The organism is Hymenobacter daeguensis (genome assembly GCF_054780555.1).
Map to the genome: position 1 here is coordinate 1 of NZ_BAAGWC010000001.1, position 57,671 is coordinate 57,671.

Sequence of the window (57,671 nt, forward strand, 5' to 3'; positions counted from 1 at the left end):
GCTCAACGGCAGGGCGGCCAGCCGGGCCTTCACGCGGTGCAGGGCGGCAGCCGTGGCGGGCGTGGCGGTGGGCGTTTGGCTGGCCTGCCACACGGCTTTCAGCTGCTCAAACGTGCGTTCGTTTTCGGGCGACTGCGCGACCCAGGTAGCAAGCCGCTCGTTCTCGTCCGACGACGTTTGCCGGGCCAGGTAGCGGGTGATGAGCAGGTAGATTTCTTCTGATTCCACGGGGCAAAACGGGCCGGAGTAGCCGCGTATGCCTCAAAGACGCCGCCGCCCGCTCACCTCGTGACACCCAACGGCAGGCTTAATCGAAGGGTAACAACCGTAACCATTCGGTAATAACCGACGCGCTACTGCACGCCCGACGTGTGCAGCGCCTCCTTCAAAAAGCGCAGCCCCCGGAACATGTGCGTTTTCACCGAATTGACGGAAATGCCCAGCAGCGCCGCAATTTCCTCATACGTCAGGCCCCCGTCGCGGTGCAGCTGAAACACCTGGCGGGTGCGCCCGGGCAGCCGCTCGATGAGCTGGAGCAGGTGCTGGCTCAGCTCCTGAAACACCAGTAATTCATCGGGCTGCAGATGCAGGGCTTCGGGCTGAGCGTAGGACAATTCCTCCTCGGCTTCCACAATGGCGCGCCGCTGCTGCCGGAGCTTATCATAGCTGCGGTGCTTCACGGCGGCGTAGAGGTAGCCGGCCAGCGAGCCCTGCACGCTGAGCTGCGCCCGGCTGGTCCAGATGGTGCAGAACAGGTCGGCCACCACGTCCTCGGCGGCATCGGTGGGGTACGGCAACAGGCTTTGGGCGTAGCGCAGCAGCCCGGCGTAGTGGCGGGTAAACAGCGCATCGAAGGCAGCTTCATGGCCCAAGGCAAGGGCTTCGAGGTACTGCCGGTCAGAGGAAGTAGGCGCGAACATCATACCAGCAGACAAAGCTACCGGCGGCAAAAAACGTCCGTGTTAATGCCGTATTATGATATAATTACCCCACGAATAAACCAGCAATTTTATCAGTGCCACGTGCCGGGCCCGCCGCCGCCCGGCGGGCCCGGCACGTGGCGCCATCAACCACACTAGCCGGGCTGGTTGCCAGGGCGTTGCCCTAGTGCCGGGCCAGCATACCGGCCAGCTCCTCAATGCAGCCGGTGAGCTGCTCCCAGGCGGGCAGCACGAAGTACTGGTCCTGGTAGCGGGTGCCGGTCACGGGCGTGCGCAGCACGGTGGCCAGGTCGAAGGCCGGGCGCGGCGTGTGCTCGTTCACGCAGTGGTGGATTTCGCCGGCCGACGACAACAGGCCCGCCCCGTAGAGCAGCGGCCGGCCCTCGTGCTGCACCAGCCCGAACTCGGCGGTGAAGAAGTAGAGCGCCCACAGCTGCTCGCGGGCTTCGGAGCCCACCGGCTGGGCCCGGTAGGCCTGCCCCAGCTCGTGCAGGAAGTTGGCCAGTCCTTCATCGAGCAGCATGGGCACGTGCCCGAACAAGTCGTGAAACAGGTCCGGCTCGGGGCTGAAATCGAAGCTGTGCATGGGCCGGATGCGCGTCACAATCGGGAACCGGCGCTCGGCCAGCAGGTCGAAGAAAGCGGCCGGCTCAAACGGCCGCCCCACCGGGGCCAGCTGCCAGCCGGTTTCCTCGCGCACCACGGCGCTCAGCTCCACAATGTCGGGGAGGGCATCGCGCCGATACCCAAGCCGGGCCAGGCCCTGGTTGAACGCCGGGGCCGCCCGCCGGTGCAGCAAGGCCGTCTGGCGGTCGAACAGCATTTTCCAGATGAGTTGGTCCTGGTTGGCAGCGGAATTGGGTTTGGCAAACATAGCTTGGGACAAAAGGTAGGTGAAGGGAACGAGAAAGCGGATTGGGCGAAAAAAAAGCCCGATATCCTGGCGGATTCGGGCTTTTGAAGGTTTCTAGCAAAAGTCGGGGTTCATGCCTCGTCTTCCGGTAGCGCCAATCGCAGCCCGTGTCCGTCCTGTTTAGGGGCGGTCATCAGGTTTTTAATGCAATTGACGAATTGGTGGCGCATGATTGAGACGAATTTAGGCAGCGTTTTTCAAAATGCAAGCATTCGGCTTCATTAATTTTTCGCTACTCCAGCTCGCCGCGCAGGGCATACACGCGCCGCAGGTTGCGAATGAGCCGGGCCGATTCATCGAAATCCAGCGTCTGCGCGCCATCCGAAGCGGCCGTTTCCGGGGTTTCGTGGGTTTCGTACACAATGCCGTCGGCCCCGGCCAGCACGCCGGCCAGCGCCATCTGGGGCACAAACTCCCGGATGCCGATGCCGTGCGAGGGGTCGACGATGACCGGCAGGTGGCTTTTGGCTTTGAGAATCGGGACGGCGTTCAAGTCCAGGGTGTTGCGGCTGGCCGTCTCAAACGTGCGGATGCCGCGCTCGCAGAGAATGAGCTTCTCGTTGCCGCCCGAAAACACGTACTCGGCCGACGACAGCAGCTCCTCCACGGTGCCCGAGATGCCGCGCTTCAGCAGCACCGGCTTGTCGACGCCGCCCAGGGCATCGAGCAGGTTGAAGTTCTGGGTATTGCGCGCCCCCACCTGGAACACGTCCACGAAGTCGTGCATCTCCTCCACCTGCGATACCTGCATCACCTCGGTCACGATTTTGATGCCCCGCTCCCGCGCCATGCGGTGGAAGTCGCGCAGCCCGTCCATGCCCAGCCCCCGGAAGGCGTAGGGCGACGAGCGGGGCTTGAACACGCCGCCGCGCATGAGCCGCACGCCGTTTTCGACCAGGTGAGTCATGACTTTTTCCATCTGGGCTTCGCTCTCGATGCTGCACGGGCCGGCGCAAATGGCCAGCGAGCCCTCCCCTATCGTCACGCCATCGCCGAGGTCGAGCACGGTGGGCTTCACGCGCCACTTGCGGCTCACCAGCTTGTAGTCGTCGCTCACGCGGTGCACGTCGCGCACGCCCGGCAGCTGGCCAATGGTGCGGATGTCGAAGTCCTGCTTGCCAATGGCGACGAGGTAGTGCGCGTGCTGGGTGGTGACTTCGGTGGCCTTGTAGCCCTGCTGCCGGAGGTGCTCCGTAATGGTGGGCACGGAAGCCGTTTTTTCTAGCTGAATTATCACGGGTTTGCTTTTTTAAAATTGATTGTCTACCAGTTGCCAGGCTTAACTAGGCCTGCCTGATGCCGCGCACAAACCGGGCAGCGGCTTCCGGCGCATCGGCGGCATCTTCCAGGGCCCGGATGAGGGCCGAGCCAATGATGGCCCCTTCGGCATACCGGCAGGCGCGGTCGAAGCCGGTTTTATCGGCAATGCCGAAGCCGATGAGGCGGGGATTTTTCAGGTTAAGCGCCGCAATCCGGTGGAAGTACCCGGCCTGCGCGGCGGCATCGGGCGCGGTGGTGCCGCCGGTGGTGCCGGGGCCCGATACTAGGTAGAGAAACGCCTCGGACAGCGCATCGAGCCGGCGAATTCGGGCGTCGGAGGTTTGCGGCGTGATGAGGAACACGGCTTTCAGGCCGTACTGCTGAAACAGCGCGTGATACCGTTCCTCGTACTCATCGAGCGGCAAATCGGGCAGGATGAGGCCGTCGACGCCCACTGCGGCCGCGCGCTGCAGGAAGGCTTCCACGCCAAACTGCATGACGGGGTTGAGGTAGCCCATGAGCAGCACGGGCGTGTCGGGCACGGCTTTTCGCAGGTCTTTCAGCTGCTCAAACAGCACGGGCAGGGTCATGCCATTGGCCAGGGCGACGGTGCTGCTGTGCTGAATGACCGGGCCATCGGCCAGCGGGTCGGAGAAAGGCATGCCGATTTCGAGGATGTCGGCCCCGGCATTTACCAGGGCTTCGGCCAGCGGCAGGGTGTCGTGCAGGCTGGGGTAGCCGGCCGTGAAGTAGGTATTGAGCAGGTTGCGCTTGCCAGCAAAAGCTTCTTTTAGTCTGTCCATGAGGTATTTTTCCGCCGCGGGCCGCCGCGCGGGCGCTTTATATGAGCTTGTCCAGGTTGTTGAGGTAGGTTTCCAAATCCTTGTCGCCGCGGCCGGAGAGGTTGACCACCACCACATCGGCCGGGCCCGCGCCGAGCTGCCCGAGGGCGGCCAGCGCGTGAGCCGTTTCCAGCGCCGGAATGATGCCTTCCAGCCGGCTGAGCTCCGAAACGGCCGCCAGCGCCTCGTCGTCGGTGATGGCAATGAATTCGGCCCGGCCCACGGCGCCCAGGTGCGCGTGCAGCGGCCCGATGCCGGGATAGTCCAGCCCGGCGCTCAGCGAGTAGGGCTCCGTAATCTGGCCGTGCTCGTCCTGCATCAGCAGCGTTTTGCTGCCGTGAATGATGCCCGGCGTGCCCAGCACCGACGTGGCCGCCGAATGCCCCGAATGCACGCCGTGCCCGGCCGCCTCCACCGCCACGAGGCGCACGGCCGGCTCATCCAGAAAATGGTAGAAGGCCCCGGCCGCGTTGGAGCCGCCGCCCACGCAGGCCACCACCGCATCGGGCAGCTCGGAGCCGGTTTTTTCCAGCAGCTGGGCCCGCATTTCCTCGCTGATAATGGCCTGCAGCCGCGCCACCAAATCGGGGTACGGGTGCGGGCCCACCACCGAGCCGATGATGTAGTGCGTGTCGACGGGGTTGGCAATCCAGTCGCGGATGGCTTCGTTGGTGGCGTCTTTCAGGGTCTGGCTGCCGCTTTCGGCGCGGCGCACCTCGGCCCCGAGCAGGCGCATCCGGGCCACGTTGGGGGCCTGGCGCTCCATGTCGATGGCCCCCATGTACACCACGCATGGCAGGCCCATGAGGGCGCACACGGTGGCCGTGGCCACGCCGTGCTGCCCGGCCCCGGTTTCGGCAATGATGCGCTTCTTGCCCAGCCGCTGGGCCAGCAGAATCTGCCCCACGGTATTGTTTATCTTGTGCGCGCCGGTGTGGCACAGGTCTTCGCGCTTGAGGAAAATACGCGTGTTGTACCGGGCCGACAGGCGCCTGGCTTCAAACAGCGGCGTGGGCCGGCCCACGTAGTCGCGCAGCAGCTGCTTCAGCTCGGCCTGAAAGCCGGGGTCGGCCAGAATGGCGAGGTACTGCGTGCGCAGCTCCTCCACGTTGGGGTACAGCATTTCGGGCACGAAAGCGCCGCCGAACTCGCCGTAATAGCCCCGGGCTGTGGGTTGTTGATAGGATGCCGTCATGGTGCTTGATAATTCTGAATTGGTGGAGTGAGCACGCCGGGCTCAGCGTTTCAAGGCCGTGAGCATCTGCCCTACCCGGCCAGCGTCTTTCACGCCCGGCGCGGTTTCGAAGCCGCTGTTCAAATCGACCCCGGCCAGGCCGGGCAGGCGCAAGGCGGCCAACTCGGCGGCGTGGGCCAGGCCCAGGCCGCCGGCCAGCAGATACGGCACCGGCAGGTTGTATGGCCGAAGCAGATTCCAGTTGAAAACCGTGCCGTTGCCGCCGGGAGCCGCGCCTTTGGCATCAAAAAGGAAGAAGTCGCAGCAGGGCACGTAGGGCCGCAGCACGTCCAGGTCGAGGGCCTCTCCCACCGCAAATGCCTTCATCACCAGCAGGCCGGCCTCGCTCAGCGCCTCGCACTGCGCGGGCGTTTCCCGGCCGTGCAGCTGCACGGCCGACAGGCCGAAGCGCAGGGCCGTAGCGAGGATGGTTGCCGTGGATTCATTCACGAAAACCCCCACTTTCCAGATGGCCGGCGGCAGCGCCTGCAGCTGCGCCGGGGCCAGCGCCTCGCCCACGAAGCGCGGCGAGGCCGGCGCGAAAATGAAGCCCAGAAAATCCGGGGCCAGGGCGGCGACTTCGGCCAGCGCGGCGGCATCGCGCATGCCGCATACTTTCACCAGCAGGCGCGGCGGCGCGGCCGGGTCTGCCGGCACCGCGGCGCCGGGCACGCCGGCAGCCCGCGCAAGGGCCGCAAGGTTGGGACGGGGCGTTTTCATCGTTTGGGCAGGCAAAATGAACTCAGGCAACGGCGGCGGCTTCCGGCAGGGTGGCTATTTCCTGCACCAGCGCCGCGCAGGCCCGCTCGGGCCGGGCCTGGCCCATAAACGCTTCGCCCAGCAGAAAGCCCTGGTAGCCGGCGGCGCGCAGCCGGCCAATGGCCGGGGCCGTGGAGATGCCGCTTTCCGAAACCTTCACAAACTCGGCCGGAATCAGCTCTGCGAGGGCCAGCGAGGTATCCAGGCTCAGGCTGAAATCGTGCAGGTTGCGGTTGTTTACGCCGATGAGGCTCACCGCTGTCGGATTGGCCGAGCGCGCCAGCTCGTCGGCATTGTGCACTTCGAGCAGCACTTCCAGGCCCAGCGAGCGGGCCAGCCGGCCCAGCGCGTCGATTTCCTGGGGCGTGAGCACGGCCGCGATGAGCAGCACGGCATCGGCCCCGATGCTCTTGGCTTCGAGCACCTGGTACTCATCCACCACAAAATCCTTGCGCAGGATGGGGCAGAAATTGAAGCGCCGGGCAATGGTCAGGTCCTCGTTTTTACCGCCGAAAAATGTGGCATCGGTGAGCACGGAAAGGGCCGCCGCACCGGCCTGCATGTAGCCCAGCGTGGTGCGCTCCACGGGCGCGTACTGGTTAATCCAGCCTTTGGAGGGCGACTTGCGCTTGAACTCCGCGATGAGGCCGCTGCTGTGGGGCCGCGTCAGGTACTGGCGCAGCGACAGCGGCTGCGAGCTGAAGTACAGGCTGGTTTCGAGCAGCTTGACGGGCACGAGCTCGCGGCGGCGCACAACTTCTTGGCGCTTGTGCGCTACAATGGTATCGAGAATGGTGGACATTTTTTGAATGAAGAATGAGCAATGAAGAAGGAGGAATCAGTGGTTGATGAGCGAAAAGCCGAACGGTGCTAAGCACCCATTCCTCGTTCTTCATACTTAATGGATGGCAAGCATGGTTTGAAAGGCCTTTTTCGCCGCCCCCGAATCCAGCGATTCGCGGCTTTGGGCCAGTGCCTCGGCCCAGCCGAGGCCGGGGCGGGCGCACTGCAGGGCCAGCGCGGCATTGGCCGTCACCACGTTGCGCTGGGCCACGGTGCCGGCGCCCGACAATACGTCGAAGAACAGGGCAGCGGCGGCTTCCACGGTGCTGCCGCCCGCCAAATCGGCGGCCGAGCAGGTGGGCAGGCCCAGCGTTTCGGCCGTGAGCAGCCGCTCGCCCTCAAACGAGGAAACGACCCTGGCCGGACCGGTGAGGGCCAGCTCGTCGTAGCCGTCCAGGGCGTGCACCACGGCGTAGCGCGTGCCGGTGGGCTGCATGAGGTAGTGGTAGAGGCGCTGCAATTCCAGGCTGAACACGCCCAGCAGCTGGGCCGCCGGCCGGGCCGGGTTCACCAGCGGGCCGAGGATGTTGAAGAACGTGCGCAGCCCCAGCTCGCGGCGCACCGGCCCCGCATGGCGCATGGCCGGGTGGAAAGCCGGCGCGTGCAGAAAGCAGATGCCCGCCCGGTCGAGCTGCCGCCGCAGCTGGTCGGAGCCGGCCTCGAAGTCATACCCGAAATGCGCCAGCACGTTGGACGCGCCCGATACCGACGACACGCCGAAGTTGCCGTGCTTGGCCACCCGCTCCCCCGCCCCGGCCACCACAAAACAGGCCAGCGTGGAGATGTTGAGCGTGTTTTTGCCGTCGCCACCCGTGCCCACAATGTCCAGCACTTCGGTGGTGCCCAGCAGCGGGTCGCGGCTCAAATCGAGCAGGGCCTGCCGGAAGCCGGCCAGCTCGGCCACGGTGATGGGCCGCATCCGGTACACGGCCAGGAAGGCGGCCGTTTCGGCCGGGTTGGCCCCGCCTTCGCCCAGCTGGCGCATGGCGGCGTGGGCCTCGGCGTGGGTCAGGGGCTGGTGGTCGAAAAGCTTGGTGAGAATCTGTTTCAAAGCTTGCTGTTATTTCCTGAAGGTCATGCTGAGCGCAGCCGAAGCCCCTCGCCTGCAGCCGTAATTAAATCTTGGTGAACATCGTGAAGCCGTGGGGGCACGCGAGGTGCTTCGGCTGCGCTCGGCACGACGTTCGGGTTTGCTTAAGGCCCTACGCCAGCCAGTTCGCCAGCATCTGCGCGCCGTGTTCGGTCAGAATGCTTTCGGGGTGAAACTGCACGCCGCGCACGTCATGCTGCCGGTGGCGGAAGGCCAGCACCTCGCCATTGGCATCGCGGGCCGTCACCTCCAGCGCGGCGGGCACCGAGCCGGGCCGCACCGCCCAGGAGTGGTAGCGCCCCACCCGGAACCGGCCCGGCAGGCCCGCAAAAAGGCGCTCGTCGGCGGCGGTTACCTCGGCTTCGGTGGCCACGCCGTGCAGCACGGCCGGCAGGTTGTAGAGCTCGGCCCCAAAGCTTTCGGCCAGCCCCTGGTGGCCCAGGCACACGCCCAGCATCCGCTTGGTGGGCGCATATCGCTGAATGATGGCGGGCATCAGGCCCGCTTCGGCCGGAATGCCGGGGCCGGGCGATAGCAGGATGGCATCGTACGCATCCACGGCTTCCAGCGCCAGCTGGTCGTTGCGAATCACTGTCAGTTGCGGGCCGTGGCCCAGCTCCCGCAGCAGGTGCACCAGGTTGTAGGTGAAGGAATCGTAGTTATCGAGAACGAGAATGTTCATGGCAATGAGCTATTTAATGTCTTCGGCCGCCCGCAAAGCCGCCCGTAGGGCGCCCAGCTTGTGGTGCACTTCTTCCAGCTCCGACTGTACCTGTGAGGCCGCCACCACGCCCGCCCCGGCCTGGAAATACAGCTGGTTGCCGGTGCTCAGAAACGAGCGAATCATGATGGCGTGGTTGAAGCTGCCATCGAAGCCCAGGTGGCCCAGGCAGCCGCCGTAATAGCCCCGGGCGGTAGGCTCCAGCCCGTCAATCAGCTGCATGGCGCGGTGCTTGGGCGCGCCCGAGAGCGTGCCGGCCGGAAAGGTATCGGCCACCACCTGCAGGGTATCAGTGCCTTCGTCGAGCTCGGCCGTGACTTTGCTTACCAGGTGAATTACATGCGAGTAGAACTGAATCTCGCGCAGCGTGCGTACCTGCACCCTGGTGCCGTGGCGGGCCAGGTCGTTGCGGGCCAGGTCCACCAGCATCACGTGCTCGGCGTTTTCCTTGGGGTCGGCGGCCAGGCGCTGGGCGGCGGCGGCATCGGCGGCATCGTCGCCGGTGCGGCGGTAGGTGCCGGCTATCGGAAACAGGCTGGCCTCGCGGCCCTGCACCAGCACCTGCGCCTCGGGTGAGGAGCCGAAGATTTTATAGTCGCCGTAGTCGAAGTAAAACAGATAGGGCGACGGGTTGATGGAGCGCAGCGCCCGGTACACGTTAAACTCATCGCCCGAAAACGCCTGCTGGAAGCGCCGCGAAAGCACAATCTGGAACACGTCGCCGCGCCGGCAGTGCGCCTGTCCCTGCGCCAGGCGCGCCAGAAACTCGGCATCGGTCTGGTTGCTGAGCTCCTCGCCCACCGTGGCAAAGCCGAAGGTGGGCACGCTGGGGTTGCGCACCAGGTTTTCGAGGCGGGTCAGGCCGTCGGCGTCCTCCTTGGCCTGCCCGGCCACGCGGTGCTCGAAGAGGTGCAGCTCCTGCCGGAAGTGGTTGAAGGCGATGACGTAGCGGTACACGCCGTAGCGCATGAGCGGAATGTCGCCGGCCGGCACTTTGTCGGCGGCCAGCGCCACGTCCTCGAAGCTTTGCACCGCCTCGTAGCCCATGTAGCCAAAAAGGCCCGTGCTGATGAACGGCAGCTGGGCGGCCGTGGCATCGGGCACAAAAGCGGCGGCAAATTCGCGCAGCCGGCCCAGCGCCTGGCGCGGGCTGGCCAGCTGCTCGCGGGTTTCCGGAGCGCCGGGCAGCAGCTGGCGCAGCTCGCCGCCCCGGCGCAGCTCAAACGTGGCCAGCGGCTCGCACACCAGGTAGCTGAAGGCATTCTGCTGGCCGTGGTAGTCGGCGCTTTCCAGCAGCAGGCAGTTGGGGTACTGGTCGCGCAGGCGCAGGTACAGGCCTACCGGGGTCACGGTGTCGGCCAGCAGGCGGCGGGTGCGGGTGGTGAGTTGGGGCATAAGCTTCAGCTTGTGCAGGAGGTGAAGGGTGAAATGCAAAAAGCCCGGCGAAGGGCCGGGCTTTTTGTGGTTGCAGGCAAAATCAGGCGTGACTTTACCAGGCGCACAGGCAGGCCGGTCCGATGTTTCGGAGCTGCCACCACCAAGCCTGGGAAGTACGATGTAAAGTCATTTCAGGAGCACGCTTTTATCAGAAGCGCGATGCAAAGGTAGAGGGTTATTTTTAAAATCCCTTCAACTGCAGGGAAATTTTTATACGACTCTGGCAATTATTGGTTGGCATTTTCACTACAATGGCAACCACCCGTTTCGCAGAAGCCGCCCGGCTTCAACGCTTGCGCGTTGATGCTTTGGCTGTTGCCGCCGGTAGAAATAAAAACCGATAGGCCGCCGGAAACTCACGCCGCCAGAACCATTCGCGGTGCTCGCCATCGGCCGGCGCATGAAACGACACGTTGGCGGCCGGCACGCCTTCGCGGCGCAGCTCGTCGCGCCACTGCGCCATCAGCGGCAGCATGGTTTTCGATTCCTTCGGGCCGCACACGAAGTAGAACCGGGCCGTGGGCGCGGCCGGGTGCGTTTTGGCAAATGCCCGCAACGCGTCGTTGCACACCCAGAAGGCCGGCGAAAACACGCCAACCTGGCCAAACACCTTCGGATATTTCAGGGCCGCGTACACCGAAATCAGCCCGCCCAGGCTGGAGCCGGCCACGCCGGTGTGCGCCGCGTCGGGCCGGGTGCGGTAGTGGGCATCCACGTAGGGCTTCAGGGTGTTGGCCAGAAAGTCGACGTAGGCACCGCCCTGCCCGCCCCGGTGCGGCTGGTTTTTCAGGGAGTCGCTGGGCCAGGGAATGTATTCGTCGGAACGGAACTCGTTGCCGTTGTCGATGGCCACCACAATGCTGCCGGCAGCGTCCTGCCCGGTTTGGCGCAGCTTATCCAGCGTTTCGTCCACGCCCCACTCGCCGCTGAAGCTGGTGGCGGCATCGAAGACATTCTGGCCATCGTGCAGGTACAGCACGGAGTAGCGCCGGGCCGGCTGCTTCGCATAATCGGCAGGCAGATAAACCAATACCCGGCGCTGACGGCCCAGCTGCGGCATACTGAAAGCCGCCGCCAGCGTATGCACCTGCGGAGAAGCCGTGTGGCCGCGCGGCACGGCGGCACCGCTTTGGTCGTCCCAGGCCAGCACGCGGTGGTGCACGTCCCTCGTCGTCGATAAATCGGCTTTGCGGTTGGCTATTGCCTGGTTTTTGTCGTCGATTTCAACCGTCGGCCAGCTGCCGCGGGTAAACTTGTACTCAATTGCGCCCAGGCCCGCGGGCAGGGCCACCTGGTAGGTGCCATCCGGATTTTTGTGCAGCGCGTACCGCGTTGCGTGGGGGTTCCAGCCATTGAAGGAGCCCGCCACAAACAGCGTATCCGCCGGCGGGGTGGCCGGGGGCACCTGGTCGAGCGTCAGGATGCTTTGCCCGGCGGCTGGCAAGGCCATGATGGCCAGCAGCAGCTGGCCCAGGTAGTTTCGCCACTGCCCCATATTGCTCAGGGCTGCTTAGCGGATGGTTTCGCCGCTGCCGGCCCCGCGCTCCGAAGCATCGGTTTTGCGCAGCGTGTACACGGCCCGTACCGAATCAATGCCCGGCAGGCCATTGGACTGAAAGTCAAGCAGCGAGCCTTTTTTCTGCGGGCCTTTCACGAAGTGCCGGTATTCTTCTGCCGACTCGCGCACTACGTACAGAAAGCCCGACGACGGCACCTTGAGGCGGGAAAAGGTGCTGCGCCCGTCGCCGGCCGCGCGGCGGTTGTCCTCGGCTACGAGGCTGGTGCCCAGCAGCCGGAACTTGGCGGCATCGTTGCCCGGCAAAGCCAGATTCCCCAGCCCGTCCACGAATACTTCGCGGCGGCTCATCAGGTGCTCCAGGTCCAGCGTTTTGAGCAGGCCCAGGTTTTCCTCCGACATCACCAGCTGCTGCACCGTCTTGCCGGGGGCCGGCTCCTGGTAGTACACCAGCACGGGTTTCTTCAGCTTAATCTTGCTGACTACCAGGGGCGGCGGTGCGTCCTCCTCGTCGTTGGCGCGCTGCGTAACGATGGGCGTATACACCGGCGGCGGCTTGGGGGCATTTTTGGTGGCGGGCGTGGGCTTGCCCGCGGGCTTGGGCACCGGCTTGTGCACGCCCGGCCGGGACTGGGCCCAGGTGGTGCCGGACAGGGTAGTGCCCAGTAACAAGACGAGGAGCAGAAGACGCTTTTTCATTTTCTAAGGAAAAGCCAAAAGTAACGATGAGACAGTGGCCTTGCAAGGTCGTTATTGGCCCCTGCCAGCGGATGCAGTGCCATACAATCCGTCGGAGAGCCGGGTTTGGCGGGGCCAGGGCATACGCTGCACGCTTTTTGCGCCGCTCGGAGGGAGGAAGTGCTCCCTCACCAAAGCCGGTGACATCGGCACGCAACCCCGGCGGAGTCCAATTGCCAAGCACAAACGTTTGCCCAAAAATTCTGGCTAATCGGGCCGAATTTTTTTTTAGCCTTGCGCTAACGTTTGCAATTACAGCCCCGCTTGCCTGTTTCAAACGATTGGGAACTAAAAAAGTGCATTCACGCCTGCAGCTGCCCAATATTTAACCCATTGTCAGACAAAATATTAAGGCCGGCACAGCGACGTTTTATCGATAAAAAAATCTAAAAACAATATCCGGCAAACTTTATTTATGTAGTGAGTAAGTGCTAACCTGCTGAGTAGCAAAAACCGGCCTAAAATGGGCTCCGATGCTATTTTTCGGTAACTTTACAGCCCCAATCTTCAAAAATTTCCCACCACTAAATTTTCTCATTTCAATGAAACACCCCTATCTAGCGAAGCTCCTGTTTCTGCTATTGTTCGCGTGCTTCGGCTTTGTTCCGGGAGCGTATGCTCAGACGGGCTCGGTCAGCGGCAAAGTGACCGACAGCAAAAACGAAGGAATTCCCGGCGCAACGGTCCTCATCGAAGGCACCACTCTTGGCAGCTCGTCCAATGTAGACGGCACATACAGCATTCAGAACGTACCGGCCGGGCCCCACACCCTGGTGATGTCGTTCGTGGGCTACAACACGGTGCGTCGCCCGGTGACAGTAGTCGCTGGCCAGAACACGGAAGTAACCGCCGGCCTCACCGAAAACACCACGCAGCTGTCGGAAGCCGTGGTGGTGGGCTACGGCACCCAGCGTCGGCAGGACGTGACCGGGGCCGTGGCCACGGTTGACTCCAAGCAGTTTGTACAGGGCCAGGTAACCAACCCCGAGCAGCTCATTCAGGGCAAAGTAGCCGGCGTGAGCATCACCACGGCGGGCGGCGCCCCGGGCACGGGCACGACCATCCGCATTCGTGGCAACTCGTCGCTCAACGCCAACAGCGACCCGCTGTACGTGATTGATGGGGTGGCCGTAGATAAAGGCGGCATCAACGGTGCTTCGAACCCGCTGTCGCTGATTAACCCCAGCGACATCGAAACGTTCACGGTATTGAAAGACGCTTCGGCCACGGCCATCTATGGCAACCGTGCTTCGGGCGGCGTTATTCTGATTACGACCAAGAAAGGCCTGCAGGGCGAAAAGCTGCGCGTGGAGCTGAATTCGCAAACGGGTTTTGCTACCGTGGCCCGGCGCTACGAAGCGCTGTCGGCCGACGAGTTCCGCAGCCTGATTCGGGCCAATGGCTCGCCCTCGCAAATTGCGACCCTGGGCTCGGCCAACACAAACTGGCAGAACGAGATTTTCCGCACCGCAGGCACCTACGACAACACGGTGAGCCTGATTGGCAGCGTGGCCAAGAACATTCCCTTCCGTGTGTCCTATGGCAACCTCTACCAGGAGGGCATTGTCATCACCAACAAGCTGAAGCGTAATTCGGGCTCGGTGAGCATCAGCCCGACCGTTCTCGACAACCACCTGCGCATCGACATCAACGCCAAAGGCTCGATTGTGGACAACCGCTTCGTGGACTATGGCAACGTGGCCAATGCCGCACTGTATGACCCCACGCAGCCGGTAATGTCGACCGAATCGAAGTTCACGCGCTACGGCGGCTACTATCAGTTCACCAACTCGGATGGCCAGCCGCTCGGCAACGCTTCGGGCAACCCGGTGGCGGCCCTCAACAACACCAGCGACATCAGCACGGTGAAGCGCCTCATCGGCAACGTGCAGTTCGACTACAAGGTGCACGGCATCGAAGGCCTGCGGGCCAACCTTAACCTAGGCCTGGATGTGGCGCGCGGACGTGGCGACAAAACCATTGCGGCTACCGACTTCGGCACCTTCAACACGACTTCGGCCGACCCCGGCCGCAATGGCTCTTACTACCAGTACGCCCAGGACAAGAACATGAAGCTGCTGGAAGCTTACCTGGCTTACGGCAAGCAGGTGGGCGGCACCAAGCTCGACATTCAGCTGGGCCACGCTTACCAGTCGTTCGTGGACGAAGGCCCCAACTACCTGACGTACCGCCTGAACCGCGATACCCTGGTAAACCGCAAAGACCAGCTGACGGTAGCGGGCTTCTACAACAAGTATGTACTGATTTCCTACTTCGGCCGGGCTACGGCCAACATCAAGGACAAGTACCTGCTGACGGCTACCCTACGTAATGACCAGACCTCACGCTTCGCCAAAGGCTACCGCAGCGGCTGGTTCCCGGCCCTGGGCCTGGCCTGGCGCATCAAGAACGAGGACTTCCTGAAGGATAACAACACGTTCTCGGAACTGAAGCTGCGCGCCGGCTACGGCCGCACCGGCCAGCAGGACATCGGCGGGGCCTACGATACGCAGCCCCGCTACGTCATCAGCGGCTCGACGACCACCTACCCGCTGGGCGGTGGTACCGGCACCGTGGTGCCCACCTACAGCCCGCAGGGCTACAACTCGGTGCTGACCTGGGAAACCACCAACACCTACAACGCTGGTCTGGACCTCGGTTTCATGGATAACCGCCTGACGGCTACCATCGATGTGTACCAGCGCACGGCCAGCGACCTGCTGGCCCTGGTGAACCAGTCGGCCGGCTCCAACCTGACCAACCAGTTGAATGCCAACATCGGCTCGCTGCGCAACCGCGGCATTGAGCTGGGCCTGAACTACGGCCTGCTGCGCAACGAAAATCTGACTTGGGACGTGAACCTGAACGGTGCCTACAACGTTAACAAAATCACCGACTTGGGCCAGCAGCAGGAAGGCTTCAAGGGCTATAAGGTTGGCGGTATTGGCGGTGGTACCGGCAACACGATTCAAATCCAGTCAGTGGGCTACCCCATCAACTCCTTCTTCGCTGCCCAGCAGGTGTACGGCCCGGATGGCCGTCCCGTGGAAGGCTTGTATGTGGACAAAGACGGCAACGGCGTTATCAACGACAACGACTACATTTTCTACAAGCAGCCGGCTCCGCTCGTTACGCTGGGCCTGAGCTCGAACGTGGTGTATAAGAAGCTGGTATTTGCCTTCACGCTGCGCAGCAACCTGGGCAACTACAACTACAACGCCAACGCCGCCAATCTGGGCAACTACGCCAACGCCCAGGGCTCGACGCTGTTCGTGAACAACCTGAACCCGGACGTGCGCAACACGGGCTTCACCCGCCAGCAGGTGTTCTCGGACTACTACATCCAGAATGCTTCGTTCCTGCGCTGCGAAAACATCTCGCTCGGCTACAACGTGGGCAAAGTGCTCGGCGCTTCGTCGCTGCGGGTGACGGCCAACGTGCAGAACGCCTTCCTCGTGACCAAATACAAAGGCGTTGACCCGGAAGTATTCAGCGGCATCGACACCAATTTTTATCCCCGCGCCCGCACCTTTACGCTGGGCCTGGCTCTCGGCTTCTAATTCCCACCACTCATGAAGAATTCATTGTATCGGGGGCTGACGGCCCTCGCGCTGAGCACCGCCCTGGCTGGCCTCAGCACGTCCTGCACCAAGGACCTCGACCAGACGCCCAAGTACGAGCTGACGCCTGACAAAGTGTATACCGGCCTGGCCGGCTACAAGCAGGTGCTGGCCAAGCTGTACGGCGGCTTTGCCCTCACCGGCCCTTCGGGCCCCGGCTCGGGCGATATTGTTGGCATCGACGCGGGTACTTCGGACTACATTCGCCAGTGGTGGAGCGCCCAGGAGCTGACCACCGACGAAGCCGTGATTGCTTGGAACGACCCCGGCGTGCAGGAATGGCACCGCATGAATTGGGACGCCAGCGACCCCCTGACCCGGGGCTTCTACAGCCGCCTCTACTACGAAATTGCCATCTGCAACGAGTTCATTCGTGAATCGACCGACGACAAGCTCAGCACCCGTTTGGGCAGCAGCGAGCAGACGCAAGGCAAGCTCTTCCGCGCCGAAGCGCGCTTCCTGCGCGCTGTAGCTTACTCGCACGTCATCGACTTGTTCGGCAACGGGCCTTTCGTGACGGAGCAAGACGCGGTAGGGGCAGGTCTGCCGCCTTACTACACGCGTCAGCAGCTCTACAACTTTGTGGAGAGTGAGCTATTGGCCCTGACGACGGACCTGGCTCCTCCCCGCACCAATGAGTATGGCCGCGTAGACCAGGCCGCTGCCCACGGCTACCTCGCTCGCCTGTACCTGAACGCCGGTGTCTATACCGGTACGCCTCAGTATGCCAAGGCTGCAACCGAAGCCAAAGCGGCTATTGACGGCGGCTACACCCTGGCTACTACTGCCAGCTCGGCGGCGTCGGCCTACGGTCGGATTTTCCTGGCTGATAACAACGCAGCGCCGGCAACGTCTGAAATCATCTGGCCAATCATTTTTGACGTGAACAACGTGCAGAGCTATGGCGGCACGACGTTCCTGGTGAATGGCGCAACCAGCGGGGCTGATGCTGCCTGGCAGCGCCTGGTAGGGCAGTCTACGGGCTGGGGCGGCCTCCGCACCACCAGCGCCCTGTTCGACAAGTTTTTCCTGGCGGGTGGCGACACCACCCGTGACCGTCGCGGCCGTTTCTACACCCGGGGCCAAACCCTGGCTATCAACGACCTCAGCCAGTTCACGCAGGGCCTGGGCGTGGTGAAATTCCGCAACGTAACCTCGACGGGCACCGGGGTTGGCGCATCGCTGAACTTCTCCAGCGTAGACTTCCCCATGCTGCGCTTGTCTGATATGATGCTCATCTACGCAGAAGCGGCCACCCGTGGCAACGCGGACCGGGGCATTGCACTGGGCTACGTAAATCAAATCCGTCGCCGGGCTTTTGGCTTCCCCATCAACGCAGCCAGCACGGCCGACATCACCGATTCGCAGATGACCACCGATTTCATCCTTGATGAGCGGGCGCGTGAGCTGCACTGGGAAGGCAGCCGCCGTACCGACCTCATCCGCTACGGCAAGTTCACCGAAAGCACTTACCTCTGGCCCTGGAAAGGCGGGGTATCGGCGGGCCAGGCGGTGGACGCCAAATACAAACTGTTCCCGATTCCGGCTTCCGACCTCACGGCCAACCCCAATCTGCGGCAGAACCCCGGCTATTAATCTTTGGTTGTGGCGGTGCCCGGCCGGGTACCGCCACACCACTTTCCTTTGCTGCTGCACCGGGCACTGCCCGACCCTGGCAGAAAGAACGGTTTTAGCTTCAACTTTTCAATATCAACCTATCTCATGAAGAATTTGCTTACCCAAGCTGCCGCCGTTGCATTTGCTGTGCTGGCGTTGGCCTCGTGCAAAAAGGACGAGAATCAGGCAAGCGTGAGCCCTTCGGCGCCGCTTACCCTATCCACCGCCACCAACACGGTGGTGCTGGCTCAGATTAACGACCCCCAAACGGCGCTCACGTACTCGTGGAACGCCGTTCAGTTTTCCATCAGCGGCACCGAATACACCAAGGCGCCAGCCGTTACCTACCAGCTGCAGGTAGCCAAATCGGCCGATGGGTTCGGTTATCCGGCCATCATCGATGCCGCCACGAGCACTTCGAAAGCCGTGACCGTCGCCGATTTGAATAATGCGCTTAACTCGATTGGGTTTCCGACCGGTGCGCCTACTCCCGCCTACGTGCGGGTAGCCGCTGTGGTAGGCACCGACAACCACACTTTCGTGTCGGCCCCGGTAGCCATCACCGCCACCGCTTACCCCGCCTGCCTTCCTCCCAATACTGACACCTGGGCGCTGGTGGGCCCGGCCGGCAATGGCTGGCCGAGTGGCACCCCCGCCACCGAAGATGGCATTCCATTGGTTTGGAACTGCGCTTTGCAGGCCTACACGGCTCGCACCCAGCTCAGCGCTGGCGCACTTAAATTCCGTCAGAACAAGAAGTGGGATGTCAACCTGGGGGGCCCCTCCAGTAATTTGGCTACCGGGGTAGCGCTCACCCGCAACGGTTCCGACATCACCCTTGCCACCGCAGGCACCTACACGGTGAAGCTGGTGGTTGCCGGCACCGGCGCCGGCGTTACGGGTGGCACCCTCACCATTACCCCCTGATTGACGCTGCCGTTTTCACCGGCCGAACCGGAGTTATACTGGTTATAGAAAGGCGCCGCTAGTAATCTAGCGGCGCCTTTTTTTGTCTCGGTGAGGTTGCTTGTCAGGGTGTAGCACGGAATGCCTTTAAGCGTCGCCAAAACGCATCCCATGCGTTTTCCTGGTGTTTGTTATTCGTCGGTCAAAGCGACCGTCTCCACGCCAACCCCGGCTTCTGTCTTTTACTTTTTGCGGCAGGCTGCTGCCGGATTGGCTAAAGCATTTCCGGGCACCAGCCCTGCGGGCTTGCACAGGCGAAGAAGCCGGCTACGCAGACGCTTTCACAGCATACCAGGCATTGGTTAACCCGAAGCTGGCCAAATAGATTTCTGCAGCCTATGCCGCTGAAATCCGCACAGTTGTTGACAACACCCGTTCGCTGATTTTACCCGAGCATAACCGGCCGCGAAGGCTCACGCATGGCCTTTCGCGGGTTCTATTGAAAACAAAAAAGCCCCGTCGTCTGACGGGGCTTTTTTGTTTAACAAGCGGTGGGGCTTACAACAGCACTACTTTGCTGGTCGATACTTTGTCGCCTACCTGCACGCGCACCAAGTAGGTGCCGGCGGCCACGTTGGCGGTGCTGATGGTTTTGGTCTGCAGGCCGGCGGCCTGGCGGCCGTTTTCCAGCGTCTGCACCGGGCGGCCGAGCAGGTCGGTCAGCACGATGTTCACGTTGTCGGCCTGGCTGCCTACGTTATAGGCCACCGTGGCAACGCCCTGGGCGGGGTTCGGATACACGTTCAGGGCCACGGCAGCAGCATCAGCCGCTTTGGTGCCCAGCACACCGTTGGCACCCAGCGTAACGGTGGCAGCCTGACGACCAACTACAGCCGTGAAGTCGTAGGCACCGGTGCCGGGGTTACCCGGGTTGCCGCCGGCAACAGGCGGAATGGGAGAAGACGTTTGCGGGATATAGTCAGTGGACAGGTAGCCGCCATCGCCGCTGTTTTGCACGACGAACATCGTAACTGAAGGTGTGCCGGTGAGGCCGGCAGCCGTGCGGTCAATCTCAATTTCCCAGCCGTTGGAGCCTACGCCGCCGTAAGAAGCCGCCGTATTGGGTGAGGTGTTGCCGGGGTTGCCGGAGATGCCAGCAGTAGTGCCCACTTTGTAGGCAACGCGGGCACCGGCCAGGCGAGCATAGTTGCCGGTGGTGGTAGCGGATGACAGCGTCAGGGCAGCGCCGGTATTCAGCAGCGGGCCAGCCGTAGTAGTGAGCGTGGCAGAGCTGGCGGCGGTGGCCGACGTATAAGCAGCGGCTTCAACCTTGTAAACACTGTTGGCGGGAGTAGCACCGCCGTCGGAACGCAGCGCCAGGGCCAAATCAGCTGCCAAGTCCAGCTTCGATGTCATGTTCTGGAACGAGGTGCCGCTGGTGCCAGCAGGCAGCGACGTACCTACCGGTACACCAGCAACGCTGGGCAGGTCGAGGAACAGCTGGAAGGCGTTGCCGTTGGCTTCTACGGTGCCACCTACGAAGATGTACAGCTTGGTAGCGGTGCTGGCGGCGTAGAGGCTCAGCAGACCAGCGTCGCCGAAGCCCCGGACGTTGGTGTATTTGCCCAGCAACACGTAGTTGCCGGAAGTCACTTCGGCGGCGGTCAGCTGCCCGTCAACCGTCACCTGCGCCTGGGCAGTGAGCGAACCAGCAGCCAGCACACCGGCCGCTGCAAGAGTAAAGAGTTTTTTCATGGGAATTTAGATTGGGAAAGTGGTGAGAATTGTTACGAAAAAACGTTAGTTGAGTTGGCCGTTATTTAAGAGTGAGTCCTCACTCCTAGCCGGGAGTAAAAGTAGCGACAGAAGCGTGATTTCGCACATTTTGAGCCATAAAATAGTCGGCAAGCACACAAAAAAACACGGCAAACGATTGCCCTGACCCTACCAACGATGGGGTTTCGGAGCGAGTGGTTACTTTCGCCTTCCCGTATTCACTCCCCCCCGACTTCCTTATGATACTAATTGCCGACGGCGGCTCGACGAAATGCAGCTGGTGCCAGCTCGATGACGCTCACCAACGCGTGTATTTCAACACCGAAGGGTACAACCCCGATTTTATTGACACGGCCGGAATTGTGGCCTCCCTCACCCAGAACCTGCCCAGCACGCTGCCCCGCGAGGAAGTGACCGACGTGTATTTCTACGGAGCCGGCGTTTCCTCGGCGCAAAAGGCCGAAGTAATTGCCGCCGCCCTGCGCCAGCTGTTTCCCAAGTGCAAGGCCCACGTGACCGAAGACCTGCTGGCCGCGGCCCGCGCCCTGCTGGGCCGCAAGCCCGGCTTCGCGGCCATCCTGGGCACGGGCACGAACTCGTGCATCTACGACGGCGAGAAGATTATCTACAACGTGGACTCGCTGGGGTATTTCCTGGGCGACGAAGGCTCGGGCTCGTATTTTGGCAAGCGGCTGCTGCGCGACTACCTGCGCGGCCTGCTGCCCGATGGCCTGCAGGAGGCGCTGAAGGAAGAATACCACCTCGGCTCGCGCAACGACATTCTGGACCGGCTCTACAACCAGCCGCTGCCCAACCGCTTCCTGGCCAGCTTCGCCAAGTTTGCCTACGACCACAACAACGTGCCCTACTGCCGCGAAATCGTGGTTGATGCCTTCGAGGCTTTCTTCCAGAACCTGGTGCTGCACTACCCCCGCTACCAGGAATACACGTTCAACTGCGTGGGCTCGGTGGGCTACAACTTCCGCGACGTGCTGACGCAGCTGGCCAAAAACCACGGCATGGAAGTGGGCAAGATTATCCGCTCCCCCATCGATGACCTGGTGACCTACCACGAGGAAGGGAATTGAGTTAAGTTTAGCAGCTAAGAGTTAAAAAAAGGCCCGTCTGAATCGTCAGACGGGCCTTTTTTTAACTCTTAACGGCTAACTCATCACTCCACTACCAGGCGCAGGGTTTGCTGCCGGGTATCGGCGCGGAGCTGCACGATGTAGACCCCGGCGGCGAGCTTGCCCAGGGGCAGCTCGCGGGTGTGGGTGCCGGCGCTTTCGCGCAGGGCGGGCAGGGCCAGCACGCTTTGGCCCAGCACGTTGCGTACCGTGATTTGGGCGGCCCCGGCGGCGGGCAGCTCGTACTGCAGGGTGGTGGTGCCACGGGCGGGGTTGGGCGCGGCGGTGAGGTGGAACACGTTCAGCTGCTCGGCGCGGGTGGCCAGCGTGAGGCGGCGGATGCGGCGGGTGGTGTACACGGCAAACTCACCGGGGTTGAGGTTGAGCAGCGTGTGCGTGTTGGCGACGGTGATGCTGTCGCCGGTGAGGTAGTTGTACCACTTGCCGGTTTGCTGGAAGTCGGGGTCCACCTGGTCGCCGAAGATGCCGAAGTTGCCCACGGCCGTAATGTTCAGGCTGGGGTCGGACAGGTGCAGCACCTTCGACTGCCCGCCCAGGGCGCCACTAAACGTGGCCGTGCTGAAGCCCGTTTGCTTGCGCAGGGCAATGAGGTTGGCGTAGGTATCGCGCAGGTGGCGGCGGTTGGCATCCTGCAGGTAGTTCCACAGGATGGGCTTGGCGCCGGTACGGCCGTTCTGGTTAATGTCGATGTCGTAGCCCAGCTCGCCGAACTGCCACACCATCTTAGGGCCGGGAATGGTGAAGAAGAAGGCCGCGTTCATTTCCATGCGCGAGAGGGCGGTGGGCAGGTTCTGCACGTTGTAGCCGTTGCCGTTGTTGAGGCCGGCCGTGAGGGCGTCGTACATCACGCGCTGCTCGTCGTGGCTTTCCATGTAGCTCACCAGGCCGGGCTGCGCCCAGCCCCGGCCGCCGGTGCCGTAGTAGCCGTTGATGAAGTTGGTGTTGGAGGTAATGCCCTTGCCGGTGTTGTCGTAGGCGTAGTTCATATTGCCCCACAGCATCATGCCGGCATTGGCCAGCACGGTTTCCTCGCTGTTGTCGGCAAAGTGCTCGAGGATGACGTAGGTGCCGGCGCGGTTGGCCTGGATGCGGTTGTAATAGTCCATCCAGATGTTGATGCGCGACTGGTCGTAGTTGCCCCAGGCCCCCACGTTGCTGCCCGAGTTCACCTGCGTGAAGCCCTTGCTCAGGTCGAAGCGGTAGCCGTCCACGCGGTATTCGTTCACCCAGAAATCCATCACGTTTTTGCTGAAGGCGCGGGTGAATGTGCTCTCGTGGTTGAAGTCGTAGCACACGTTGAAGGGGTGCGTGGCCACGCGGTTGAACCACGGGCTGTCGGTGGTGGGGCCGCCGGCATCGGAGTACATCTGCACCATGGGGCTCTGGCCGCAGGAGTGGTTCAGCACCATATCCAGCACCACGGCCATGCCGCGGCGGTGGGCCTCATCTACCAGGGCCTTGAGGGCGTTTTTGGTGCCGTAGTATTTGTCGGGCGCGAAGTAGAAGCTCGGGTTGTAGCCCCAGCTGTCGTTGCCCTCAAACTCGTTCACCGGCATCAGCTCGATGCAGTTCACGCCCAGGCGCTGGATGTAGCGCAGCGTGTCGCGGATGGTCTGGAAATCGTGGCGGGCCACAAAGTCCCGAATGTGCAGCTCGTACACCACCAGCGCCGACTTGGCCGGGCGCACGAAATTATTCACCTGCCAGGTGTAGGGCGTCTGGTTGGTCTGGAAGGTGGCCATGATGCCCGTCTGGCCGCTGGGGTAGCGCAGGCCGGGGTAGGTGATGGCCGGAATGTACTGGTCGTTGCTGGGGTCGAGAATTTTCTCGGTGTAGGGGTCGGCCACGCGCAGGGTGCCGTCAATCAAATACTGGTAGGCATACTCCTGGCCGGGCGTGAGGCCGTTGAGCTGCACCCACCACATGTTGCCGTCGGGCGTCTTGTTCATGAAGCCCGCGTTGGTGGTCTGGAAGTTGTTGAACTCGCCAACGGCGTACACATACTGCTTGCCGGGGGCCGTGAGGGCCAGAATGACCGACGTGCCGCCGGCCAGATACGTCACGCCTTCGTGCGCGCCGGCGGGCAGGGCCGCCACCGTCACGGTGGGCCGCACCACCAGAATTACGGAGTCGGACACGGCCGCAGCGCCGGTGCCGGCCGTGAGGCGCAGCACGTTGCGGCCGGGCAGCGTGGGCGTGGCGCTGCCGCTGATGGCGGTGGCATTGTTGGCCGTGGCCACGGTGGTGCCGTTCAGCGTCAGGGTCAGGTTAGCGGCCTGGGCGCTTTCGCCCGTCACCGGGATGGCCACGTTGGCCGCCACGAACTGCGGGTTAGCCGAGTGCGCCGGCGAGGTGATGCGCACCGCCGGGCCGCCCTGGTAGGCATCCACGAAAATGTCGCTGCCGCCCGCCGCGCGGCCCACCACCGAGCCATCGGCATTCTTGAAAATCATGCCCAGGCGCAGCAGGCTTTCGGCGGCCGGAATGGGGTAGTAAGTGCGCGGCGTGAAGGTGATGCGGTAGAGGTTGGGGTTGCTGGCGTCGCGGGTCATCAGCGCCGTGGGGTCGGCCGCGCCGAAGTTGGAGCTGTGCACGTTGCGCCAGTTGGTGTTGCTGGAGCTGAGGTTGGTCACGGTGCCGGTCCAGATGTACACGTTGCCCGTGAAATTGGCCAGGGCGCCGTTGCCCTGCGTGGCATCGTAGGTGATGGTGACCGCCGTTTGGTCGGTGAAGAACACCGGCGAAGTAGTGACAACCTGCGCCTGGGTGGTCCAGGCCAGCAGCGTCAGCAGCAGGGCCGCTAAGCGTCGAAATGTTTGCATGTGGGAATTGGAATGCGAAAAGGTGGGAAATACAGTTGAGCGTAAGACTTTTTGAGCGGTGAAGAAGTTTGTTTTTGGATATTTGTGGAAACGTTTGCCTTCGATTTAATTAATTATTTCACAGGCAAACCAAGGCGCAAGATACGGAATTGCGGCCCGTCCGGGGCATTTCCGGGCGTACCTTTAAGCCTTTTATTGCTTGATTTAGTTGCGCATGGCCGGAGCTTTTTTTGGGACGATTTCGAGGGCACGGAAAAACTGGCTGGCGCTGGCCGTGGCGCTGGCTTCGGCGGGGCCGTTGCGCGGGCAAGCGCAGGCCCTCCCCCAGGCCGATAGCACTGCCCCCAATACGGTGCTGCTGCAAGGCCCTTCTCCACGAGCCCTCGACCCAGCCACCAGCAGGCGGCGCCTGCGCCTGCTGGTGGGCGGCTCGGCGCTGAGCTACGGCGTGATTTACACGGGCCTCACCACGGCCTGGTACACCGGCGAGCGGGTGCCGCTGCATTGGTTCAACGACCTGCCCGAGTGGCAGCAGCTCGACAAGTGCGGCCACTTCTGGGGCGCCTTTCAGGAAAGCCGGGGCGCGGTGGACATGCTTCGCTGGGCCGGCCTGAGCGAGAAGAAAGCCATCTGGTACGGCTCCTTCGTGGGTTTCGTGGTGCAGAGCCCGATTGAAATCCTCGACGGCTTCGACCCGGCTTATGGCGCCTCGGCCACCGATTTGGCGGCCAATTTTCTGGGCTCGGCCGGGCTGCTGGCCCAGCAGCTGGCCTGGCACGATGTCCGCATCATGCCCAAATGGTCGTTTCACCTCACCAGCTACGCCGCCATGCGCCCCAACGTGCTGGGCAGCAACGTGCCCGAGCGCCTGCTCAAGGACTACAACGGCCAGACCTACTGGCTCTGCACCGACGTGGGCGCGTTTCTGAAGCCCGGCAACCGCTGGCCGCGCTGGCTGCAGCCGGCCGTGGGCTACGGCGGCCAGGACATGGTGTACAACGACGACGGCACCAACGCGGCGGCCGGCCTGCGGCCCTACCGGCAGTTTTACCTGTCCGTCGATGTGGATTTGCGCCGCATCCCCACCCGCAGCGTGCTGCTGAAACGGGTGTTCTACACGCTCAGCATTTTCCACCTGCCGGCCCCGGCGCTGGAGTACAACGGGCGCAACGGTTTCCAGTTTCACGGCCTCTATATGTAGGCTGAAAACGGCTTATCCATCCGCGCCACGGCTTCTGCCCGTACTTTTGATGAACCCACCCCGCCCCGGCGGCTGTTTTCTCTTGCTGAAAACAGCGCCCTCCAGCGCAAATCCGTGATATTATGAACGTAGGAGACAGAGTCCGGCTCTTGACCGGCACCGAAGAAGGCATCGTTACCCGCTTGCTCGACAGCGAGCTGGTGGAAGTTGCTATTGATAATGACTTTACCATTCCCGTGCTGCGGCGCGAAGTAGTGGTGGTGGCCCAGGAAGAAGGCAAAAACTTCGACCGCGCCGCCCCCGACTACGGTCCCGGCCAGGCACCCGGCAAAAACGCCAACGCCAGCAAAAAGGACAAGAGCAAGCGCCCGGTGCACGAGGCCGGCCCGGCCAAACCGGCCCAGCCCTCGCTGCAGCAGGCACTGGCCGCGGCAGCATCGAGCAATGCCGGCATCGCCAAGATGGGCGCTGGCAGCGGCCCGGCCGGCGGCAGCCGGCAGCCGGCGGCGGCCAAGGGCCTGTTTCTGGCCCTGGTGCACCAGTCGCCGGAGCTGCTGGGCGTCACGCTCATCAACAACACCGAGGCCGACGTGCTTTTTACTTACGGCGAGGAAACCAGCGCCCGCCCCTACCGCACCCTGGCCGCCGACAAGCTCGGCCCCAAGGCCAGCACCAAGCCCCTCTCCTTCCTGCACCTGAAGGACTTCGAAACCTGGCCCGCCGTGGTGTTCCAGCTGCTGCCCACCAGGCCGAATGGCGATGCCGCTTATGAGCTGCTCACCAAGCGCCAAGCGTTCAAAGCCAGCACGTTCTACAGCAGCCAGCGGCCCGCGCCGCTCATTGGCAAGGATGCGTACCTGTTTCAGCTCGATGAGAAGGCCGCCGCCGCCATCGCGCCCGAGAAGCTGGCCCAGGAAGCCCCCGCTCCTGCCCCCGAGCCGGCCAAACCGGCGGGCGTAGATGCCGCCGCGCTCAAGGCCCAGCTCAGCGGCGACGCGCCCGCGAAGCCGGCCGCCGTAGCCGCCGCTGCGCCGGTCAAACCCGCCGCGCCGGTGGTAGCGCCGCCCCACGAGTTCGACCTGCACCTCGAAGCCCTGCGCCCCGACAACAAGGAAGAGCTGAGCAACACGGCCATCCTGCGCCTGCAGCTCGATGCGTTTGAGGACGCGCTGAGCCGCGCCCTGGCCACCAACATGCACGAAATCGTGTTCATCCACGGCCTCGGCAATGGCACGCTGCGCAAGGAAATCCACCGCCAGCTGAGCCGCAACAAGGACATCAAGTTCTTCGAAGATGCCCAGAAAGGCAAGTTCGGTTTCGGCGCTACCCTGGTGCGGCTGAAGTAGTAAGCCCGGCTGGCGGAAATTATACGCGTCGCGCGGTAGGGTGCGGGGCTGGCCCCCGCCCGCCATTGCCCGGCGTCGTTGAGTGGGCCCAGAGAGCGGGCGGGGGCCAGCCCCGCACCCTACGCCATGTTCGCAAGCCATTGCGTGGCCAGTATAACAGAGCGTCCTGTTTCGGCTGCGCTCAGCAGGACGTTTTTTTTCTCTGTCATCTCCTCATCCTGCCCATGTACGACCTCATCGGCGATATCCACGGCCACGCGGCCGAGCTGCACCAGCTGCTGCAAAAACTCGACTACGCGCCCGATGCGCAGGGCATTTACCGCCACCCGGCGGGGCGGCAGGTGATTTTCGTGGGTGATTTTATTGACCGGGGGCCGGCCATTCGGGAAGTGCTGCAGGTGGTGCGCGGCATGGTTGATGCCGGCACGGCCCTGGCCGTGATGGGCAACCACGAATACAATGCCCTCGCCTTCTGGGCCTTCGACCCCACGGGCGGGCATCTGCGCCCCCACCTGCCCAACCACATTTTGCAGCACCTCGAAACCATTCGCGCCTTTAGCTCCAGGGAGCTGTTTGCCGAATGGCGGGACTACCTGGCGTGGTTTCGCACGCTGCCGCTGTTTCTGGAGCTGCCAGGGCTGCGCGTGGTGCATGCCTGCTGGGATGCCCGCTACATTGGCTACCTGCGCGGGCAGCTGCCCGATTCCCGCCTGACCGATGACTTCCTGCTGCGGGCCAGCCGCAAGGGCTCGGCGGAGTTCGAGGCCATCGAAGTGACCCTGAAAGGCCACGAGACGGCCCTGCCCGGCAACTACCACTTCTTCGACAAGGACGGCCACCGCCGCACCAGGGTGCGCACCGCGTGGTGGCGCAACCCCGTGGCCGCCACCTACCACGACTACTTCCTGGAGCCCATTGAGGCGCTGGCCGACCAGCCGGTGGACGTGGCCGCCCTGCCCGATGCCAGCTACTACCAGGACGAAACGCCCGTGTTTTTCGGCCACTACTGGCTGCGCGGCGAGCCCCGGCTGCTCACGCCGCACTCCGTGTGCCTCGACTACAGCGTGGCCAGGGGCGGCGAGCTGGTGGCCTACCGCTGGCACGGCGAGCAAACGCTGACGCCCGCCGGGCTGGTACGGGTGTAGCACGCCCCGGCACTGGCCCAAAATCAACATTTCCATGTCATGGCGCGGCGCGGGTTTGCGCCGCACCTTTGCGCCATGCAATCCCCCATCGCGCTGGCCCTCATCGAAGACCAGGTTTCCATTCGGGAAACCCTGAACGAATACCTGTGCGCCCAGCCCGAGTTCCGCTGCGTGCTGATGGCCGATTCCGTCGAAGCGTTTGTAGAACAGCTGCGTACGGCCGCCGTGCGGCCGGAAATCATCCTCTCCGATATTGGCCTGCCGGGCCTGTCGGGCATCAGCGGCCTGCCCTTGATTAAGGAGCTGCTGCCCGATGCCCAGGTGCTGATGCTGAGCGTGTATGCCGATGCCGAGCGGGTGTTTGAAGCGCTGCGGGCCGGCGCGGTGGGCTACCTGCTGAAGAATACGCCGCTGGCGCAGCTCAAGGAGCACCTGCTGCAAGTGGCGGCCGGCGGCTCGCCCATGTCGCCGGGGGTGGCGCGCTACGTGGTGCAGGCCTTTGCGCAGCTGCCCCCCCCGCTGCCCCCCAACATTCCGCTGGACAACCTGCTGCCCTCGGAAACCCTCACGGCCCGGGAGCTGGAAATCGTGCGCGGCATCGAGGACGGGCTGAGCTACAAGCTCATTGCCGAGCGCCATTTCATCAGCATCGACACGGTGCGCAACCACATCCGGGCCGTGTACCGCAAGCTCCAAATCAACTCCAGGAGCGAGCTCATGGCCCACGCGCTGAAGCGCCAGCGCCGGTAGCCGTACGCTGCCGGACTCCGGGAGTGGCCGGCCGTTTTTATTCGTTCAGCCGATACCTGACGGCACTAAAAACAGCCGGGCGTCGGATGCGCAACGAGGCCGTTTCTGCGCTTTCTTTGTCGCTTACTTCTATCCTTATTTATTTAATGCCGTTCCGCTTACGTTCCTGCTGGCTGGGATTGAGCCTGCTCCTGCTGGCGGGGGCAGCGGCGGCGCAATCCGGCCCGGTCGGGGCCCGGCCTTTTCCGTTCGATTCGTTGCGGGCCACCGTGCGCAAGGCGGGGCTGCCCGACACCGAGCGGGTATTCAGGGCCATGGAAGCGTACCAGGCCCTCATCTACGCCCGGCCCGATTCGGCCCCGCCCTACGTGGCCGAGGCGCTGGCCCTGGCCCGGCGCATCGGCTTCACGCGCGGGCAGGCCAATGCCTACGGGGCCCTGGCCGGCCTCGAATACCAGGCCCACCGCTACGCCCGCGCCCAGCACTACTACCAGCTGATGCTGCGCGCCGCCCAGCAGGCTCACCACACCGGCCTGATTGGCAGCGCCTACGCCGGCATGGCCAGCATGGCCGTGAACACCGGCAACGCCCCCGCGGGCCTGCGCTACTACGCCCAGGCCCGCGCCACCTTCGCGCAGGCCCGGCCCCGCAATTACAACAACGAGGTGCTGACCCTCTACAACTTATCCAACTACCACCTCAACCACCAGCAGCCGGCAACGGCGGCCCCCCTGGTGCGGCAGGCCGTGGCGCTGCTGCCCCACTGCACCTGGCCGGAGCTGCCGGTAGCGGTGGCCATCGGGCTGGGCCAGATTCAGCACCACCAGCACCAGCCCGATTCGGCGGTGGCCTCGTGGCAGCGGGCCGTGCGGCTGGGCCGCGCCGCCCACCTCAACCAGCTGGTGGCCGAAGCCCACAGCCACCTGGGCGGGCAGTACCTGGCCCGACACCGCCCGGCCCAGGCCCTGGCCGAGGCCCGGCAGGCGCTGAGCCTGGCCCACCAGAGTCAGGCGGCCGAAATCGAAGCTGAAAACCTGGCCCTGCTGGCCGAGGCCATGCGTGCCCTGGGCCAGCCCGCCGCCTACGACACCCTGCACCGCCTGCTGGCCCTGCGCGATACCCTGCACGCCCACGAAAACGCCGGCGCCCTCAGCCAGGCCCAGGCCCGCTTCACCGACGCCGAGCAGCAGGCCCAGATTCGCAGCCTGCAGCAGGAGCGCCGCCTGGCCGCCCAAACCCAGGAGCTCACCCGCCTGCGCTACCGCCAGCAGGTGGCGGGTGTGAGCAGCCTGGCGGGCGGCCTGCTGCTGCTGGCCGGCTGGGCGTTCTGGCAATACCGCCGCCGCCAGCAGCAGCGGCAGGCCACCCACGACACGGCCCTGCGCACCCAGCTGGCCGCCGACCTGCACGACGACGTGGGCGCGCTGCTCACCCAAATCAGCCTGCAAAGCGACCTGCTGCGCGAAACCACGGCCGCGCCCGCCCAGACGCTGGCCCGCCTTGAGCGCCTGAGCGACACCAGCCGCCGCGCCGCCCGCCAGATGGCCGACGTGGTGTGGGGCCTGCACGCCAGCTCGGCCGACCTGCCCGAAGTGCTGGTGCACATGCGCGACCACGCCCACGAGGTGCTGCCGCCCGCCGGCCTGTCCATCGACTTCGACGTGACGCCGGAGGCCGCCACCCGCCGCCCCAGCGTGGCCGTGTGCCAGACCATCTACCTCATCTACAAAGAAGCGCTTCACAATGTGGTGAAGCACGCCCGCACCGCCACGCAGGTCACCATTCGCCTGCGCCTGGAAGCCGGGCAGCTCTGCCTTTCGGTGCGCGACAATGCCCCCGGCCCGGCTCCCATTGCCCGCTCCGGCAGCCACGGCCTAGCCAATATGCGCCACCGGGCCGAGGCCGTGGGCGGAACCCTGCATTTCGCGGCCGAAGCCACGGGATTTGGGGTGGTGGCGTGTTTGCCGGGGTAGCGCAGTCTTTGCCCGCCTGCGCGCGCCGGTAGCAGGGCGGCGCGCTGCCGGATGTTCTTTTGTCTTTTCGCTGGCTAATTCTTTTCCTTCGCTGTCCCGCATGCGCTTTCTCCCCTTCGTTTCCCTCCTGCTCGCCCTGCCCGCCCTGGCCCAGCCCACGCTGCCCCTTCCGCGCAACCTGCAAGCCACCTACACCAGGGGCACCCGCGCCGAAAGCGGCCAGCCCGGCCCCAACTACTGGCAGAACACCGCCGACTACGACCTCAACGTCACGTTCGACCCCGCCACGCGCCGCGTGGCCGGCACCGTGGCCATTCAGTACCAGAACAACAGCCCCGACAACCTGGACCGGCTCTGGTTCAAGCTCTACCCCAACCTTTACCAGAAAGGCGCGCCGCGCAGCAAATCCTTCGCCCCGGAAGACCTGAGCGAGGGGATGAAAATTGAGCAGCTGACCATCAACGGCGAAACCTTCGACGTGAAAAAGCTGGCCATCGACGCCACCAACCTGACGGTGCCGCTGCGCAAGGCCATTGCGGCGCACCAGTCGGCCACGGTGCAGGCCACGTATTCCTATATCCTCAACAAAGGCTCGCACCAGCGCACCGGCGAGATTGAGCCGGGCGCGGCTTTTGTGGCGTACTTCTTCCCGCGCATTGCCGTGTACGACGACATCGACGGCTGGAACCGCGTGCCCTACACCGGCGACCAGGAGTTTTACAACGACTTCGCCAACTTCAAGGCCGCCGTTACCGTGCCCAAAGACTTCGTGGTGTGGGCCACCGGCGACCTGATGAACACCGACCAGGTGCTGACCAAAAAATACGCCCAGCGCCTGCGCGAGGCCGAGCAGAAGGATGCCGTGGTGAGCATCATCACCCCGGCCGAGGCAAGGCTGCGCGGCATCACCGCGCCCAACGCGCAGAACACCTGGCGCTTCGAGGCCAAGAATGTGACAGACTTCGTCTTCGCCACCGCCGACCATTACGTGTGGCAAAGCACCAGCCTGGTGGTGGACCCCGCCACCAGGCGCCGCACCCGCGTCGATGCCGTGTACAACCCCAAACACGAGGACTACAAGGAGGTCATCGACTTCAGCCGCAAAACGGTGGAGGCCATGAGCTACACCTTCCCCAGGTGGCCCTTCCCCTACGCTCACGAAACGGTGTTCGACGGCCTCGACCAGATGGAATACCCGATGATGGTGAACGACAACCCCACCGAAACCCGCGACGACGCCATCACCCTCACCGACCACGAAATCTTCCACACGATGTTTCCCTTCTACATGGGCATCAACGAAACCAAGTACGGCTGGATGGACGAGGGCTGGGCCACCATCGGCGAGTGGCTGATTTCGGGCATCATCGACCCCAGGCTGGACGACGACTACGGCGTGGCCCGCTACGCCCAGCACGCCGGCGAGGAAGGCGACCTGCCCATCATCACGCCCAGCACCCAGCAAAACGGCGGCGCGTTTTTCCTCAACTCCTACCCCAAGCCCGGCATGGGCTACCTCTACGTGAAGGATATGCTCGGCGACGAGCTGTTTACGAAAGCCCTGCACACCTACATCCGCAACTGGAACGGCAAGCATCCCATGCCCTACGACTTCTTCAACAGCATGAACGCCGGCGCGGGCCGCAACCTCAACTGGTTCTGGCAGCGCTGGTTTTTCGACAACGGCTATCCCGACCTGGCCATTGCCAGCGTGACTAAAACCGCCGCCGGCTACGACATCCAGGTGCAGGCCAAGGGCAGCAAGCCCGTCCCGGTCGATTTGACGCTGACTTTCGCCGACAACACCACCCAGAAACTCCACCGCAGCATTGCCGTCTGGGAGTCGGCCACGTCCGTCACCGTCCCCGTCGCCACCAAGCAGCCTTTGAAAAAGATTGTAATGGGCAGCACGCTGGTGCCGGATAGCTACCCGCAGGATAATGTGTGGGAGGGGCAGTAACGCCCCAGCACGGCGACATACCGGCAGCGAAGCCCGCCCCGTTGATTCATCAAGCCCCAGCGGGGCGACATATCGGTAGTAAAACCGGCCACACCCAATTTCCTAAGCCCCGGCGGGGCGACATTTGTCTGACAAGTGTCGCCCCGCCGGGGCTTTGCCGTTCTTTTTGCGCTACTTACTACCGACATGCCGCCCCGCTGGGGCTTTATCTGCTTGCACCCAGTCTTTGCGTTTCTACATTTATGGCCAACACTTACACCCAAATTCATCTACAAATCGTGTTTGCGGTGCAAGGCCGGCGCTCCCTCATTCCAGCCATCCACGCCCAAACCCTTTATCAATACATCGCCGGCATTATCACCCAGCAAGGGCAAAAGCTTCTGGCAATTAATGGCATGCCCGACCACCTGCATTTATTGATTGGCTTGCGGCCGGATAAGGCGCTTTCCGATTTGATGCGCGAGGTGAAAGCCAATGCATCCAGGTTTATCAACGAGCAGAAATGGCTGCCGGGCAGGTTTGCGTGGCAGGAGGGATTCGGCGCGTTTTCCTATGGCGCGTCGCAGCTACCGCAGGTTATTGCCTACATCGAACGGCAGCAGGAGCACCATGCCAAACGGACGTTTGCCCAGGAATACGAGTTGCTGTTGCAGCATTTTGGCGTTGACTACAATCCCCAGTATGTGTTCAAGGCGGCAGAAGAGGCGGGCTGATTTCCAGAGCCCCAGCGGGGCGCTATATCGGTAGCATACACCCGCCCATCCCAGTATGACGAGCCCTGTAGGGGCGACATTCGTTCAACGAGTGTCGCCCCTACAGGGCTTCCTTGTTCAATAGATTCCGGTTTTACTATCGATATAGCGCCCCGCTGGGGCTAATCGGGCAACTTCTCCCCTACCTTTGCCCCAGTGATGGGTCGCCTCACCGCGGCGCCTTCGGGCGACGAGGAAAGTCCGGGCAACGCAGAGCACCCTGCTTCCTAACGGGAAGGACTGGCGCGTATCATGCTCGCCAGGACAGCCAGTGCCACAGAAAATTACCGCCGGCCTGAAGGGCAGGAGGGTAAGAGGGTGCGAGGGTAGGAGTTTAAACTCATGCCCTTCTACCCTCCCACCCTCTTACCCTTTCAACCGGTAAGGGTGAAAAGGTGCGGTAAGAGCGCACCAGCGGGCGGGTGACCGTCCCGGCTGGGTAAACCTCAGGGGTTGAAAGACCAAATAAGCTGGTACGCCGGCGCGGCCTTCGGGCGGTGCCGGCACCGGGCGGCTCGTCCGGCGCCAGCGGGTAGGTTGATGGAGCCTTTCCGCGAGGACTGGCCTAGATAAATGGTGAGGCAGTGGCTTCGGCCACGGACAAAACCCGGCTTACAGACCCATCACCCCATATCAAAAAAGGCCACTCCCGCGCGGGAGTGGCCTTTTTTGTTTCCAGGCACCGGGGCCGCCCCGCAAGGCATTCGGGCACCCGACTGAGCTGCGGGGCGGCCCCGCAAGGCATTCGAGTGCCCGACTGAGCTGCGGGGCGGCCCCGGAAGGCATTCGGGCACCCGACTAAGCTGCGGGGCGGCCCCGCAAGGCATTCGGGCACCCGACTGAGCTGCGGGGCGGCCCCGGAAGGCATTCGGGCACCCGACTAAGCTACGGGGCCGCCCCACAAGGCATTCGGGCGCCCGACTGAGCTGCGGGGCGGCCCCGCAAGGCATTCGGGCGCCCGACTGAGCTGTGGGGCGGCCCCGCAGCCCGGACATTATTTCTTGTTGGCAGACCGAACGGCTTGCACCTCGCTCACCGTCACGGCGCTGGCTTTGTTGCCGAAGTTGCTGCGCACGTAGGTGAGCACGTCGGCCATCTGCTGGTTGGTGAGGTAGTCCTGCGAGGGCATCACGTTGTGGTATTCCTCGCCGTTGATGTCCTGGCCCTGCAGGCCGTTGAGCAGCACCTTTACCAGGCGGGCTTTGTCGCCCAGCACGTAGTCGGTCTTGGCCAGGGGCGGGTTGAGGCCGTCCACGCCGAGGCCGTCGGCCTGGTGGCAGGTGAGGCAGTACTGGGTGTATAGGGACTTGCCCCTGAGCACCGAGGCCGAGGCGGCGGGGGCTTTGGCGGGGCCTTTAGCCGCTGTTTTTTTCTGGGCGAAAGCCGGGGCGCTGGTCAGGGCCAGCAGCGCCAGAATGACAAAAGACTTCTTCACGAAAGCGCTTATTTCTTGGTGTACATGATGCGGTAGATGGTGCCGGCCTTGTCGTCGCTCACGTAGAGCGAGCCGTCGGGGCCCTGGGCCAGGCCGCAGGGCTTGTGGTCGGCGCGGCCGCTGGCAGCCTTGGCATCGGAGCCCGCGAAGTTATCGGCAAACACCTCCCACGGGCCGCTGGGCTTGCCGTTTTTGAAGGGCTGGAACACTACGTAATAGCCCTTCTGGGGCTCGGGGGCGCGGTTCCAGGAGCCGTGGAAGGCGATGAACGCGCCGTTGCGGTACTTCTCCGGAAACATGGTGCCCGTGTAGAACAGCAGGCCGTCGGGGGCGGTGTGGGCGGGGTAGGCGGCGGCGGGCTCCAGGTATTTGGGGTCGGCCAGCTTCTTGCCGTCGCCGCCGTATTCGGGGGCCAGTATTTTCTGGTGCGTCAGGCCGTTGTAGTACAGGTAGGGCCAGCCGGCATTGGCGCCTTTGGTGATTTCGTAGAGGCACTCAGCGGGCAGCTCGGCCGACTGCTTGCTGTCGTACAGCGCCGGGAAGATGTCGTGCAGCTGGTCGCGGCCGTGCTGCATCACGAAGAGCTGGTTGGCCTGCTGGTTCCAGTCGAGGCCCACCACGTTGCGCAGGCCGGTGGCGTAGCGCGTGCCACTGCCGTAGCCCTGCCCCACCTTGTCGGCCCGAAACTGCCAGATGCCGCCCGCCGAATCCAGCACCGGGCAATTCTGCTGGCCCAGCGAGCCCGTCTGCCGGTCCTTCACCTGGCAGGAGTTCGAATAGGCCCCGATGTTGACGTAGATATTGCCCGCATTGTCCAGCGCAATGGACTTGCTCTCGTGCTGGTGCCGGTTGATGAGGCCGGTCACAATCTTCTCGGGCTGCGCGGGGTTGGTCACCTCCCCTTTCGCATCCAGCTTGTAGCGGTACACGTCCTCATCCGACGACGCATACAAATACCCGTCTTTCAGGGCAATGCCCGTGCCGCCGTAGCTGCCGAAGCCGCCCGTCACGGTGGCCTTGCCGGTGGCGTTGGGCCTGAGCTCGAGCACGCCCTTGCCGTCCTTGGGGCGGTTCAGCTTCACGTAGATGGTGCCCTGCGGCGTCACGGCCAGGTGCCGGGCCCGGCCGCCGGTTTCGGCCACCACCAGCGCGCCGAAGCCGGCCGGCAGCTTCAGGCCGGCGTTGTTGGGGTCGGGCGCGAGGGCGGGCTTGCTGATAAGGGAGTACAGGCTGAAGCTGCTGGCCAGGGCGGCCGTGAGCAGGAATGGTCGGGTTAAAGAGGTTTTCATGAGGGAAATGTAGTGTTGGGTATGCAAAGGAAACCGGCCTGACGTTAGGCCTCACCGCCCCGCTGGTACGCGTCGCAGACGCGCGCCAGCGAGGATGCACCGCTTAGCTAGCGTGGCTACTTAAACTCCTAGCGCCGCTTTTCGTTACCTTCGCTCCCTCCTATTTGCATTCATTCCCGTTCCCGCACCCATGCCCCGCATCCTCATCATCGACGACGAAAAAGCCATCCGCAACACGCTGAAGGAGATTCTGGAATTTGAAGACTACAAAGTAGACCAGGCCGAAGACGGCCCCGCCGGCCTCGACATGCTCATTCAGCAGAAGTACGACGTGGTGCTCTGCGACATCCGCATGCCCAAGATGGACGGCCTCGAAGTGCTGGAGCGCGCCCAAAAGATGGGCACCGAAGCCGCCTTCATCATGGTTTCGGCCCACGGCAGCATCGACACCGCCGTGGAAGCCACCAAGAAAGGCGCCTACGACTTCCTGCCCAAGCCGCCCGACCTCAACCGCCTGCTCGTCACCGTCCGCAACGCCCTCGACCGCACCAAGCTCGTGACCGAGAGCAAGACGCTGAAAAAGAAGCTGTCCGTCACGTCCAAAGGCTCCGAGATGGTGGGCTCCTCGGCCGCCCTCGGCGTGGTGCGCAAGGCCATCGAAAAGGTGGCCCCCACCGATGCCCGCGTGCTCATCACCGGCCCCAACGGCGCCGGCAAGGAGATGGTGGCCCGCCAGCTGCACGAGCTCAGCCCCCGCGCCAACGGCCCGATGGTGGAGGTAAACTGCGCCGCCATCCCCTCCGAGCTCATCGAAAGCGAGCTGTTCGGCCACGAAAAAGGCTCCTTCACCTCGGCCGTGAAGCAGCGCATCGGCAAGTTTGAGCAGGCCGACGGCGGCACGCTCTTCCTCGACGAAATCGGCGACATGAGCCTCTCGGCCCAGGCCAAGGTGCTGCGGGCGTTGCAGGAAAATAAAATCACCCGCGTGGGCGGCGAAAAAGAAATCTCGGTGAACGTGCGCGTCGTAGCCGCCACCAACAAAAACCTGCTCCAGGAAATCGCCGACCGCAACTTCCGCGAAGACCTCTACCACCGCCTCTCGGTCATCCTCATTCAGGTGCCCGCCCTCAACGACCGCCGCGAAGACATTCCGGAATTAATTGAGAAATTCCTCAACGACATCGCCGCCGACTACGGCACCAAGCCCAAGAAAATCGACGCCGCCGCGCTGGAATACCTCAAAGCCCTCGACTGGCGCGGCAATATCCGCGAGCTGCGCAACGTGGTAGAACGCCTCGTGATTATGAGCGACGACACCATTTCGGAAAGCGACGCGAAGGCGTTTGCGGGGAAATAGGAACAATAGAATTAAAAAGGTAAAAGCAGGTAGTCCACGGAGTGCAGTAGAAACTGCCCTGGTGAGCAACCTGCTTTTATCGTTTATAGCAGTTCAGGGTTAGCCCGTTTTCATCTATTTCCAGCGAGAATTGACCAACGCTGTTGATGAGGGCCTCAATTTGCGACAAGCGCTGCTCGGTCTGGTTGGCCGCGTCAATAATTCTTGGGAAAAACAGGTATTCAATTTCCTTGAACAGTAACCAGCCGCCAAGCGAGTTGTGGCCTTCGAAACCTGTTTGCCAATAATCGAATCCGAACTCCGTGTCTTCATACAAGTACAACCGACCAATTTGGTCTTGTTGCACCTTTTTAAACGCAATTACCCGAACCTCAGCAGCATTTTCAACAAGCTTACCAATCAGGCGCACCCACTTTGAATCGGACATGAGCGGCTGGGAGAATCCTGCAACAGCCTTTTCGATTTCCCGGTCTATTTGTTTACAAAATCTGATTGCTTTTTTCGTCCTCATAAGCGCGCTGCAGTCATTTCATTTGATAATTAGCTAAATGCTCTGCGCTTCACACCAGCTGATTGCACCCGCGCACGTCCGAATTATCCATCCGGCCCAGCACCTCGAACGAGCCATCCTCATGCATCCGCGCCAAATCCTTGGTTTCGATAAAAGCGCAGGAATCCACGTTGGCCAAGTCAATCACATTGATAGCGCCATCCTTTCTATCACCAATCGAAAACGGGTCCGACGGGTCGCGCAGCAGCACCCGCAGCGGCGCGGGGCAGTGGAAACGGCCGTCGCCCAGCGAATAGGCCTGGCTCAGCAGCTCGGTCATGCCGTATTCGGAATGGATACCGGCCGGGCCGAATGCCTGCTGCAATTCGGCGTGCAGCTCCTCGCGAATCATCTCGCGGCGCCGGCCTTTCATGCCGCCGGTTTCGAGCACGGTGAGGCCTTGCAACTCCGGCGCGGGGCCGGTTTCGGCCGCAAAATCCAGCAGCGCGTAGCTCACGCCGATGAGCATGACGCGGCGGCGTGAATCCTGCCTGGCCTGGGCCAGCGCGGCGCGCAGGGCGGCGTGGTCGTGCAGGAAAAAGGCGGGCTGCGCCTGGCCCGATTGCCGGGCAAAGTAGTCCACCATGGCCACCAGCGAGGAATTGCCCTGCTCCAGGTACGAGGGCAGCAGCGCCAGAAACGTCCAGCCGGTGAGCGGGCCGTAATACTGCTCGAAGATGCGGGCGGCGTTTTCGCGGTACAGCGCGGGCTCGCGCACGAGGTGGCGGCTGCGCTGCTGCAGGGTGGTGCCGCTGCTCAGGAAGGTTTCCTGCGGCTCCCAACCTGCTGGCTCGGTGCGTACTTCGTGGGTTTTGAAGAATTCGATGGGCAGGAACGGAATAGCTTCGAGCCGGGTAACAGCTGACGCATCGCGGCCCAGCCGGGCCAGGTAGGCGGCGTAGGGCGGGCAGTGGGTGGCCTGGTGGCGAAACAAGGCCAGGGCAGCCGCTTCGAACGAAACCGGTGTGAGCTGAGGCAGGCGGTGCAAAAAATCGGAACGGAAACTCATGAGCAGGCGGCGGGGTTAGCACTGGTAGCCGAACCAACAAGTACCGCCATTCGTTGGGGAAAGCCTACTTTGGGCCTAACTTGGCCGTTGTGTTGCGGTCTTTTCACTTCCTGCATAATATGAATCTGCTTCGTACCCTGAATGGTGCCGTGCTGCTGGGCCTGGCCGGAGCCGGCCTCAACAGCTGCATCCAGGCCCCTGACTACTCCTTCACGCCCGAAATTGATTTTAAGGAAGCCAAGAATGTGTTTACGCCGAGCGTGAACGGCAACAGTCCGCGCAATGAAATTACGTTTGTGCTGAACTTTCGGGATGGCGACGGCGACCTGGGCTTGTCGCAGGATGACATTAAGCAGCCCCCGTACAACCAGCCGCCGCAGGCTCCCGTGCCGCTGGGGCGCAACCACGCAACCAACGAGTACAACTATTTTATTCAGCCTGAGCTATTCAACAATGGCGTTTGGACCGCATTTCAGGCGGGCATTGTCGGCGAATACGATGGCACCTTTCCTCGCCTGGATGGCACCGATGCCAAACCCGCTCCGCTCAAAGGAGAGTTGAACTACCGACTCCCGCTTGACCTGGATGGCGCTATTTACAAGCCCAACCAAAAATTCCGATTTAAGCTGACCATCGTTGACCGGGCGTTCCATGTCAGCAACACGGTCACTTCCACCGAAATAACGCTGGGCCAATAAGCCCAGCGTTATTTTTTTACCTGGTTAGTAAATGGCCGGAAACTGCTCCGGCGCGTCCTCGCTCATCATCTCGTAGATGGTGTCGAACACGTCCTCCGCGTTGGGCTTGCTGAAGTAGTCGCCGTCGGAACTGTAGGCCGGGCGGTGGGGCTGCGCGGCCAGGCAGCGCGGCTGCGCATCGAGGAAGCGGTAGGCCTGCTGCTCATCCAGTACCTGCTGCATCATGAACGCCGTAGCGCCGCCGGGCACGTCCTCATCGGCAAACAGCACGCGGTTGGTTTTCTGAATGCTGTCGAGAATGAGCTGGTCGGTATCGAAGGGCAGCAGGGTCTGCACGTCGATTACTTCGACGGAAATGCCCACGTCGGCCAGCTGTTTGGCGGCGTCCATCACAATACGGCACATCGAGCCGTAGGTCACCACCGTCACGTCGGTGCCCTGCTTCAGCACCTCGGGGCGGCCCAGCGGCAGCGTGAACTCGCCCACGTTGCTCGGGATGGTTTCTTTCAGGCGGTAGCCGTTCAGGCACTCAATCACCAGCGCGGGCTCGTCGCTGCGCAACAGCGTGTTGTAGAAGCCGGCGGCCTGCGTCATGTTGCGCGGCACGCACACGTGAATGCCGCGAATGCTGCCCAGAATCATCTGCATGGGCGAGCCGGAGTGCCAGATGCCTTCCAGCCGGTGCCCGCGGGTACGAATAATGAGCGGTGCCTTCTGGCCGCCCTTCGTGCGGTATTGCAGGCAGGCCAGGTCGTCGCTCAGAATCTGGATGGCATAGAGCAGATAGTCCAGGTACTGGATTTCGGTGATGGGCCGCAGGCCGCGCAGCGCCGCGCCAATGCCCTGCCCGATGATGGTGGTTTCGCGAATGCCGGTATCGGTCACGCGCAGCTCGCCGAATTTCTCCTGCAAGCCGGCAAATGCCTGGTTTACGTCCCCGATTTTGCCCACGTCCTCGCCGATGGCGAAAATGGCCGGGTCGCGCTGGAAGTTGGCATCGAAGCAGGCCTGCAGCACTTCGCGGCCGTCTACCTGCGGCGCATCGGGCGCGAAGGTGGCGGCCACTTCTTCAATATTGCCCACGGCCAGCTCGCTTTGGCTGAACAGGTTGGAGTTGTAACGGTCGGCATTCTCGGCCAATAGTTGCTCCAGATGGCGCTGCACCTGGCGGCGGCCGAAGCTGCGCTTCTCGTTGCGCACGGCACGGAGCACGCGGCGCATGGTCCGCACAATGTCGGCCCGGATGGGCGTGGGGTTCGATTTCAGCTGCTCCACCTGCTCGTGCAGCGTATTCTCAGTGCCGGTGTCGGCCACCAGCTTTTCGAGCAGGGCCACGGCCTCGTCCCGCTCGGCCTTGATGGGGTCGAAGAAGGCGGCCCAGGCAGCCGTGCGCGCCGTTTTGATGACAGCCGCGGCTTCTTTCTCGATGTCGTCCAGCTCCAATTCGGTGGCGTGGCCTTCGGCCAACAGCCATTCGCGCAGCTTGTGCAGGCAGTCGTGGTCCTCCTCCCAGGTCAGGCGGTCCTTGCTCTTGTAGCGCTCGTGCGAGCCGCTGGTGCTGTGGCCCTGCGGCTGCGTGAGCTCCGTGACGTGGATGAGCACGGGCACGTGCTGCTCGCGGCACACGGCGGCGGCGCGCTGGTAGGTATCCACCAGGCCGGCGTAGTCCCAGCCGCGCACCACGTAAATCTCGAAGCCCGGCTGGCCTTCGCCGTCGCGCTGCAGGCCCATCATGATTTCCGAGATGCTCTGCTTGGTGGTCTGGTACTCAGCCGGTACGGAGATGCCGTAGTGGTCGTCCCACACGCTCACCAACATGGGCACCTGCAGCACGCCGGCCGCATTCAGCGCCTCGAAGAACATGCCCTCCGACGTGCTGGCGTTGCCGATGGTGCCGAAGGCTACCTCGTTGCCGTTGACGGAAAGCTCCGTAAACTGGTGCAGCTCGGGGTTTTGGCGAAACAGCTTGCTGGCGTAGGCCATGCCCAGCAGGCGCGGCATCTGGCCGGCGGTGGGCGAAATGTCGGCCGAGGAATTTTTGGTTTGGGTGAGGTCGCTCAGGTTGCCGTCCTCGTCCAGCATGCGGGTGGCAAAGTGGCCATTCATGGCGCGGCCGGCGGTGGCGGGCTCGGCTTCCACGTCGGGGTTGGCGTAGAGCTGGGCGAAATACTGCTGCCAGGTGAGCTGGCCAATGGCCACCATAAAGGTCTGGTCGCGGTAGTAGCCGGCGCGGAAGTCGCCGTTCTGGAAGGCGCGGGCCATGGCAATCTGCGGCACTTCCTTGCCATCGCCGAAGATGCCGAATTTGGCCTTGCCCATGAAGACCTCCTTGCGGCCGGCCAGCGAGGCGTGGCGGCTTTCCCAGGCCAGGCGGTAATCGGTGAGGAAATCGGCCTTGGTGAGGGGCGCGGCTAGCGCGGGCACGGCGGTTTCGGCAGCGGACATAGAAATACGGGTAAGAATGCGGTGGGAATTTTAAGCAGGAAGAAGCGGGCGGCCGGAGCCACCGCGCAAAAATACGGAATTGAGGCCGGGTGGGTGGCGTGGGCCGGTTTGGCCGTATATTTGGGCTACGAAGGTGGGTGCGTGCGGCGTTGATTTTCAGCCCGTGGCCGGTGCTCACGATTCGCTTTCTTCCTCAGAACCATCCGCCCCGGTCTTTTGATTCGGTGCTTTAAGGGTCAGAAATCATGAAAAAACTTCTTACCATTCTCCTGCTGGCCTTTGCCGGCGCCGCCCACGCCCAGGGCGTGATGCAGTTCGAAACCGACAACCACGACTTCGGCAACGTGCCCGAGGGCACGATGGCCACCTACGAGTTCAAGTTCAAGAACACCGGCAACCAGCCCGTGGTGATTGCCAACGTGCAGGCCAGCTGCGGCTGCACCACCCCTGACTGGACCAAGACGCCGGTGCTGCCCGGCAAGTCCGGCATCATCAAGGCCATGTACAGCAGCGCCGGCCGCCCCGGCGTGTTCAACAAAACGGTGACCGTGACCAGCAACGCCACCGATGCCAGCAAAGTCCTCAGCATCAAGGGCACGGTGCTCACCAAAGACCAGATTAAGCCCACCCTGACGCCCGCCCAGCTGGCGGCCTCGCCCCACATGGTGCTCGACAAAACCAGCTACGATTTTGGCAAAATGGAGGCCGGCCAGCAGCCCACCGCCCGCTTCACGGTGAAGAACACCGGCAAAACCCCGCTCGTGCTGGGGGCCCTCACCACCGGCTGCTATTGCGTGGGCTACAAGAATCCGCCCACGGCCATTGCGCCGGGCCAGAGCCAGGTCATTGAGCTGCTCTACAGCCAGCGCCAGCTCGGCCAGGTGAGCGACGCCGTGACCATTGCCTCGAACGACGTGAGCGGCGATGCCAAAATTATGCTGAAGGCCAACATCGTGCGCGACCTCGTGGGCAACAGCATGGTGAAGGAAAGCGGCACGGCCGTTCCGTTTAAATAAGGACCGCAGATTTGGCAGATTTGACGGTTTTCGCCGTTTCAGTCAGCTTAAGGCTCCACCATTCTGGTGGAGCTTTTTTCTTGAGCCAGCGTGCCGACATATAGTCCGACAGCGACTGCCCGGCGGCTTTCTCCGACTATCTTTGCGGCTCGAAAAATCACCTCCCTCACCCCACCATCAACTTCCCCACTTTATGATAATCGGCGTTCCCAAGGAGATTAAAAACAACGAAAACCGCGTGGGCCTTACGCCTGCCGGCGTGGCGGAGCTGCGCAAGCACGGCCACACCCTGCTGGTGCAAAGCACGGCGGGCGAAGGCAGCGGCTTCTCGGATGCGGAGTACCAGACGGCTGGCGCGACCATGCTGGCGACCATCGCCGACGTGTACGAGCAGTCGGAGATGATTATCAAAGTGAAGGAGCCGATTGCCGAGGAGTACCCGCTCATCAAGGAAAACCAACTGCTGTTCACGTACTTCCACTTTGCCAGCGGCGAGGAGCTGACCCACGCCATGATTGAGCGCAAGGCCATCTGCCTGGCTTACGAGACGGTGGAGCTGAGCAACCGCGCCCTGCCCCTGCTCATTCCGATGAGCGAAGTGGCCGGCCGCATGGCCCCGCAGGAAGGCGCCAAGTACCTGGAGAAGCCCCTGAAAGGCCGCGGCATTCTGCTGGGCGGCGTGCCCGGCGTGAAGCCCGCACACGTGCTGGTGCTGGGTGCCGGCATTGTGGGGACGCAGGCCGCCAAAGTGGCCGCCGGCCTCGGCGCGCAGGTGACGGTGATGGACATCAACCTGAACCGCCTTCGCGAGCTCGACGACTTCATGCCCAAGAACGTGGTGACGCAGTACTCGAACGAGTACAACATCCGCGAAGCCATCAAAACGGCCGACCTGATTGTGGGTGCGGTGCTGATTCCCGGCGCGAAAGCCCCGCACCTCATCACCCGCGACATGCTGAAAACCATGCGCCCCGGCACCGTAGTGGTCGACGTGGCCGTGGACCAGGGCGGCTGCATCGAAACCTGCCACCCCACCACGCACGAAAACCCCACCTTCATCATCGACGACGTGGTGCACTACTGCGTGGCCAACATGCCCGGCGCGGTGCCCTACACCAGCACCCTGGCCCTCACCAACGCCACCCTGCCCTACGCCGTGAAGCTGGCCAACCAGGGCTGGCAGGAAGCCTGCCGCCGCGACGAGGCCCTGCGCCTCGGCCTGAACGTGGTGCACGGCGAGGTGGTGTACAAAGGCGTGGCCGATGCCTGGGGCCTGCCCCTGACCAGCGTGGACACCGTGCTGGAGCTGGCCTCGGTGTAGGCGCTGCGCTTAATGAAGAATTAGGAATGAAGAATGAGTAATTAGCAAGCCTTCCCGTCATTATGGCGGGAGGGCTTTTTAATGCTTGTCATTCGGCTCTACATCCCTAATTCCTCATTGCTAATTCTTCATTCCTCATTTAATTAATGATTCCCTCTCCTGCTATTCGTCTGCTGCTGCGCCGCTTTGCGCTGCTGATGGCTGTTTACACGCTGCTGCGCTTCTGTTTCTACTGCTTCAATCTGGTCACGTTTCGGGGCATTGGGGTTGGCTCGGTGGCACTGGCGTTTGGGCACGGGCTGCGGTTCGACGTGGCGGCGCTGCTGTGGCTGAACCTGCCGCTGGTGCTGGCGTCGCTGCTGGTGCCGGTGACGGCGCGGCGCGGGCAGCAGTGGCTGCGGGCGCTGTTTGTGCTGCTCAATATTCCGGGCTTTCTGCTCAATGTTATTGACTTTGAGTACTTCAAGTTCATCGGGCGGCGGCTGAGCAACGAGTGGCACACCATCGGGCACGACATTGCGCAGCAGGCCGGGCAGATTGGCCTGCAATACATTTACCTGCTGCCGCCGCTGCTGCTGCTCGTGTACCTGCTGTGGCGCTTCAGCCCCATGCCCACGGCCGATGAATTGGCGACGCCGCCGGGCCGGCGGCCCTGGCTGCAGCGCAGCGTCGAGTTTGCGCTGGTGGTGCTGGGGGTGGTGCTGGGCCTGCGCGGCGGCTGGCAGCTCAAGCCGCTGCGCACCGGCACGGCCTTCGACCTGCAGCCTGCCGTGCTCGGCCACCTGGCCCTGAACAGCACGTTCACGGTGCTGAAATCCTTCGATGAAGTGCCGGTGGAGCGCGTCGGCTATTTTCCTGCCGCTGCCAATCTGCGCGCGGCGCTGGGAGCGCCTGCTTTGCCCACCCGCCCGCCCGTGCCGCCCGACAACGTGGTGGTGCTGCTGCTGGAAAGCTTCGGCTCGGAATATACCGGCGTGGAAAACGGCGGCCAGAGCGTACTAACGCCGTTTTTCGACTCGCTGGCCACGGCTCCGAACGCCCGCTTCATGCGCGAGAACTACGCCAACGGCCGCCGCTCCATCGAGGCGCTGCCGGCGGTGCTCTCGGGCCTGCCTTCGCTCATGGATGAGCCGTTCATCACCTCCAGCTTCCAGACGGCGGAGCTGCACGGGCTGGGCGAAATCCTGGGCCGCCACGGCTATACCACGGCCATGTACCACGCCGGCGCCAACGGCACGATGGGCTTCGACATGTTCTCGGGCATTGCGGGCATGCAGCACTATTATGGCCTGAACGAATACCCCGGCGGGGCCGCCAGCCCCGATTACGACGGGCACTGGGGCATTTTCGATGAGCCCTACCTGCAATACTTCAACCAGCGCCTGACGGCTACCAGGCAGCCGTTTCTGGCCGCCGTCTTCACCCTGAGCTCGCACGAGCCGTTTTCGCTGCCGGCCAGGTACAAGGGCAAGTTCCTCGCCGGCAGCTCGCAGCCCATTCACCCCACCATTGCCTACGCTGACATGGCGCTGCGGCGCTTTTTTCAGGCGGCCAGCCGGGAGCCGTGGTATGCCAACACGCTTTTCGTGCTCACGGCCGACCACACGTCGCAGTCGGACCGCGCGGGCTACCAGAACCCGCTGGGCTACCACAAAACGCCGCTGCTGCTGTTCCGGCCCGGCCACCCGCTGCCGGCCGTCGATGCCCACCGCATCAGCGAGCAGGTGGACGTGCCGGCCTCGGTGCTCGACGTGCTGGGCCTGGCGCAGGAGCAGAAGGCGCTGCTGCCCTTCGGCTCGTCGGTGTTTGAAACGACCAGTCCCGGCCGCGCCATCTTCCGCGACGGCGACTCCTATTTCCTCGTGCATTCCGACTTCGTGACCGAGCTCACCAATAAGAACCAGATTCGGCTTTACCCCTATAAAACCCACTTCATTCCCAACGAGCCCGTGGCCAACCCCGACCCGGCGCTGGTGCGGCAATACGGCACCGAGCTGCGGGCCTGCGTGCAGTTTTACGTGAACGGCCTGCTCGATAACCGGCTGTATAAGTAAGCGGGGCGGCGGGCATAATTCGGGCATTTCCAACCCTGTGCTGCGCCGTTTCGTTAGAGGCAACCAATCCGGTGCTCTTAGCAGCATGGTTCCTTTCTTCCACCCAATCTCATTGGTACTATGAAAAAGCAGCCCTTCTTCCTCGCCCTCGTATTTGTTGCCTTTGGCTACTCGGCCAGCGCCCAGTCCACCACCAGCACCACCACCACGCGCCAGACCACGGTAACGCCGGCTCCGGCCACGTACCCGGCCACCACGCCTTCTTCCACCACGACCACGGAATCGACCACGACCACCACCGACCCCGGCACGACCACCGTCATTGAAAAGCCGGTGCGGGTGGTGCCCGCCGATGCCCGCATCAAGGACAAGCGCAACAAAACGAAAATCAAGCGCTAGTATTTCCGCCGTTTATGCTGAGTATAAAGCCCGGCCGCAAGCAGTTGCGGCCGGGCTTTTTCTTAACTGGCCTGCCGCCGGAATTACCGCTCCACTGCCGCGGCAAACGACGGAATTTCGGCCAGCCGCTCGTTGGTTCTGGTCGCAAAATCGACGCGCCAGCAGTAGTGTACCAGGCCGTTGGTGAGCAGCAGCAGCGGCGCGCCAATGGTTTGGTTGTAGGTGGTAGCCTGCCGGGCCACTGCCTGGGTAATGGGCACCGAGGGCGCTTTGCACTCCACCAGCAGCAGGGGCTGGCCTTCGGGATTCAGGGCCAGTAAATCGGTACGCTTCCGGCGCTGGTTGTAGCGCAGGCCGCGCTCCAGCGCCAGCAGGCCGCGCGGGTAGCCGAGGAAGTTTATCAAGTAATGCACGACGTGCTGCCGCACCCACTCCTCGGGCGTGAGCACGACGTGCCGGCGCCGCAAGCCGTCCCAGATGAGTGGCTGATTTGTGGCCGATTGCGTAAGTTTGGCCTCGAAAGGCGGCAGGTCCAGGGCTTGCATCACCTCCAAAGGTACAAGCCTATGCAATGAGTGAATGGGCGAATGGGTGAATGAGTGAATGGCTCAGGCGACCTCGCTGTACCCGCTTTTTATTCACTCATTCACCCATTTGCCCATTCACTCATTGCCATATGAAGACCAAAGAAGAAATCGTAAACAACTGGCTGCCACGCTACACCGGCGTGCCGCTGAACGAGTTCGGGCAGTACATCCTGCTCACCAACTTCAGCAATTACGTGTACATGTTTGCCGAGCAGTTTGGCGCCGAAGTGCGCGGCCTCGACAAGCCGATGCAGACGGCCACGGCCAACGGCATCACCATCATCAACTTCGGCATGGGCTCGCCCATGGCCGCCACGGTGATGGATTTGCTCTCGGCCATCAAGCCCAAGGCGGCGCTGTTCCTGGGCAAGTGCGGGGGCCTGAAAAAGACCAAGCTCGGCGACTTGGTGCTGCCCATCGCGGCCATTCGCGGCGACGGTACTTCGGATGATTATCTGCCCAAGGAGATTCCAGCGCTGCCCTCCTTCCGCCTGCAACGCGCGGTGTCGTCGATGATTAAGAAGCACGAGCTGGACTACTACACCGGCACCGTGTACACCACCAACCGCCGCGTGTGGGAGCACGACCAGGATTTCAAGGACTACCTGCGCCGGGTGCGCGCCCTGGCCGTGGACATGGAGACGGCCACCATTTTCGTGTGCGGCTTCATGAACGACATCCCGCACGGCGCCCTGCTGCTGGTGAGCGACAATCCGATGACGCCCGAAGGCGTGAAAACCTCGGAATCGGACTCGAAAGTAACGGCCAACTACGTGAAGCAGCACCTGCAAATCGGCATCGAGTCGCTGCAGGAGCTGCAGTTTTCGGGCGAGTCGGTGAAGCACATGCGCTTCGAGTAAGGACCGCAGATTGTAACGGATTTCGCAGATTCGACAAGCCGCAGATTCCGGAACGTCATGCTGAGCGCAGTCGAAGCATCTCGCGTGCATTGGTAATTCTTTTCTTCCGATTGGATTTACTATTACACGCGAGATGCCTCGGCTCTGCTCGGCATGACGTTCTTTTTTATAGTCATTTCTAATTCCACTGCATGCCTTTCTCCCCTACCCTGCTCCTAAAAACCACCGTGCCGCTACTGGCCGTGGCGCTGCTCGGCGGCTGCTCGGCCCGGCGCGAGGCCGTGGATTTGCTCGTGACCAATGCCACCGTGTACACCGTGGATTCTACGTTTTCGAAAGCCGAAGCCTTTGCCGTGAAGGATGGCAGGTTTGTGGCCGTGGGCCCGGCCGCCGACCTGCAGGCGAAGTACCAGGCGGCGCAGGAAGTGGACGCGGGCGGCAAGTTCATCTATCCCGGCTTCTACGACGCGCACTGCCACTTCTACCGCTACGCTCTGGCCCTGCCCAGCGCCGATTTGGTGGGCACGCGCTCGTGGCAGGAGGTGATTCAGAAGCTGCAGGCGAACCGGAAGAAGTACCCGCAGGCCGCTTGGCTCACCGGGCGCGGCTGGGACCAGAACGACTGGCCCGGCAAGCAATTCCCTACCAAAGACACACTGGACCAGCTGTTTCCCGACGTGCCGGTTTTCCTGTTTCGGGTGGATGGCCACGCCGCGCTGGCCAACCAGCAGGCACTGGATTTGGCGGGCGTCACGGCCCGTACGCCCATCAGCGGCGGCACCATTATGCGCGACGCGCAGGGTCGCCTCACGGGCCTGCTGGTTGATAATGCCACGCGCCTCGTGAGCAGCAAAATTCCGGAGCCTGCTGCGGCCGAAGCCGCCCCGCTCCTGCTGCAGGCCCAGCAAAACTGCCTGGCCGTGGGCCTCACCAGCCTCGCCGACGCCGGCCTCGACAAGGCCAACATTGACCAGATGGCGGCCCTGCAGCAGCAAAAGAAGCTGAAGCTACGCCTCTACGCCATGCTGAACCCGACGCCCGGCAACCGCGCCTACTACCTCAAAAACGGCCCGGTACTTACCGACCAGCTCACCATCAATTCCTTCAAGGTGTATGCCGATGGGGCGCTGGGCTCGCGCGGGGCCTGCCTGGTGCAGCCGTATGCCGACCGGCCCAGGGAAACCGGCTTCCTGCTGTCTACCGAAAAGCAGTTCCGCGACTTAGCCAGGGAATTGGCCGCGTCGAAATTCCAGATGAATACCCACGCCATCGGCGACTCGGCCAACCGCATCATCCTCAACATCTACGGCGAGGCGCTGCACGGGCAGCAGGACCGCCGCTGGCGCATCGAGCACGCCCAGGTCATCACCCCGGCCGACATGCCCAAATTCGGGCAGTTCGGCATCGTGCCTTCGGTGCAGCCCACGCATGCCACCTCCGATATGTACTGGGCCGGCGAGCGCCTTGGGGCCGAGCGTCTGAAAACCGCCTACGCTTATAAAGAACTGCTGAAGCAGTACGGCCAGCTGGCGCTGGGCTCCGACTTTCCGGTGGAGGACATCAACCCGCTGTTTGGCTTCCACGCGGCCGTGGCGCGGCAGGATGCGAAAAACTATCCGGCGGCCGGCTTCCAGATGGAAAACGCCATTTCGCGCCCCGACGCCCTGCGCGGCATGACCACCTGGGCCGCCCACGCCGGCTTCGAGGAAAAGCGCAAGGGGCAGATTAAGCCCGGGATGCTGGCCGATTTTGTGGTGCTGGACACCGACCTGCTGACCGCGCCGAAAGAGCAGCTGCGCGGTGCAAAGGTGCTGCAAACGTGGATTGGCGGGGAGAAGGTGTTTGGGCGAAAGTAACCGCCATTGCGAGCGGAACGCAGGGCCACGCGGCAATCCGTCCTGTCAAAACCAGATAGGCTCTTTTACCAGAAAGCCCCGGCACTGTGCAGTACCGGGGCTTTTGCGTCGAGCTTATCACAGCGCAGGGTTTATCGCATCGGGAGGACGGATTGCCGCGTGGCCCTGTGCTCTACTCGCAATGACAGCCGACGCCAGACGGTGCCCTACTTCTCGTCGGCGCTGGGGCCATACAGGCCGGGCACGGCAATGTCGAGCAAACGCAGGTACACCGTGAGCTGGCCGCGGTGGTGGATGCTGTGGTTGAGGCCCATGATGCGGATGGCGGTGGCTTTGGGGTAGTCGAACACCACATGCTCGCCGCGGTGCAGCTTGAAGTTGTGGGCCAGCTTCTCGTCGTCGCTCTGCTGCAGCTCCTGCTTCAGGGTGGCGCTGTACTCGTCGAAACGGGCCAGCAGCTCCTCCAGGCTCGTGGTGGTGGGGCCGGGCTTGGGCGCGTTGGGGTCGAGGAAATCGCGCGAGTCGTGCGTCACGAACAGCGTGTTGAAGGCCAATAGGTTTACCACGTGGCTGGCCAGCTGCCACAGGCTCATGCTTTTGGGGTGCGGCTTGTAGTCGGCCCGCTCGTAGGGCACGCGCTCCAGGATGCGGCGGGTTTGGGTTAGCTCGTGGTTGAGCTCAGCCAGGATGTTTTTCTGAATGGAAGAGGTGTACATGCGGGAAGTGGGGTGAGAAAGTGTGGCGCGGGCGTTCAGTCCGCGAGTCAAAGCTATTCCATATCATCAACTCGCCGACTAAAAATCCGGATTACCGGGTCATCGGCGCGCCCATCTCGGCCGCGGCGGAGGCCGGCGGCGGGCCGGGCACCGAGATGGGGCCCAGCGAGTCTTCGCGCAGCTTCTTGCCGCGCAGCGTCAGCAGGAAGCCCAAGCCGAAGATGAAGAACACAATCAGCGACAGAATGCTGTTGCGCATCGAGCCCGTGATTTGCCCAATCAGCCCAAACGAAAGGGTACCGATGACGATGCCGAGCTTCTCCACCACATCGAAAAAGCTGAAGTAGGCGGCCGAGTTGGGCGTGTTTTCCGGAATAATCTTGGAATAGGTGCTGCGCGACAGGCTTTGCACCGCGCCCATGGTGAGGCCGATAACGGCAGCCAGCGCGTAGAACGACCAGCCGGCCTGCACGAAGTAGCCGGCAATGCAAATCAGCATCCAGATGAACACGGCCCAGCTCAGGGCGCGGGTGTTGCCGATGCGGTCGGAAAGCTTGGCGAAAAGCCAAGCGCCCAGAATGCCCACAATCTGGAGCAGCAAAATGGTGACGATGAGCGAGGTGCTGTCGAGCTTCAGCACCTTATCGCCGAAGATGGTGGCCACGTACATCACCGTCTGCACGCCCATGTTGTAGGTGAAGTAGGCCAGCAGGAAGCGCTTGAGGTTGGGCTGCTGCTTAAGTTGGTCCCACACCTTGCCCAGCTCGCGGAAGCCGTTGAGCAGCCAGCCGTCCTGGCTGACGGGCGCATCGGCGGCGCGGCCGGTGTCGGGCGGCAGCGTGAAAAACGGGATTTGGGCAAAGCCCACCCACCACAGGCCGGTGAGCAGGAAGCTGAGCCGCGTGGCCTTGCCGGTGCTCATGCCAAACAGCGCCACGCCTTCGGGGCCGCCCGCAATGTGCGGCCCCATGATGATGCCCAGGCAGATAACCAGCAGCAGCACCGAGCCGATGTAGCCCATCGAGAAGCCCCGCGCCGAGAGCGAGTCAAACTTTTCTTCGGAGCTGATATCGGGCAGGTAGGAATTATAGAACACGATGCTGCCGCTGAAGCCCACCGTGGCCGAAATGAAAATGAACGTGCTCAGCGTGAGGTTGTCTTCGGTGAAGAAGTACAGCGCGGCGCAGCTGAAGGCCCCGATGTAGCAGAAGATTTGCAAAAACAGCTTCTTGCGGCCCGAGTAGTCGGCCAGCGAGGTCAGAAAGGGGCTGACCAGGGCAATGAGCAGAAAGGAAAACGAGATGGCGTAGGTGAGCAGCGACGAGCCCGGCACCCGGAACCCCAGGAAATCAACCATGTCGGTGGGGTTGATGGCCTTGGTGATGCTGCCCCAGTAAATGGGGAAGATGCTGCTCGTAATCACCAGCGGATACACCGAGTTGGCCCAGTCATAGAACGTCCAGCCGGTGGTGATGCGCTTGTTGTCTTTCTCGAAGCCGGGTGTGGCGGCGGGGGAGGGAGTCGAAGTGGGGGCCATAAGGGCGGCGGGGGTTAGGGAGTTGCGCCGGGGAAGGTAACGGGTTTTAGCCGTTCGCGTTGCCCGCGCAATCCCGCGCACACGGAGCTGGCGCTTGCCCACGGGATGGCTGGAAGGCCGCGGGCCGAGCCGCCGCCGCTGGCGGGCGCTGGTATGGGAGGAGAAGAAAGGCAGACAGCGAACCGGCCGGGCTTGCGCCGGAACTGCTGCAGAAGCCCGCATCTGTTCAAATTACTAAATAGCGAACAACGACGACTAATCCGAATTATCGCCGGACCTTTGCAGCGGGATAGTCAGGCCCTGCCCCCAGCGGGGCTTTTCTACGCCGTTTTAACGTCTTTTTAATTTCCCCTTTTTCCCTCTTCATGCGTCGTATTCTTACGCGTTGGCTCTGCCTCGGCAGCGCGCTTTTATCCATTTCTTCGGCGGCCCGAGCTTCGGCTCCCGGGCCGGTGGCCACGCCGGACGCGGCGGCCCCGCTGCGCTTCATTCCCAACCACCACCAGTGGGCCAAGCCGGTGCTTTTTGCCGCCGATGTGCCCGCCGGCCAGCTCTTTCTGGAACGCGGCCGCCTGCTGGTGGCCCGCTACGATGCCCGCCAGGTGGACCACCTGCACCACGCGGGCCGCCCCGCCAGCCGCACGGCCCGCGTGAACGCGCACGCTTACGCCGTGAACTTCGTGGGGGCCAACCCCGATGCGGCCGTGAGCAGCGCCAACCCCACCGGCGCCCCCACCAACTACTTCCTCGGCAACGACCCCGGCCGCTGGGCCACCAACGTGCCGTCCTTCGCCGACGTGCGCTACCGCCAGCTCTACCCCGGCACCGATTTGCACCTGTATTCGCACGGCACGTCGCTGGAATACGACTTCGAGCTGGCCGCCGGGGCCGATGCCGGCCGCATCCAGCTGCGCTACGAGGGCCAGCAGGCGCTGACCGTGGTGGATGGCGCGCTGCAGATTGCCACCAGCGTGGGCCGCGTGACCGAGCAGAAGCCCTATGCTTATCAGATGATTGACGGCCGCCGCGTGGCCGTGCCCTGCCAGTACGTGCTGGGTCCGCAGCACACGGTGCGCTTCGGCCTGCCCAAAGGCTACGACCATACCCGCCCGCTCACCATCGACCCGGTGCTGGTGTACGCCACCTACTCGGGCTCGACGGGCCAGAACTGGGGCTACACGGCCACCCACGACACGCTGGGCAACCTCTACACCGGCGGCATCATCTTCCGCACGGGCTACCCCACCACCACGGGGGCGTACGACGTGAGCTACAACGGCGGCATCGACATCGTCATCAGCGGCTACAACCCCAACGCGGCGAACGGAACCAGCAGCCTCATCCAATCGACCTACCTGGGCGGCTCCGACGACGACTACGTGCACAGCCTGGTGATGAACGGCAGCCCCAGCACCCTGACCCTGCTGGGCTCGACGGCCAGCACCAACTTTCCGACCTCGACCACTGCCTACGACCGCACCTACAACGGCGGCACGTCCGACCTGGTGCTGGCCCGCCTCAACTTCAGCGTGGGCGGCACCACGCTCAATGCTACCTACCTGGGCGGCTCGGCCGCCGATGGGCAGATGAGCACCAGCAGCAACCTCTACGCCAACTTCGGCGACGACTTCCGGGGCGACGTGATTACGGACCCGGCCGGCAACGTGTACCTCACCTCCCTCACCCGCTCCACCAACTACCCCAGCACGGGCGGCTTCCAGCTCACCAACCGCGGCGGGCACGATGCCGTGGTGACCAAGCTCAACCCCAGCCTCTCGGCCCTGACCTGGAGCACCTACCTCGGCGGCACTGCCGACGATGCGGGCTACAGCATTCAGCTCGACAGCCTGGGCGGGGTGTTCGTGGCCGGCGGCACGGCGAGCACCAACTTCCCCGGCACCAGCGGCGGCCTCAATCCCGCGGCGCGCGGCGGCATTGCCGATGGGTTCGTGGCGCACCTCTCGCCGGCGGGCAGCACCCTGGCGCAGGCCACCTACCTGGGCACCAGCAGCTACGACCAGGCCTACTTCGTGCAGTTCGACCGCAAGGCCGCCGTGTACGTGCTGGGCCAGACCAACGGGGCCTACCCCGTCACGGCCGGCACCTACCGCAACGCGGGCAGCCGCCAGTTCATTCACAAGCTGAACTACCAGCTCACCACCACCGGCTACTCCACCGTGTTTGGCAACGGGGCGGGCACGGCTACCAGCGCCAACCCCTACCCCACCAACCTGGCCCCCACGGCTTTCCTGGTCGATAACTGCGGCAACCTCCTGCTCTCGGGCTACGGCGCGAGCAGCATCTCGGGCATGCCCACCACCCCCGACGCCCTGCTGCGCACCGTGGCCAACAGCACGCCCAGCACCGCCGCCGATGCCAACCTAAACACCTTCGGCTACCTCTACCTGATGCAGCTGTCGGCCAATGCGCGGCGGCTGGTGTACGCCACCTACTACGGCACGGGCACGACCCACGTCGATGGCGGCACCTCGCGCTTCGACAAGAAGGGCATCATCTACCAGGCCATTTGCGTGCGGGCGCAGCAGTCGGGCGGCACGCCGCCCACCATTCCGCTCACGGCCAATGCCTACGCCCGCGCCATCGGCACGGGGGCCGGCACCAACGCAGCGGCTTTCAAGATGGACATTGCCCGCCTCGATGCCAGCTTCACGCCGGCCGCCAACGGCACGCCCAACACCCGCAGCGGCTGCGCGCCGCTCACCGTCACCTTCACCCGCGCCACCCCCTCGAACAACGGCACCACCTGGAGCTTCGGCAACGGCCAGACCTCGACGCAGCCCAACAACGTGACCGCCACCTACAACACGCCCGGCCGCTACCCCGTCACGCTCACCGCCTACGACTCCACCAGCTGCCAGGCTGCCGTCGTCAGCCGCGATACCGTGACGGTCTTCGGCCTGCCCCGCGCCGCCCTCGGCCCCGACCAGACGGTGTGCCCCGGCTCGTCGGCCACGCTCACGGTGGCCGGGGCCTCGCCCGTGCAGTCGGCCATCTACACCTGGAGCCCCGCCACCGGCCTCAACACCACCAGCGGCCCCACGGTAATTGCCACGCCCACCGCCACCACCCAGTACATCGTGACGGCTACCACCGTGGGCGGCGGCTGCGTCAGCCGCGATACGGTGGTCGTGAACGTACGCAACCAGCTCACCGTAACCGTTCCAACGGCGGCGGTGCTCTGCCCCGGTGCCAGCGCCACGCTCACCGCCAGCGACGCCGGCACCGGCGCCACCTACACCTGGAGCCCCGCCACCGGCCTGAGCAGCACCACCGGCCGCACCGTGACGGCCAACCCCGCCGCCACCACCACCTACACCGTACGCGTGACCACGGCGGCCGGCTGCACCGGCAGTGCCACCACGGTGGTGACCCGTCAGGGAGTGCTGCGGATTGTGCTGCACGCCAATCCGCTACGGCCAACAGCCGGTCAATTAGTGGCTTTCACCGATACTATTCCCAACACGCAGCTCCTTACCAACCGGCGCTGGGACTTTGGCGATGGGCAAACTGCCACCGGCCTTGCTCCTACGCACACCTATGCTGCGCCCGGCACCTATACCGTGCGCCTCACCGCCGATTTGGCGGGCAACAGCTGCCCGATTGTCTCAACCCTGACGCTGGTAATTTCGCCCGCCCGCGACTTTCAATACCCCAACGTCATCACGCCCAACGCCGACGGAGCCAACGACGACTTCCGCCCTTACGTGAGCACCGAGCCGGTTTCGGTGGTGATTTACAACCGCTGGGGCCGCAAGGTTTTTGAGCAGGAAAACTACACCCAGGGCTGGGGCAGCGCCCCAAACGTGGCCGCCGGCGTGTATTTCTACCAGCTGCGCACCGCCGCCGGCCAAACCTGGAAAGGCTGGCTGGAGGTAGTGAAGTAGGCAGGTGTTTGTAGGAAGGAAGCTGTTCAGCGAGCTAAAATCGGCTGTCATCCTGAGCGCAGCGAAGGACCTTTTCACACCATAACAATGCCTGCTCAGACGGGATAAGGTCCTTCGCTGCGCTCAGGATGACCACGACTTTCTAAACTACTTCAAGGGGAAAGCCCGCTTCCGGATTGGAGGCGGGCTTTTCTATTGCCGAGCGACCGGGCGGGGGCAGGCCCCGCCCCTACCGGTTTAAAGTAAAGCGCGGGGCTGAATCGTTTTCCGCCCTAGCCGCCCTTTTTCCGCCGCCGTGACCTCTCCCAACCAGCAAACCCTCATCCAGACCGTGAAGCAATACAGCAAGCAGCTGTTTGCTTTCGTGCGCGGCCGGGTCGATTCGGACGAGGATGCCGAGGACATTCTGCAGGACGTGTGGTACCAGTTTGGCAGCCTGCCCGAGCTGGGCGCCATCGAGCAGGTGAGCGGCTGGCTGCACCGCGTGGCCCGCAACAAGATTGTGGACCGCTCGCGCAAGAAGCGCGAAGAGCGCCTCGACGACTACAGCTACGAGGACGAAGACGGCGGCCTGAGCTTCCGCGACATCCTCTACGCCGACGCGCCCACGCCCGAAGCCGAAGACCTCCGGCAGCTGTTCTGGGACCAGCTGTTTCTGGCCCTGGAGGAGCTGCCCGCCGCCCAGCGCGAGGTGTTCGTGCAAAACGAGCTGGAAGAGCGCACCTTTCAGGAAATTGCCGACGAAACCGGCGAGAACATCAAAACCCTGATTTCGCGCAAGGGCTACGCCGTGAAGCACCTGCGCAAGCGGCTGGAAGGCCTGTACCAGGAATTTATGAACTATTAACCGTCTCCCTCCATGTCCAATTTCGGTCGACGCCGGGGCCCACGGGGCCGCTTTTTCTTTTTCCCGCTGGTGGCCGGGGTCGCCGCGCTGGCCTTGGGCGGCGTGGTGATGGCGCTCTGGAACGCCATTTTGCCGGAGGTCGTCCAGGCCGGCCGGCTCAGCTACTGGCAGGCCGTGGGGCTGCTGGTGCTGTGCCGCATTTTGTTCGGCTCCTACGGCCCCGGCCGGGGCGGCATGGGTGGCCGGGGCCACTGGCAGGGCCACGAAAAATGGCAGCGCATGAGCGAGGACGAGCGGCTCAGGTTCCGGCAGCAGTGGCAGGCGCGGGCCCGCGCCTGGGGCGGCCGGCCACCCCAGGCGCCGCCGCCTGCGGGGTAGTGCCGGCCTGGCGGGCCGCTGCATTGCCCTGACAAAAAAAATTTGAGAAGATTTAGAGTAAACGCCCCGGCTCATTCGATTTCCTGCTTGAAGGCCAGCACG

The 57,671-nt window shown here is 63.3% G+C and carries 45 protein-coding genes and 1 other RNA gene; 23 read left to right on the forward strand and 23 right to left on the reverse strand.

Annotated features, from left to right (window positions below; translation table 11 throughout):
* The 13 genes from ACYVHT_RS00005 to ACYVHT_RS00065 form a co-directional block, all read right to left on the reverse strand.
* On the reverse strand, positions 1 to 228 hold a 228-nt coding region (locus ACYVHT_RS00005), incomplete at its 3' end, for a hypothetical protein (RefSeq protein WP_460546647.1).
* A 125-nt stretch (positions 229 to 353) separates the two neighbouring features.
* A complete protein-coding gene (locus ACYVHT_RS00010; protein ID WP_460546649.1) occupies positions 354 to 923 on the reverse strand; it encodes an RNA polymerase sigma factor in 570 nt (189 codons plus the stop codon).
* A gap of 181 nt (positions 924 to 1,104) precedes the next feature.
* The gene (locus ACYVHT_RS00015) at positions 1,105 to 1,815 is read right to left on the reverse strand and encodes a phenylalanine-4-hydroxylase (RefSeq protein WP_460546651.1); all 711 of its coding nucleotides are present in this window, start codon (positions 1,813 to 1,815) and stop codon (positions 1,105 to 1,107) included.
* 271 nt (positions 1,816 to 2,086) lie between these two features.
* The gene (aroF, locus tag ACYVHT_RS00020) at positions 2,087 to 3,091 is read right to left on the reverse strand and encodes a 3-deoxy-7-phosphoheptulonate synthase (RefSeq protein WP_460546653.1); all 1,005 of its coding nucleotides are present in this window, start codon (positions 3,089 to 3,091) and stop codon (positions 2,087 to 2,089) included.
* Positions 3,092 to 3,137: 46 nt separating this feature from the next.
* Positions 3,138 to 3,917, reverse strand: a complete 780-nt coding sequence (trpA, locus tag ACYVHT_RS00025; RefSeq protein WP_460546655.1) for a tryptophan synthase subunit alpha — start codon at positions 3,915 to 3,917, stop codon at positions 3,138 to 3,140.
* Positions 3,918 to 3,954: 37 nt separating this feature from the next.
* The gene (trpB, locus tag ACYVHT_RS00030; protein WP_460546657.1) at positions 3,955 to 5,151 is read right to left on the reverse strand and encodes a tryptophan synthase subunit beta; all 1,197 of its coding nucleotides are present in this window, start codon (positions 5,149 to 5,151) and stop codon (positions 3,955 to 3,957) included.
* 42 nt (positions 5,152 to 5,193) lie between these two features.
* Positions 5,194 to 5,910, reverse strand: a complete 717-nt coding sequence (locus tag ACYVHT_RS00035) for a phosphoribosylanthranilate isomerase (RefSeq protein WP_460546659.1) — start codon at positions 5,908 to 5,910, stop codon at positions 5,194 to 5,196.
* Between the two features lie 22 nt (positions 5,911 to 5,932).
* Positions 5,933 to 6,751, reverse strand: coding sequence for an indole-3-glycerol phosphate synthase TrpC (trpC, locus tag ACYVHT_RS00040; protein WP_460546661.1), 819 nt, complete (start codon positions 6,749 to 6,751; stop codon positions 5,933 to 5,935).
* 96 nt (positions 6,752 to 6,847) lie between these two features.
* Entirely contained in the window at positions 6,848 to 7,843 is a 996-nt protein-coding gene (trpD, locus tag ACYVHT_RS00045) for an anthranilate phosphoribosyltransferase (RefSeq protein ID WP_460546663.1), read from the reverse strand.
* 151 nt (positions 7,844 to 7,994) lie between these two features.
* Positions 7,995 to 8,564, reverse strand: a complete 570-nt coding sequence (locus ACYVHT_RS00050; RefSeq protein ID WP_460546665.1) for an anthranilate synthase component II — start codon at positions 8,562 to 8,564, stop codon at positions 7,995 to 7,997.
* Positions 8,565 to 8,573: 9 nt separating this feature from the next.
* Positions 8,574 to 9,998, reverse strand: coding sequence for an anthranilate synthase component I family protein (locus ACYVHT_RS00055; RefSeq protein WP_460546667.1), 1,425 nt, complete (start codon positions 9,996 to 9,998; stop codon positions 8,574 to 8,576).
* A gap of 328 nt (positions 9,999 to 10,326) precedes the next feature.
* Positions 10,327 to 11,535: an alpha/beta hydrolase-fold protein gene (locus ACYVHT_RS00060; protein ID WP_460546669.1), complete on the reverse strand. Its 1,209-nt coding sequence runs from the start codon at positions 11,533 to 11,535 to the stop codon at positions 10,327 to 10,329.
* 15 nt (positions 11,536 to 11,550) lie between these two features.
* Entirely contained in the window at positions 11,551 to 12,255 is a 705-nt protein-coding gene (locus ACYVHT_RS00065) for a hypothetical protein (protein WP_460546671.1), read from the reverse strand.
* Positions 12,256 to 12,836: 581 nt separating this feature from the next.
* Between ACYVHT_RS00065 and ACYVHT_RS00070 the strand changes: the two genes are divergently transcribed.
* The 3 genes from ACYVHT_RS00070 to ACYVHT_RS00080 all read left to right on the forward strand — a co-directional run bounded on the left by ACYVHT_RS00070 (position 12,837) and on the right by ACYVHT_RS00080 (position 18,458).
* Positions 12,837 to 15,854, forward strand: a complete 3,018-nt coding sequence (locus ACYVHT_RS00070) for a SusC/RagA family TonB-linked outer membrane protein (protein ID WP_460546673.1) — start codon at positions 12,837 to 12,839, stop codon at positions 15,852 to 15,854.
* A gap of 12 nt (positions 15,855 to 15,866) precedes the next feature.
* Complete coding sequence (locus ACYVHT_RS00075) at positions 15,867 to 17,510, forward strand: RagB/SusD family nutrient uptake outer membrane protein (RefSeq protein WP_460546675.1); 1,644 nt, start codon at positions 15,867 to 15,869, stop codon at positions 17,508 to 17,510.
* 126 nt (positions 17,511 to 17,636) lie between these two features.
* Complete coding sequence (locus tag ACYVHT_RS00080) at positions 17,637 to 18,458, forward strand: SusE domain-containing protein (protein ID WP_460546677.1); 822 nt, start codon at positions 17,637 to 17,639, stop codon at positions 18,456 to 18,458.
* 537 nt (positions 18,459 to 18,995) lie between these two features.
* Here ACYVHT_RS00080 and ACYVHT_RS00085 read toward each other — a convergent pair.
* Positions 18,996 to 20,192 (reverse strand): T9SS type A sorting domain-containing protein, encoded by a 1,197-nt coding sequence (locus ACYVHT_RS00085; protein WP_460546679.1) that lies wholly within the window; start codon positions 20,190 to 20,192, stop codon positions 18,996 to 18,998.
* A 260-nt stretch (positions 20,193 to 20,452) separates the two neighbouring features.
* Between ACYVHT_RS00085 and ACYVHT_RS00090 the strand changes: the two genes are divergently transcribed.
* Positions 20,453 to 21,301, forward strand: a complete 849-nt coding sequence (locus ACYVHT_RS00090; RefSeq protein ID WP_460546681.1) for an N-acetylglucosamine kinase — start codon at positions 20,453 to 20,455, stop codon at positions 21,299 to 21,301.
* A gap of 83 nt (positions 21,302 to 21,384) precedes the next feature.
* Here ACYVHT_RS00090 and ACYVHT_RS00095 read toward each other — a convergent pair whose 3' ends face one another.
* Positions 21,385 to 24,183 carry a DUF4961 domain-containing protein gene (locus ACYVHT_RS00095; RefSeq protein WP_460546683.1) on the reverse strand — a complete coding sequence of 933 codons (2,799 nt, stop codon included), beginning with the start codon at positions 24,181 to 24,183 and terminating at the stop codon, positions 21,385 to 21,387.
* Between the two features lie 214 nt (positions 24,184 to 24,397).
* Here ACYVHT_RS00095 and ACYVHT_RS00100 point away from each other — a divergent pair, with 214 nt between their 5' ends.
* The 8 genes from ACYVHT_RS00100 (at position 24,398) to rnpB (ending at position 33,941) form a co-directional block, all read left to right on the forward strand.
* Positions 24,398 to 25,384: a DUF2279 domain-containing protein gene (locus ACYVHT_RS00100; protein WP_460546685.1), complete on the forward strand. Its 987-nt coding sequence runs from the start codon at positions 24,398 to 24,400 to the stop codon at positions 25,382 to 25,384.
* 122 nt (positions 25,385 to 25,506) lie between these two features.
* Positions 25,507 to 26,730 (forward strand): Smr/MutS family protein, encoded by a 1,224-nt coding sequence (locus ACYVHT_RS00105; RefSeq protein ID WP_460546687.1) that lies wholly within the window; start codon positions 25,507 to 25,509, stop codon positions 26,728 to 26,730.
* Between the two features lie 224 nt (positions 26,731 to 26,954).
* Entirely contained in the window at positions 26,955 to 27,875 is a 921-nt protein-coding gene (locus tag ACYVHT_RS00110; protein WP_460546689.1) for a metallophosphoesterase family protein, read from the forward strand.
* Positions 27,876 to 27,950: 75 nt separating this feature from the next.
* Positions 27,951 to 28,625 (forward strand): transcriptional regulator, encoded by a 675-nt coding sequence (locus ACYVHT_RS00115; protein WP_460546691.1) that lies wholly within the window; start codon positions 27,951 to 27,953, stop codon positions 28,623 to 28,625.
* 146 nt (positions 28,626 to 28,771) lie between these two features.
* Positions 28,772 to 30,598, forward strand: a complete 1,827-nt coding sequence (locus ACYVHT_RS00120) for a sensor histidine kinase (RefSeq protein ID WP_460546693.1) — start codon at positions 28,772 to 28,774, stop codon at positions 30,596 to 30,598.
* Positions 30,599 to 30,698: 100 nt separating this feature from the next.
* Positions 30,699 to 32,558, forward strand: coding sequence for a M1 family metallopeptidase (locus tag ACYVHT_RS00125; protein ID WP_460546695.1), 1,860 nt, complete (start codon positions 30,699 to 30,701; stop codon positions 32,556 to 32,558).
* 242 nt (positions 32,559 to 32,800) lie between these two features.
* On the forward strand, positions 32,801 to 33,271 hold the full coding sequence (gene tnpA, locus ACYVHT_RS00130) for an IS200/IS605 family transposase (RefSeq protein WP_460546697.1): 471 nt from the start codon (positions 32,801 to 32,803) through the stop codon (positions 33,269 to 33,271).
* Positions 33,272 to 33,466: 195 nt separating this feature from the next.
* Positions 33,467 to 33,941: RNase P RNA component class A (rnpB, locus tag ACYVHT_RS00135), an RNA gene on the forward strand.
* Between the two features lie 363 nt (positions 33,942 to 34,304).
* On the opposite strand, the gene ACYVHT_RS00140 is transcribed toward rnpB, so the two are convergent.
* Together ACYVHT_RS00140 and ACYVHT_RS00145 are read right to left on the reverse strand one after the other, a co-directional pair.
* Entirely contained in the window at positions 34,305 to 34,745 is a 441-nt protein-coding gene (locus tag ACYVHT_RS00140; protein WP_460546699.1) for a c-type cytochrome, read from the reverse strand.
* Between the two features lie 8 nt (positions 34,746 to 34,753).
* Positions 34,754 to 36,034 (reverse strand): PQQ-dependent sugar dehydrogenase, encoded by a 1,281-nt coding sequence (locus tag ACYVHT_RS00145; protein WP_460546701.1) that lies wholly within the window; start codon positions 36,032 to 36,034, stop codon positions 34,754 to 34,756.
* A gap of 190 nt (positions 36,035 to 36,224) precedes the next feature.
* On the opposite strand from ACYVHT_RS00145, the gene ACYVHT_RS00150 reads away from it, so the two are divergent.
* Positions 36,225 to 37,391, forward strand: coding sequence for a sigma-54-dependent transcriptional regulator (locus ACYVHT_RS00150; RefSeq protein ID WP_460546703.1), 1,167 nt, complete (start codon positions 36,225 to 36,227; stop codon positions 37,389 to 37,391).
* Between the two features lie 76 nt (positions 37,392 to 37,467).
* Here the strand turns inward: ACYVHT_RS00150 and ACYVHT_RS00155 are convergent, their stop codons facing one another.
* Complete coding sequence (locus ACYVHT_RS00155; protein ID WP_460546705.1) at positions 37,468 to 37,818, reverse strand: hypothetical protein; 351 nt, start codon at positions 37,816 to 37,818, stop codon at positions 37,468 to 37,470.
* Positions 37,819 to 37,951: 133 nt separating this feature from the next.
* On the reverse strand, positions 37,952 to 38,950 hold the full coding sequence (locus tag ACYVHT_RS00160; RefSeq protein ID WP_460546707.1) for a long-chain-fatty-acid--protein ligase: 999 nt from the start codon (positions 38,948 to 38,950) through the stop codon (positions 37,952 to 37,954).
* A 119-nt stretch (positions 38,951 to 39,069) separates the two neighbouring features.
* Here ACYVHT_RS00160 and ACYVHT_RS00165 point away from each other — a divergent pair, with 119 nt between their 5' ends.
* Positions 39,070 to 39,648 (forward strand): hypothetical protein, encoded by a 579-nt coding sequence (locus ACYVHT_RS00165; RefSeq protein WP_460546709.1) that lies wholly within the window; start codon positions 39,070 to 39,072, stop codon positions 39,646 to 39,648.
* A gap of 24 nt (positions 39,649 to 39,672) precedes the next feature.
* On the opposite strand, the gene ACYVHT_RS00170 is transcribed toward ACYVHT_RS00165, so the two are convergent.
* Complete coding sequence (locus ACYVHT_RS00170; RefSeq protein ID WP_460546711.1) at positions 39,673 to 42,093, reverse strand: alpha-ketoacid dehydrogenase subunit alpha/beta; 2,421 nt, start codon at positions 42,091 to 42,093, stop codon at positions 39,673 to 39,675.
* 245 nt (positions 42,094 to 42,338) lie between these two features.
* Here ACYVHT_RS00170 and ACYVHT_RS00175 point away from each other — a divergent pair, with 245 nt between their 5' ends.
* The 4 genes from ACYVHT_RS00175 (at position 42,339) to ACYVHT_RS00190 (ending at position 46,883) form a co-directional block, all read left to right on the forward strand.
* A complete protein-coding gene (locus ACYVHT_RS00175) occupies positions 42,339 to 43,109 on the forward strand; it encodes a DUF1573 domain-containing protein (RefSeq protein ID WP_460546713.1) in 771 nt (256 codons plus the stop codon).
* A 193-nt stretch (positions 43,110 to 43,302) separates the two neighbouring features.
* Positions 43,303 to 44,430, forward strand: a complete 1,128-nt coding sequence (gene ald / locus ACYVHT_RS00180; RefSeq protein WP_460546715.1) for an alanine dehydrogenase — start codon at positions 43,303 to 43,305, stop codon at positions 44,428 to 44,430.
* 146 nt (positions 44,431 to 44,576) lie between these two features.
* Entirely contained in the window at positions 44,577 to 46,484 is a 1,908-nt protein-coding gene (locus ACYVHT_RS00185) for an LTA synthase family protein (RefSeq protein WP_460546717.1), read from the forward strand.
* Between the two features lie 120 nt (positions 46,485 to 46,604).
* Entirely contained in the window at positions 46,605 to 46,883 is a 279-nt protein-coding gene (locus ACYVHT_RS00190) for a hypothetical protein (RefSeq protein ID WP_460546719.1), read from the forward strand.
* Between the two features lie 83 nt (positions 46,884 to 46,966).
* Here ACYVHT_RS00190 and ACYVHT_RS00195 read toward each other — a convergent pair whose 3' ends face one another.
* The gene (locus ACYVHT_RS00195; protein ID WP_460548046.1) at positions 46,967 to 47,428 is read right to left on the reverse strand and encodes a type I restriction enzyme HsdR N-terminal domain-containing protein; all 462 of its coding nucleotides are present in this window, start codon (positions 47,426 to 47,428) and stop codon (positions 46,967 to 46,969) included.
* Positions 47,429 to 47,559: 131 nt separating this feature from the next.
* Between ACYVHT_RS00195 and ACYVHT_RS00200 the strand changes: the two genes are divergently transcribed.
* Both ACYVHT_RS00200 and ACYVHT_RS00205 read left to right on the forward strand, forming a co-directional pair.
* On the forward strand, positions 47,560 to 48,330 hold the full coding sequence (locus tag ACYVHT_RS00200) for an AMP nucleosidase (protein WP_460546722.1): 771 nt from the start codon (positions 47,560 to 47,562) through the stop codon (positions 48,328 to 48,330).
* Between the two features lie 191 nt (positions 48,331 to 48,521).
* Entirely contained in the window at positions 48,522 to 50,186 is a 1,665-nt protein-coding gene (locus ACYVHT_RS00205) for an amidohydrolase (RefSeq protein WP_460546724.1), read from the forward strand.
* 206 nt (positions 50,187 to 50,392) lie between these two features.
* On the opposite strand, the gene ACYVHT_RS00210 is transcribed toward ACYVHT_RS00205, so the two are convergent.
* Positions 50,393 to 50,902: a DinB family protein gene (locus ACYVHT_RS00210; RefSeq protein WP_460546726.1), complete on the reverse strand. Its 510-nt coding sequence runs from the start codon at positions 50,900 to 50,902 to the stop codon at positions 50,393 to 50,395.
* 91 nt (positions 50,903 to 50,993) lie between these two features.
* Complete coding sequence (locus ACYVHT_RS00215) at positions 50,994 to 52,439, reverse strand: MFS transporter (protein WP_460546728.1); 1,446 nt, start codon at positions 52,437 to 52,439, stop codon at positions 50,994 to 50,996.
* Positions 52,440 to 52,804: 365 nt separating this feature from the next.
* Here ACYVHT_RS00215 and ACYVHT_RS00220 point away from each other — a divergent pair, with 365 nt between their 5' ends.
* The 3 genes from ACYVHT_RS00220 to ACYVHT_RS00230 all read left to right on the forward strand — a co-directional run bounded on the left by ACYVHT_RS00220 (position 52,805) and on the right by ACYVHT_RS00230 (position 57,569).
* Positions 52,805 to 56,344, forward strand: coding sequence for a DUF7948 domain-containing protein (locus ACYVHT_RS00220; protein ID WP_460546730.1), 3,540 nt, complete (start codon positions 52,805 to 52,807; stop codon positions 56,342 to 56,344).
* Positions 56,345 to 56,639: 295 nt separating this feature from the next.
* Positions 56,640 to 57,191 (forward strand): RNA polymerase sigma factor, encoded by a 552-nt coding sequence (locus tag ACYVHT_RS00225; protein WP_460546732.1) that lies wholly within the window; start codon positions 56,640 to 56,642, stop codon positions 57,189 to 57,191.
* Positions 57,192 to 57,203: 12 nt separating this feature from the next.
* Positions 57,204 to 57,569, forward strand: coding sequence for a hypothetical protein (locus tag ACYVHT_RS00230; protein WP_460546734.1), 366 nt, complete (start codon positions 57,204 to 57,206; stop codon positions 57,567 to 57,569).
* Positions 57,570 to 57,671 lie beyond the last annotated feature (102 nt).

What these genes read in the sequence shown, in the direction of transcription:
- ACYVHT_RS00085 (WP_460546679.1), bottom strand. Translation starts at nt 20,192, where the DNA reads ATGAAAAAACTCTTTACTCTTGCAGCGGCCGGTGTGCTGGCTGCTGGT.
- ACYVHT_RS00120 (WP_460546693.1), top strand. Translation starts at nt 28,772, where the DNA reads ATGCCGTTCCGCTTACGTTCCTGCTGGCTGGGATTGAGCCTGCTCCTG.
- trpC (WP_460546661.1), bottom strand. Translation starts at nt 6,751, where the DNA reads ATGTCCACCATTCTCGATACCATTGTAGCGCACAAGCGCCAAGAAGTT.
- ACYVHT_RS00205 (WP_460546724.1), top strand. Translation starts at nt 48,522, where the DNA reads ATGCCTTTCTCCCCTACCCTGCTCCTAAAAACCACCGTGCCGCTACTG.
- ACYVHT_RS00075 (WP_460546675.1), top strand. Translation starts at nt 15,867, where the DNA reads ATGAAGAATTCATTGTATCGGGGGCTGACGGCCCTCGCGCTGAGCACC.
- ACYVHT_RS00150 (WP_460546703.1), top strand. Translation starts at nt 36,225, where the DNA reads ATGCCCCGCATCCTCATCATCGACGACGAAAAAGCCATCCGCAACACG.
- ACYVHT_RS00230 (WP_460546734.1), top strand. Translation starts at nt 57,204, where the DNA reads ATGTCCAATTTCGGTCGACGCCGGGGCCCACGGGGCCGCTTTTTCTTT.
- ACYVHT_RS00200 (WP_460546722.1), top strand. Translation starts at nt 47,560, where the DNA reads ATGAAGACCAAAGAAGAAATCGTAAACAACTGGCTGCCACGCTACACC.
- ACYVHT_RS00060 (WP_460546669.1), bottom strand. Translation starts at nt 11,535, where the DNA reads ATGGGGCAGTGGCGAAACTACCTGGGCCAGCTGCTGCTGGCCATCATG.
- ACYVHT_RS00190 (WP_460546719.1), top strand. Translation starts at nt 46,605, where the DNA reads ATGAAAAAGCAGCCCTTCTTCCTCGCCCTCGTATTTGTTGCCTTTGGC.
- ACYVHT_RS00055 (WP_460546667.1), bottom strand. Translation starts at nt 9,998, where the DNA reads ATGCCCCAACTCACCACCCGCACCCGCCGCCTGCTGGCCGACACCGTG.
- ACYVHT_RS00175 (WP_460546713.1), top strand. Translation starts at nt 42,339, where the DNA reads ATGAAAAAACTTCTTACCATTCTCCTGCTGGCCTTTGCCGGCGCCGCC.
- ACYVHT_RS00210 (WP_460546726.1), bottom strand. Translation starts at nt 50,902, where the DNA reads ATGTACACCTCTTCCATTCAGAAAAACATCCTGGCTGAGCTCAACCAC.
- ACYVHT_RS00220 (WP_460546730.1), top strand. Translation starts at nt 52,805, where the DNA reads ATGCGTCGTATTCTTACGCGTTGGCTCTGCCTCGGCAGCGCGCTTTTA.
- ACYVHT_RS00160 (WP_460546707.1), bottom strand. Translation starts at nt 38,950, where the DNA reads ATGAGTTTCCGTTCCGATTTTTTGCACCGCCTGCCTCAGCTCACACCG.
- ACYVHT_RS00105 (WP_460546687.1), top strand. Translation starts at nt 25,507, where the DNA reads ATGAACGTAGGAGACAGAGTCCGGCTCTTGACCGGCACCGAAGAAGGC.
- ACYVHT_RS00080 (WP_460546677.1), top strand. Translation starts at nt 17,637, where the DNA reads ATGAAGAATTTGCTTACCCAAGCTGCCGCCGTTGCATTTGCTGTGCTG.
- ACYVHT_RS00095 (WP_460546683.1), bottom strand. Translation starts at nt 24,183, where the DNA reads ATGCAAACATTTCGACGCTTAGCGGCCCTGCTGCTGACGCTGCTGGCC.
- ACYVHT_RS00110 (WP_460546689.1), top strand. Translation starts at nt 26,955, where the DNA reads ATGTACGACCTCATCGGCGATATCCACGGCCACGCGGCCGAGCTGCAC.
- ACYVHT_RS00100 (WP_460546685.1), top strand. Translation starts at nt 24,398, where the DNA reads ATGGCCGGAGCTTTTTTTGGGACGATTTCGAGGGCACGGAAAAACTGG.
- ACYVHT_RS00215 (WP_460546728.1), bottom strand. Translation starts at nt 52,439, where the DNA reads ATGGCCCCCACTTCGACTCCCTCCCCCGCCGCCACACCCGGCTTCGAG.
- tnpA (WP_460546697.1), top strand. Translation starts at nt 32,801, where the DNA reads ATGGCCAACACTTACACCCAAATTCATCTACAAATCGTGTTTGCGGTG.
- ACYVHT_RS00035 (WP_460546659.1), bottom strand. Translation starts at nt 5,910, where the DNA reads ATGAAAACGCCCCGTCCCAACCTTGCGGCCCTTGCGCGGGCTGCCGGC.
- ACYVHT_RS00015 (WP_460546651.1), bottom strand. Translation starts at nt 1,815, where the DNA reads ATGTTTGCCAAACCCAATTCCGCTGCCAACCAGGACCAACTCATCTGG.
- trpA (WP_460546655.1), bottom strand. Translation starts at nt 3,917, where the DNA reads ATGGACAGACTAAAAGAAGCTTTTGCTGGCAAGCGCAACCTGCTCAAT.
- ACYVHT_RS00170 (WP_460546711.1), bottom strand. Translation starts at nt 42,093, where the DNA reads ATGTCCGCTGCCGAAACCGCCGTGCCCGCGCTAGCCGCGCCCCTCACC.
- ACYVHT_RS00070 (WP_460546673.1), top strand. Translation starts at nt 12,837, where the DNA reads ATGAAACACCCCTATCTAGCGAAGCTCCTGTTTCTGCTATTGTTCGCG.
- ACYVHT_RS00090 (WP_460546681.1), top strand. Translation starts at nt 20,453, where the DNA reads ATGATACTAATTGCCGACGGCGGCTCGACGAAATGCAGCTGGTGCCAG.
- ACYVHT_RS00155 (WP_460546705.1), bottom strand. Translation starts at nt 37,818, where the DNA reads ATGTCCGATTCAAAGTGGGTGCGCCTGATTGGTAAGCTTGTTGAAAAT.
- ACYVHT_RS00185 (WP_460546717.1), top strand. Translation starts at nt 44,577, where the DNA reads ATGATTCCCTCTCCTGCTATTCGTCTGCTGCTGCGCCGCTTTGCGCTG.
- trpB (WP_460546657.1), bottom strand. Translation starts at nt 5,151, where the DNA reads ATGACGGCATCCTATCAACAACCCACAGCCCGGGGCTATTACGGCGAG.
- ACYVHT_RS00145 (WP_460546701.1), bottom strand. Translation starts at nt 36,034, where the DNA reads ATGAAAACCTCTTTAACCCGACCATTCCTGCTCACGGCCGCCCTGGCC.
- ACYVHT_RS00010 (WP_460546649.1), bottom strand. Translation starts at nt 923, where the DNA reads ATGATGTTCGCGCCTACTTCCTCTGACCGGCAGTACCTCGAAGCCCTT.
- ald (WP_460546715.1), top strand. Translation starts at nt 43,303, where the DNA reads ATGATAATCGGCGTTCCCAAGGAGATTAAAAACAACGAAAACCGCGTG.
- ACYVHT_RS00165 (WP_460546709.1), top strand. Translation starts at nt 39,070, where the DNA reads ATGAATCTGCTTCGTACCCTGAATGGTGCCGTGCTGCTGGGCCTGGCC.
- ACYVHT_RS00195 (WP_460548046.1), bottom strand. Translation starts at nt 47,428, where the DNA reads ATGCAAGCCCTGGACCTGCCGCCTTTCGAGGCCAAACTTACGCAATCG.
- ACYVHT_RS00050 (WP_460546665.1), bottom strand. Translation starts at nt 8,564, where the DNA reads ATGAACATTCTCGTTCTCGATAACTACGATTCCTTCACCTACAACCTG.
- ACYVHT_RS00125 (WP_460546695.1), top strand. Translation starts at nt 30,699, where the DNA reads ATGCGCTTTCTCCCCTTCGTTTCCCTCCTGCTCGCCCTGCCCGCCCTG.
- ACYVHT_RS00065 (WP_460546671.1), bottom strand. Translation starts at nt 12,255, where the DNA reads ATGAAAAAGCGTCTTCTGCTCCTCGTCTTGTTACTGGGCACTACCCTG.
- ACYVHT_RS00115 (WP_460546691.1), top strand. Translation starts at nt 27,951, where the DNA reads ATGCAATCCCCCATCGCGCTGGCCCTCATCGAAGACCAGGTTTCCATT.